The 49,977-nt window shown below is 59.6% G+C and carries 44 protein-coding genes and 1 pseudogene; 20 read left to right on the plus strand and 25 right to left on the minus strand.

Annotated features, from left to right (window positions below; genetic code table 11):
• The first annotated feature begins 115 nt into the window (after positions 1 to 115).
• Positions 116 to 724: a DUF1269 domain-containing protein gene (locus AB8C10_RS06430; protein ID WP_314938648.1), complete on the plus strand. Its 609-nt coding sequence runs from the start codon at positions 116 to 118 to the stop codon at positions 722 to 724.
• 145 nt (positions 725 to 869) lie between these two features.
• Here AB8C10_RS06430 and AB8C10_RS06435 read toward each other — a convergent pair whose 3' ends face one another.
• On the minus strand, positions 870 to 1,253 hold the full coding sequence (locus AB8C10_RS06435; protein ID WP_049338271.1) for a hypothetical protein: 384 nt from the start codon (positions 1,251 to 1,253) through the stop codon (positions 870 to 872).
• A gap of 361 nt (positions 1,254 to 1,614) precedes the next feature.
• Complete coding sequence (locus AB8C10_RS06440; RefSeq protein ID WP_368867221.1) at positions 1,615 to 3,186, minus strand: DHA2 family efflux MFS transporter permease subunit; 1,572 nt, start codon at positions 3,184 to 3,186, stop codon at positions 1,615 to 1,617.
• Between the two features lie 229 nt (positions 3,187 to 3,415).
• On the opposite strand from AB8C10_RS06440, the gene AB8C10_RS06445 reads away from it, so the two are divergent.
• Positions 3,416 to 3,787, plus strand: coding sequence for an acylphosphatase (locus tag AB8C10_RS06445; RefSeq protein WP_439958520.1), 372 nt, complete (start codon positions 3,416 to 3,418; stop codon positions 3,785 to 3,787).
• Positions 3,788 to 3,806: 19 nt separating this feature from the next.
• Here AB8C10_RS06445 and AB8C10_RS06450 read toward each other — a convergent pair whose 3' ends face one another.
• A complete protein-coding gene (locus AB8C10_RS06450) occupies positions 3,807 to 4,439 on the minus strand; it encodes a GNAT family N-acetyltransferase (RefSeq protein WP_368867222.1) in 633 nt (210 codons plus the stop codon).
• 225 nt (positions 4,440 to 4,664) lie between these two features.
• On the opposite strand from AB8C10_RS06450, the gene AB8C10_RS06455 reads away from it, so the two are divergent.
• Both AB8C10_RS06455 and AB8C10_RS06460 read left to right on the plus strand, forming a co-directional pair.
• The gene (locus AB8C10_RS06455; RefSeq protein ID WP_049354428.1) at positions 4,665 to 5,246 is read left to right on the plus strand and encodes a peroxiredoxin; all 582 of its coding nucleotides are present in this window, start codon (positions 4,665 to 4,667) and stop codon (positions 5,244 to 5,246) included.
• Positions 5,247 to 5,249: 3 nt separating this feature from the next.
• Positions 5,250 to 5,780: a carboxymuconolactone decarboxylase family protein gene (locus AB8C10_RS06460; protein WP_049327399.1), complete on the plus strand. Its 531-nt coding sequence runs from the start codon at positions 5,250 to 5,252 to the stop codon at positions 5,778 to 5,780.
• 76 nt (positions 5,781 to 5,856) lie between these two features.
• Here the strand turns inward: AB8C10_RS06460 and AB8C10_RS06465 are convergent, their stop codons facing one another.
• Positions 5,857 to 6,492, minus strand: coding sequence for an L-alanine-DL-glutamate epimerase (locus AB8C10_RS06465; RefSeq protein ID WP_368867223.1), 636 nt, complete (start codon positions 6,490 to 6,492; stop codon positions 5,857 to 5,859).
• A gap of 42 nt (positions 6,493 to 6,534) precedes the next feature.
• Positions 6,535 to 6,708, minus strand: a complete 174-nt coding sequence (locus AB8C10_RS06470) for a hypothetical protein (RefSeq protein WP_193389040.1) — start codon at positions 6,706 to 6,708, stop codon at positions 6,535 to 6,537.
• 306 nt (positions 6,709 to 7,014) lie between these two features.
• On the opposite strand from AB8C10_RS06470, the gene AB8C10_RS06475 reads away from it, so the two are divergent.
• Complete coding sequence (locus AB8C10_RS06475) at positions 7,015 to 7,818, plus strand: trimeric intracellular cation channel family protein (RefSeq protein WP_368867224.1); 804 nt, start codon at positions 7,015 to 7,017, stop codon at positions 7,816 to 7,818.
• 90 nt (positions 7,819 to 7,908) lie between these two features.
• On the opposite strand, the gene AB8C10_RS06480 is transcribed toward AB8C10_RS06475, so the two are convergent.
• The 6 genes and pseudogenes from AB8C10_RS06480 to AB8C10_RS06505 all read right to left on the minus strand — a co-directional run.
• Positions 7,909 to 8,658 carry an amino acid ABC transporter ATP-binding protein gene (locus AB8C10_RS06480; protein ID WP_368867225.1) on the minus strand — a complete coding sequence of 250 codons (750 nt, stop codon included), beginning with the start codon at positions 8,656 to 8,658 and terminating at the stop codon, positions 7,909 to 7,911.
• Entirely contained in the window at positions 8,651 to 9,325 is a 675-nt protein-coding gene (locus AB8C10_RS06485; RefSeq protein WP_368867226.1) for an amino acid ABC transporter permease, read from the minus strand. The genes AB8C10_RS06480 and AB8C10_RS06485 overlap by 8 nt, the downstream gene beginning before the upstream one ends.
• 28 nt (positions 9,326 to 9,353) lie before the next feature.
• Positions 9,354 to 10,175 carry a transporter substrate-binding domain-containing protein gene (locus tag AB8C10_RS06490; RefSeq protein WP_368867227.1) on the minus strand — a complete coding sequence of 274 codons (822 nt, stop codon included), beginning with the start codon at positions 10,173 to 10,175 and terminating at the stop codon, positions 9,354 to 9,356.
• Between the two features lie 489 nt (positions 10,176 to 10,664).
• On the minus strand, positions 10,665 to 11,171 hold the full coding sequence (locus AB8C10_RS06495) for a CoA-binding protein (RefSeq protein ID WP_005509183.1): 507 nt from the start codon (positions 11,169 to 11,171) through the stop codon (positions 10,665 to 10,667).
• The gene (locus AB8C10_RS06500) at positions 11,171 to 12,634 is read right to left on the minus strand and encodes an O-acetylhomoserine aminocarboxypropyltransferase/cysteine synthase family protein (protein WP_368867228.1); all 1,464 of its coding nucleotides are present in this window, start codon (positions 12,632 to 12,634) and stop codon (positions 11,171 to 11,173) included. The genes AB8C10_RS06495 and AB8C10_RS06500 overlap by 1 nt, the downstream gene beginning before the upstream one ends.
• A gap of 387 nt (positions 12,635 to 13,021) precedes the next feature.
• Positions 13,022 to 13,282 (minus strand): annotated as a pseudogene (locus AB8C10_RS06505) (DUF1963 domain-containing protein); the annotation flags it as partial.
• Between the two features lie 54 nt (positions 13,283 to 13,336).
• On the opposite strand from AB8C10_RS06505, the gene AB8C10_RS09270 reads away from it, so the two are divergent.
• The 5 genes from AB8C10_RS09270 to AB8C10_RS06525 all read left to right on the plus strand — a co-directional run bounded on the left by AB8C10_RS09270 (position 13,337) and on the right by AB8C10_RS06525 (position 14,833).
• Positions 13,337 to 13,477: a hypothetical protein gene (locus AB8C10_RS09270; protein WP_439958521.1), complete on the plus strand. Its 141-nt coding sequence runs from the start codon at positions 13,337 to 13,339 to the stop codon at positions 13,475 to 13,477.
• 2 nt (positions 13,478 to 13,479) lie between these two features.
• Positions 13,480 to 13,749 carry a recombinase family protein gene (locus AB8C10_RS09275; RefSeq protein ID WP_438361764.1) on the plus strand — a complete coding sequence of 90 codons (270 nt, stop codon included), beginning with the start codon at positions 13,480 to 13,482 and terminating at the stop codon, positions 13,747 to 13,749.
• A gap of 11 nt (positions 13,750 to 13,760) precedes the next feature.
• Positions 13,761 to 13,883 carry a DUF4368 domain-containing protein gene (locus AB8C10_RS06515; protein ID WP_368867250.1) on the plus strand — a complete coding sequence of 41 codons (123 nt, stop codon included), beginning with the start codon at positions 13,761 to 13,763 and terminating at the stop codon, positions 13,881 to 13,883.
• Between the two features lie 92 nt (positions 13,884 to 13,975).
• On the plus strand, positions 13,976 to 14,578 hold the full coding sequence (locus AB8C10_RS06520; protein ID WP_368867229.1) for a HEAT repeat domain-containing protein: 603 nt from the start codon (positions 13,976 to 13,978) through the stop codon (positions 14,576 to 14,578).
• 90 nt (positions 14,579 to 14,668) lie between these two features.
• Positions 14,669 to 14,833 carry a transposon-encoded TnpW family protein gene (locus tag AB8C10_RS06525; protein WP_368867230.1) on the plus strand — a complete coding sequence of 55 codons (165 nt, stop codon included), beginning with the start codon at positions 14,669 to 14,671 and terminating at the stop codon, positions 14,831 to 14,833.
• A gap of 322 nt (positions 14,834 to 15,155) precedes the next feature.
• Here AB8C10_RS06525 and AB8C10_RS06530 read toward each other — a convergent pair whose 3' ends face one another.
• From AB8C10_RS06530 to AB8C10_RS06540, 3 genes are all read right to left on the minus strand, one after another.
• A complete protein-coding gene (locus AB8C10_RS06530) occupies positions 15,156 to 16,076 on the minus strand; it encodes a YwqG family protein (RefSeq protein WP_368867231.1) in 921 nt (306 codons plus the stop codon).
• A gap of 49 nt (positions 16,077 to 16,125) precedes the next feature.
• Positions 16,126 to 17,037, minus strand: coding sequence for a YwqG family protein (locus AB8C10_RS06535; RefSeq protein WP_368867232.1), 912 nt, complete (start codon positions 17,035 to 17,037; stop codon positions 16,126 to 16,128).
• A gap of 309 nt (positions 17,038 to 17,346) precedes the next feature.
• On the minus strand, positions 17,347 to 18,366 hold the full coding sequence (locus AB8C10_RS06540) for an ABC transporter substrate-binding protein (RefSeq protein WP_368867233.1): 1,020 nt from the start codon (positions 18,364 to 18,366) through the stop codon (positions 17,347 to 17,349).
• A 124-nt stretch (positions 18,367 to 18,490) separates the two neighbouring features.
• On the opposite strand from AB8C10_RS06540, the gene AB8C10_RS06545 reads away from it, so the two are divergent.
• The 3 genes from AB8C10_RS06545 (at position 18,491) to AB8C10_RS06555 (ending at position 21,849) form a co-directional block, all read left to right on the plus strand.
• Positions 18,491 to 19,798 carry a FecCD family ABC transporter permease gene (locus AB8C10_RS06545; RefSeq protein WP_368867234.1) on the plus strand — a complete coding sequence of 436 codons (1,308 nt, stop codon included), beginning with the start codon at positions 18,491 to 18,493 and terminating at the stop codon, positions 19,796 to 19,798.
• A gap of 34 nt (positions 19,799 to 19,832) precedes the next feature.
• Complete coding sequence (locus tag AB8C10_RS06550; protein WP_368867251.1) at positions 19,833 to 20,876, plus strand: FecCD family ABC transporter permease; 1,044 nt, start codon at positions 19,833 to 19,835, stop codon at positions 20,874 to 20,876.
• Between the two features lie 289 nt (positions 20,877 to 21,165).
• On the plus strand, positions 21,166 to 21,849 hold the full coding sequence (locus AB8C10_RS06555; protein WP_368867235.1) for an integrase: 684 nt from the start codon (positions 21,166 to 21,168) through the stop codon (positions 21,847 to 21,849).
• Between the two features lie 37 nt (positions 21,850 to 21,886).
• On the opposite strand, the gene AB8C10_RS06560 is transcribed toward AB8C10_RS06555, so the two are convergent.
• From AB8C10_RS06560 to AB8C10_RS06595, 8 genes are all read right to left on the minus strand, one after another.
• Complete coding sequence (locus tag AB8C10_RS06560) at positions 21,887 to 22,924, minus strand: magnesium and cobalt transport protein CorA (RefSeq protein WP_368867236.1); 1,038 nt, start codon at positions 22,922 to 22,924, stop codon at positions 21,887 to 21,889.
• A 171-nt stretch (positions 22,925 to 23,095) separates the two neighbouring features.
• Positions 23,096 to 24,388 carry an adenylosuccinate synthase gene (locus tag AB8C10_RS06565; protein ID WP_294603677.1) on the minus strand — a complete coding sequence of 431 codons (1,293 nt, stop codon included), beginning with the start codon at positions 24,386 to 24,388 and terminating at the stop codon, positions 23,096 to 23,098.
• A 214-nt stretch (positions 24,389 to 24,602) separates the two neighbouring features.
• Entirely contained in the window at positions 24,603 to 25,073 is a 471-nt protein-coding gene (locus tag AB8C10_RS06570; RefSeq protein WP_368867237.1) for a DUF4870 domain-containing protein, read from the minus strand.
• Between the two features lie 278 nt (positions 25,074 to 25,351).
• On the minus strand, positions 25,352 to 26,389 hold the full coding sequence (locus AB8C10_RS06575) for a pyruvate ferredoxin oxidoreductase (RefSeq protein ID WP_368867238.1): 1,038 nt from the start codon (positions 26,387 to 26,389) through the stop codon (positions 25,352 to 25,354).
• A gap of 181 nt (positions 26,390 to 26,570) precedes the next feature.
• Entirely contained in the window at positions 26,571 to 27,233 is a 663-nt protein-coding gene (locus AB8C10_RS06580) for a hypothetical protein (RefSeq protein WP_368867239.1), read from the minus strand.
• Entirely contained in the window at positions 27,230 to 28,159 is a 930-nt protein-coding gene (locus tag AB8C10_RS06585) for a hypothetical protein (protein WP_368867240.1), read from the minus strand. The genes AB8C10_RS06580 and AB8C10_RS06585 overlap by 4 nt, the downstream gene beginning before the upstream one ends.
• A 116-nt stretch (positions 28,160 to 28,275) precedes the next feature.
• Positions 28,276 to 29,091, minus strand: a complete 816-nt coding sequence (locus AB8C10_RS06590; protein ID WP_368867241.1) for a type VI secretion protein — start codon at positions 29,089 to 29,091, stop codon at positions 28,276 to 28,278.
• Positions 29,088 to 29,714 carry a hypothetical protein gene (locus tag AB8C10_RS06595; RefSeq protein WP_368867242.1) on the minus strand — a complete coding sequence of 209 codons (627 nt, stop codon included), beginning with the start codon at positions 29,712 to 29,714 and terminating at the stop codon, positions 29,088 to 29,090. Before AB8C10_RS06595 ends, AB8C10_RS06590 begins: the two co-directional genes overlap by 4 nt.
• Positions 29,715 to 30,078: 364 nt before the next feature.
• Here AB8C10_RS06595 and AB8C10_RS06600 point away from each other — a divergent pair, with 364 nt between their 5' ends.
• From AB8C10_RS06600 to AB8C10_RS06615, 4 genes are all read left to right on the plus strand, one after another.
• Positions 30,079 to 34,026: a S8 family serine peptidase gene (locus tag AB8C10_RS06600; protein ID WP_439958522.1), complete on the plus strand. Its 3,948-nt coding sequence runs from the start codon at positions 30,079 to 30,081 to the stop codon at positions 34,024 to 34,026.
• 261 nt (positions 34,027 to 34,287) lie between these two features.
• Positions 34,288 to 38,274: a S8 family serine peptidase gene (locus tag AB8C10_RS06605; RefSeq protein WP_368867244.1), complete on the plus strand. Its 3,987-nt coding sequence runs from the start codon at positions 34,288 to 34,290 to the stop codon at positions 38,272 to 38,274.
• Between the two features lie 386 nt (positions 38,275 to 38,660).
• Complete coding sequence (locus AB8C10_RS06610) at positions 38,661 to 42,701, plus strand: S8 family serine peptidase (protein WP_368867245.1); 4,041 nt, start codon at positions 38,661 to 38,663, stop codon at positions 42,699 to 42,701.
• Positions 42,702 to 42,796: 95 nt separating this feature from the next.
• Positions 42,797 to 42,937 (plus strand): hypothetical protein, encoded by a 141-nt coding sequence (locus AB8C10_RS06615; protein WP_160311327.1) that lies wholly within the window; start codon positions 42,797 to 42,799, stop codon positions 42,935 to 42,937.
• An 87-nt stretch (positions 42,938 to 43,024) separates the two neighbouring features.
• On the opposite strand, the gene AB8C10_RS06620 is transcribed toward AB8C10_RS06615, so the two are convergent.
• A complete protein-coding gene (locus AB8C10_RS06620; RefSeq protein ID WP_315260802.1) occupies positions 43,025 to 43,327 on the minus strand; it encodes a recombinase in 303 nt (100 codons plus the stop codon).
• A gap of 288 nt (positions 43,328 to 43,615) precedes the next feature.
• On the opposite strand from AB8C10_RS06620, the gene nadE reads away from it, so the two are divergent.
• Positions 43,616 to 44,449, plus strand: a complete 834-nt coding sequence (nadE, locus tag AB8C10_RS06625; protein ID WP_315260801.1) for an ammonia-dependent NAD(+) synthetase — start codon at positions 43,616 to 43,618, stop codon at positions 44,447 to 44,449.
• Positions 44,450 to 44,538: 89 nt separating this feature from the next.
• On the opposite strand, the gene AB8C10_RS06630 is transcribed toward nadE, so the two are convergent.
• Complete coding sequence (locus tag AB8C10_RS06630) at positions 44,539 to 46,038, minus strand: MATE family efflux transporter (RefSeq protein ID WP_368867246.1); 1,500 nt, start codon at positions 46,036 to 46,038, stop codon at positions 44,539 to 44,541.
• A gap of 200 nt (positions 46,039 to 46,238) precedes the next feature.
• A complete protein-coding gene (locus AB8C10_RS06635) occupies positions 46,239 to 47,879 on the minus strand; it encodes a Na+/H+ antiporter (RefSeq protein ID WP_368867247.1) in 1,641 nt (546 codons plus the stop codon).
• Between the two features lie 375 nt (positions 47,880 to 48,254).
• On the opposite strand from AB8C10_RS06635, the gene pdxS reads away from it, so the two are divergent.
• Together pdxS and pdxT are read left to right on the plus strand one after the other, a co-directional pair.
• Positions 48,255 to 49,160: a pyridoxal 5'-phosphate synthase lyase subunit PdxS gene (pdxS, locus tag AB8C10_RS06640; RefSeq protein ID WP_005507298.1), complete on the plus strand. Its 906-nt coding sequence runs from the start codon at positions 48,255 to 48,257 to the stop codon at positions 49,158 to 49,160.
• A 115-nt stretch (positions 49,161 to 49,275) separates the two neighbouring features.
• On the plus strand, positions 49,276 to 49,914 hold the full coding sequence (gene pdxT, locus AB8C10_RS06645; protein WP_368867248.1) for a pyridoxal 5'-phosphate synthase glutaminase subunit PdxT: 639 nt from the start codon (positions 49,276 to 49,278) through the stop codon (positions 49,912 to 49,914).
• Positions 49,915 to 49,977: the final 63 nt, after the last annotated feature.

Consider the following 49,977-nt stretch of genomic DNA (forward strand, 5'->3'; position numbering starts at 1 on the left):
GCTTTAGGACTCAGCCTACCGGCTGCCGCCGAGGTAAATTGTCGCAAAAAGTAGTTCCCAAAAAAGAGAACTGTATTACAATGTATATATAGTCTTTAGGAACGAGGTACCAACTATGGAAAACCTAGTAATTTCAGTCTTTAACACCGAAAGCGAAGCTTATCAGTCCTTTGCAGATTTGAAGGCTTTCCGCCAAACTCAGACGACCAAGGTTGCTCAAATCGCCCTGGTCAAAAATGAAAACGGTCATATCGTTGAAAAAGAACGCTATGATTTTGAAGATTCAACGACGGATGCAACCCTAAAAGGTGGCTTGCTCGGTGCAGTTATCGGGCTTTTGGGTGGTCCTATCGGCGTCTTGTTTGGTTATAGTATTGGTAGCCTCAATGGTTTGGTTGCTGGTGCTACCGTTGATACGGCAGAAGCTGGCCTGATTGACGTTGTTTCTCAAAAATTGACTAACGGTGAAACAGCCGTTGTTGCCTTGGTGCAAGAAGACAACGAAGCAGTCATCGATGCTTACTTCACCAAGTACGACACCCAAATCGTGCGTTGGGATGTAGCAACCGTCGTAGCCGAAATCGAAGCAGCTCTGCAAGTCCAAGAAGACCTCTACAACCAGGCGCGTGCACAGATGAAGGCTGAACGTAAAGCCGAACGCAAGGCTAAGCTTGAAGAATTCAAGGCGAATGTCAAAGCAAAGTTTGACAAATTGAAAGCGTAAGCACCCAAGCATCTCATAAAAAATAGGCTATCTACTTCTGGTAGATAGCCTATTTTTTTAAAAACTAGATTTTAGAAAGAGGAAGTGAGGATTTTGGCTCAAGATCTTGAACAAATCAAGGAAGACAATGGCAAAAATACCAAACTCAAGGTGGGGATTTTAGCCATCTCTCTTTCTCCAGGTGAATGTTAATGCCGGTGGTGCCGTTGGGGTTGCGGAGGGGAAGCTGGGCGAAGGACTCGGTGATACGGTCGAGCTCTTCTTCGCTAGCGAGCAGACCGGGCATGTAGTCCATCTCCACGAAGATGTCCTTCTTCAGCGGGTTGGCGCCCATGCCGGGGTAGTCCACATCGATTTTGCCGTCGCCGTCGGCGTCGTAGCCCTTCATTTCCCAGGTGTTGGGAATGCCGTCGCCGTCAATGTCAGGGTTGTACGCCTGTGCTGCGGGGGCAGCAACAGTGCCGAGCACCAGCAGTGCCGCCGAAGCGAGCGCGGTACGCACTACGCGATTTGAGGTCAGAAAAGACATAGGATCTCTCTTCGTGTCTTGGCCGCGCGTTAGATTACTTCATCTGACGTTGCGTACGGTATGGGTCGTACGGGCCCGGTCCACTGGTAGGTATAAGTGTCAGACGGTAGCCGCGCGGTGCAGTGGTCATGTGTGTCGCTGCCGCCGGCATGTAGCCGGCATGCCGCAAGTGAGCACGGCGTTTAAAAGACAGCGGGTCACTGCCGAACCCTCCGATGGAGGAAAAGGAGCCATTCTTGGTTCTCTTCTGTTCGACGGTGACCCGCCTCATCATACACAGAGTGCATCTAGTTTGTCCCGGTATTTGCACCGCATCTCAAGTTATGCACCGTTTATGACGTAAAGCGCTCTGATAAGCCTTCTACTTAGTGGCCTCCACCTCAGCGTTCTGTGCGGCGCCCTTCGCTTCGGAGGTCTTCTTGGAGGCGTAGAACAGGCACACGACCGCGCCCACCGCCGCGGCGATCAGGGGCAGCATCATGGCATCAGCCATTGCCGCCGCGTAGGGTTCACGCAGGACCTGCGGAAGCACGCCGCCTCCAGCACTGCCGTGAGAGCCACCGCCCGCTGCGGCAGCCGGACCCAACGCGGACAGGTGCGAGGTAATCGCAGAAGCCATAATCGTCGTAATCGCAGCCGAACCAAGCACCGACGCCATCTGGCGGGTCTCGTTGTACACGCCCGAACCGGCACCGGCACGCTGCGGCGGCAGGTTACGGGTCGCAGACACCGACAGCGGACCCCAAATGCAGGAGTTCGCCGCGCCCAGAATAATCATCGGACCAACCATCAGCCACAGGTTGCCGTCCGCAACCATCGTCGGGCGGAGCAGAGCAAAACCAATCACCAGCAGCGTAAAGCCAATCACGGCAATCCACTTCGGATCGTTACGGTTCAGGCGCGCACCCACCACCGGCGCCAACGCACCCGAGAACAACGCCATCGGGGCGGTCATCAACGCGGCCTGGGTCGGGTCCAGACCCTCCACCTGCTGCAGGTACAGGGTCAGTGGGAACGCCATGCTGATAGCGACCACACCCATAGCGGAGATAGCCACATTCGACACGGAGAAGTTACGGTCACAGAACAGGCTCAGCGGAACCAGCGGCTCACGCGGATTAATAGCCTGCCAACCGATGAACAGGCCCAGCACCAGAATGCCGGCAATAATCAGACCCCACACGCTCACCGCAATACCGGTGCCCAGGAACGAATCGGTCATGATGCCCCAGTCGTAGGTGGCGCCTTCCTGAATACCGAAAACCAGCAGGAACAGGCCAACCGCCGACAGCACCACGCCCAGCCAGTCGAAGCTGTGCTTCTTCTGCTCGAACACCGGCACGTTACGCCACGCCAAGAACAGGCCCAGAATGCCGACCGGAATGTTGATGAAGAAGATCCAGCCCCAGCTGAGGGTATCCACGAGCACGCCGCCCAGAATCGGGCCAATCAGCGAGGCGACACCCGCAGTCGCACCCCAAATACTCATCGCAACACCACGCGCATTCGGCGGGAACATCAGCGTAATCAGAGACATGGTCTGCGGGGTCATCAGCGATGCACCCAGGCCCTGCACCACGCGGGCAGTAATCAGCGACTCAACGCTCGGTGCCAGACCACACCACAGGGAAGCGGCAGTAAAAATAGCCATGCCAATCATGTACAGGTTCTTCTGGCCGAAGCGGTCACCCATACGGCCGGTAATGAGCAGCGGCACCGCATACGCCAGCAGGTAGGCGCTCGTCACCCACATGCCCGCCGACAGCGACGCATCCAGATCCTGCAGCATGTGCGGTAGGGCGATGGTGACAATATTGCCGTCCACCAGAATCATGAAGAAGCCAACAACCAGGGACCAGAGAGCAGGCCAGGGCTTGTAGGGCGCCTTCGCCGGGTTACCGATGAGGGGCTCTTTCTTGGGGCGGGAACTCATGATCCTCCAGTAGATGAGCGTTGCGGGTACAGTCTGTGTGTTCAGCGTTGCCGCTGGGAAAGCATCACCCCATCTTACTCCCCTTGTGGGCACGGCTCCGGTTGCTCTACCCTAATTCAGCTGTTCACGACGCGTGCGCGAGGCAACCGGACAACAGGCGCCCTGATGCCACCCCGAAGCGCTCTGAACCCTCTAGACTGAAGCTATAGAAACTGACAGGGCGCCGCCAATGCTGGCGCGCCCCCATCAGACCACCCTCAACGAGACGACCCCGGGAGGACCCATGGGTTTCTTTGATTTCTTCACCGACCGCACCCCGGCAGAGCCCGCCGAAATCCGCCTCGTCGCTCACGTGGACGGCAAGGTGCAGGGCGTGGGCTTCCGCTGGTGGTGCGCCGGAACCGCCAAGCCCATGGGCCTGACCGGGTACGCCGAGAACCTCGACGACGGGCGCGTCAAGGTGATTGCGGAGGGGACGGCAGCCTCCTGCGCTCGCCTGGTGGATGTGCTACGCGGTGACGACACCGCGGGCCGTGTGGATGAGGTGCTCGTCGAGTGGGAGGAGCCGAGCGGCTCGTTCCGCGGCTTCGGCATTCGGTAGCGCAGTTTAGCTAGCCAACCTAGTTAGACCAGAGCGCCGCGAATTGTGCGCGGGTCATATTGGCGCGGCGCACCCGGTGCTGCACCGGGTGGCCGTTCTCGTCGGGGCGGCCGGAGTTTGGGTCAATATCGTCGTAGATGCCGGTGAAACCCGCCTTAACCGCCACCCGTTCGGAGGGCTCGTTACCCGCCAGGGCAGTCCAGCGCACGGTCTCCAGACCCAGCCCGAGCGGGTCGAAGGCGTAGCCGAGGACGGCTCGCAGCGCCTCGGTCATGTAGCCCTTGCCGCGCGCTCTCGGGGCGGTGTAGAACCCCAGTTCGGCGCGGGTTCCGGGGCCTTCGGGGGTGCCATCGGGCAGGCGCAGTTCAATGGTTCCGGCAAACACGCCGGAGGCGTCAATCGCCCAACGCTGAATCTGCCCGGCGGCAATCTGGCGGGCGGTGGTGAGCAGGTAGTCCTCAGCGTCGGCGCGCGTGTAGTTCAACGGGAGGCGGGTGTAGCGGAGGGTTTCTTCGTCGAGGCAGGATTCCACGATGTCGGGGATGTCCGCCTCGCGCATGTGGCGCAGGGTGAGGCGCTCGGTGATGAGTTCGGGCTGGCTGGGCTCTACGTGTTCGCTGTGCTCAGAAAAGTCGCTGTGTTCGGGGGTCATGGTTCGAGCTTAAACCCTCGGGTTTGTGCGTCGGAAAAGCTTTTGTGAACATCCCAGAATATTCAGTGATACAAATCACGACTTAATACTCGTGTTTTCACCCAACATCACTTGATTATTATGAATTATTCATAATAAAATAGTTATCAAGCCCGCCCAATGGGCACCACTAGAACAAGCGCCGCGCAACGAATCCGCGCGGCACGAAGCAGAAAGAAGAACACCATGGCAGTTCTGACCATCGGCGACCAGTTCCCCGCATACGAGCTCACCGGCGTTGTCCCCGGTAAGCTGGCTGACATCGAAGCAACCAAGCCCGAAGACTACTTCACCACCGTCTCCTCCGAGGGTCTGGACGAAGACACCTGGCGCGTCGTCTTCTTCTGGCCGAAGGACTTCACCTTCGTCTGCCCCACCGAGATTGCTGCATTCGGTAAGCTCGCTGACGAGTTCGAGGCACGCGACTGCCAGGTCATCGGCGTTTCCGTCGACAACGAGTACACCCACTACGCATGGCGCCGTTCCCACGAGGAGCTCGTGGACCTGCCCATCGTCATGGCATCCGACCTCAAGCGTGAGCTGACCAGCGCACTGGGCATCCTGAACAAGGACGGCGTTGCAGACCGCGCAACCTTCATCATCGACCCCCACAACACCATCCAGTCGGTCTCCATTACCGCTGACTCCGTCGGCCGTAACACCGACGAGGTGCTCCGCCAGCTGGACGCTCTGCAGTCCGACGAGCTGTGCGCATGCAACTGGAAGAAGGGTGCAGCAACCATCGACGCATTCAAGGAGATGAAGTAATCCATGAGCATCGATAACCTGCGTTCGGCTCTGCCTTCCTACGCGAAGGACATGAACCTCAACCTGTCCTCCCTGCCCCGCATCACCTCCCTGTCCGAGCAGCAGCTCTGGGGCGCAATCCTCGCAACCGCAGCAGCAACCAAGGTTGACTCTGTCGTTGTTGAGATTGCTGCAGAGGCTAAGGAGCACCTGAGCGACACCGCTTACGAGGCTGCTCTGGGTGCTGCATCCATCATGGGCATGAACAACATCTTCTACCGCACCCGTGGCTTCCTGAACGGTGCATACGATGACCAGCGCGCAAACCTGCGCATGCAGATCATCGGCAAGAACGGTGGCATTGAGAAGCTGGACTTCGAGATGTTCGCTCTGGCAGTGTCCGCAGTCAACGGCTGCTCCCACTGCGTTGAGGCTCACGAGCACACCCTGCGTGAAGAGGGCGCAACCAAGGAGCAGGTCAACGACCTGATCCGTATTGCTGCAACCCTCGGTGGCGTGGCACAGGGCATTCAGCTGGCTGAGGCACTGGGCTAAACCCACTAAGCGTTAGAGCTTACACAGAAGCGGCGCATCCTTCCCCTTTCGGGGCGGAGGCGCCGCTTTGTTTTAACTACTTTTGACTGTCCGCAGCGCCAGTGCGCAGGGCTGCATCCCAGCTACTCGCCAGGCGCGTCGCCGCGGCAACCAGAGACGCCAAGTCCTCGGCGTACACCGGGGTCGAGCGCACGCCCGCGCACCAGTCAATCGTGCCCAACCCCAGCCAGGGCTTACCCGGAAAGAACTCGCGGCGTAGCGCCACGCGGCGCTTACCTAAGGCGCGGCGACCCGGCACGTACCCGCCGCGGCTGATGAACAGCGCCTCGCGGCCCTCGGACTCCACCAGCACCTCCAGGGCCCTCAACGCAGGAACCCAGTTCGGCTCCCCCACGCTCGCCAGGTCGGCCAGCTCCGGGTACTCGCTCTCGTGCTCCGCCACGCTCACGCCCAGGATGTATTGGTAACGCACCTGCCCCAGCTCCTGCGGCAGGCCGCGGTCAGCGGTCTGAATCGTGCCGCACAGGTGCCGCGCGACCGGCTCACCCTCGACGTTCACACCGGCCAGGGGCAGATCGGGACCGTCCAGATAGAGCCCCACCGCGCCGGTACCCGTAATGTTGGGGCGCACCGACCAGCCGGGAAGCGCCTCCTCCAGACGGGGTATAACCCCCTGCAGGACCCCGAAAACTTCGTCGCGCGATACCGCCACAGCGGCTCCTTTCACCTTACGCAGATTTCGTCTAGTCCCAGCTTAGCGAGCGTTCCGGCTACGCGAGGGCAACCACACCATGAGCGCCGACAGCGCCGTGCCGGCAAGCATCATCACCGTCATGGACTCCACCGCGTTCAGGGGGCTCAACGCCAGCAGCAGCGAAGAAATGATGCCGCTGCCGTACTGGAAAGAACCCAGCGCAAAAACAATCATGACAGCATTGGGGGTGGAGATTCACTCATTCTACGCCAATCTTTTAGCGCGCCCACAAGCTTCTTGATTCCATCTCAGAGCTCGTCATGAGCACCTTTCAAATAGGAGTAGGAGCGGCGGCGGGTCTACAATGAATCGGTGCCATTTCAGGTACGCGCACAGGCCAACAGAGCCGGATGCGGTGATAACGTCGTCACCCGACCCTCCGTGCGCGCCTCCCCCACAGGCACTCCGATACCCCCTCAGGTGCCCCCTCGCGGGCGCCCAAACGCAGACGCACATACGCACACACGCAGGAGAACGCCCATGCACGAGCTCTTTGACCCGGATCAGGTATTCCGCATCGTCGACATTGCCGCCGTTGTTGCTAACGGCCTGCTCGGCGGTGCTGTGGCGCGCGCTTTCCGATTCGACATTGTGGGCTTCCTGCTGCTCGCTATTGCCTGCGGTATGGGCGGCGGCATGATTCGTGACGTGCTGCTGAACTCGGGCCTGCCCGTGGCGCTTACGGACGGCGGCTACTGGATCGGTGCGATCGGTTCGTCCATCCTGGCGTACAGCATCGACTTGAGTGCCCGCTGGGCAACCCGCACGCTACTCGTCGTGGACTTCGTGGGCATGGGATGTTGGGCGGCAACCGGCACCATCAAGTCCCTGAACCTGGGTCTGCACTGGCTGCCGGCTATCGCACTGGGTATCACCACCGCAGTGGGTGGCGGCCTGATTCGTGACATCATGGTCAACCGTATTCCCGCGATTTTTGGCGGTAACTCCCTGTACGCGACCGTCGCCCTATTCGGTGCCGCAGAAACCGCTCTTGTAACCGGCCTGTTCCACCGCCCGAACCTGGCGATGGCGCTGTCCATCATCCTGTGCCTGGTGTTGGGCGTGCTCTCCCACACGAAGAATTGGCAGCTGCCCACCACCCCGGGTGGTCTGCGGGTGCACCGCCCGCGCATTCTCACGTTCTTCAACCGTGAGGAGAGCGCGGTGCACAACGAGGGCTGGTCACCGGGTGAGCCGCTCACCGACCAGCTGCAGGTGATCAGCCCCGAGCAGCTGGACGAGTACCGCCGCGCGAAGTCCCAGGCGAAACCCAAGAAGGATTAGACGCAATAGAAGGATGGGCCGGTCTCCCCAGGGAAACTCCCCAGGGGAAACCGGCCCATCCTTCTGTTATAGGCTCTGTTGCAGTGCCGACTAGATGGTGTACTCGGTGCTGTCGTACACCGTCAAGAACTTGCGGATACGCTCATCGTCCGAAGCGAAGAAACCGGTCGGCTCGCCGTTATAGCGCAGGGTACCGTTCTCCAAGAACACGATACGGTCCGCGACCTTCTTCGCGAACGCCATATTGTGCGTCACGATGACCAGGGAGCGGCCCTCCTTCGCCAGCTGCATGAGCACGCGGATTACCTCTGCCTCCAGCTCGGGGTCCAGGGCGCTCGTCGGCTCATCAAAGAGCAGGTAGGAGGGTTCCAACGCCAGCGCGCGGGCAATCGCCACACGCTGCTGCTGACCACCCGAAAGGGCATCCGGGTAGGAATCCACCTTATCGGCAAGACCCACCTTCGCCAGCAGCTCGCGGGCACGCTCCTGCGCCTGCTGAGCACTCAGGGTGCCGTTGAGGGTCGGGGCGAGCGCCACGTTCTTCAACGCCGTGTAGTTCGGGAACAGGTTGAACTGCTGGAACACCATCGCCGAACGGGAGCGAATATCACGCACCTGCGCGTCGGTGAGCTTCTGGCTGTAATCCACCTGCGCGTCGTCAATGGTGAGTGTGCCGGTCTGCGGGGTTTCCAGCAGGTTCAGGCAACGCAGCAGAGTCGACTTGCCGCTACCGGACGGGCCCAGAATCACCGTGGTCTCACCGTCGGGGATGTCCAGGCTGATGTTCTTGAGCACCTGCGTCTCGCCGAAGCTCTTCGACAGGGAATCAACGCTAAGCATTGTTGCTCCTCACGTAACGGTTGCTGTACTTCTCCAGCGCGGACTGCGCGGCGGTCAGCAGAGTGAAAATCACCAGGTAGATGATGGCGACCTCGGAGTACATTGCCAGCGGCTCGAAGGTACGCGACGCAATCTGTTTACCGGTCTGGAACAGGTCAACCATCGAAATGACCGACACCAGCGAGGTGCCCTTGATCAGATCGATGAAGTTGTTGCCCAGGTTCGGCAGCGCAATACGCACCGCCTGCGGGATGACCACGTGGCGCAGGGTCTGCATGCGGGTGAAGTTTAGGGTTGCCGCCGCCTCAAACTGGCCGCGCGGAATAGCAGCCACCGCGGAACGGAAAGTCTCCGCCACGTACGCGCCCGTGTGCAGGCTCATCGTGATAATTGCGGCGCTCCACACGTCCAGGGCGATACCGACCTTCGGCAGGCCGTAGAAGACAATGAACAGCTGAACCAGCAGCGGGGTGCCACGGAAAACCCAAATGTACAGCCACGCCAGCCAGTTCACCGGCGCAAAGCGGCTCGTGCGCGCGCCGGCGGACACGATGCCCACCAGCAACGCCAGCACGAAGGAGATGAGCGATAGCGGAATGGTCACTGCCACCGTTGAGGCCAGCAGCTGCGGCAGTGATTCTGCCCAGAGGTTGAGGTAGCGTTCCATGCGCGGAACTCAGCTCCTTATAAGAGTGTTAGTTCTTCGGGGAGAGGTCTTCGCCCACGTACTTTTCGTAAATCGCCTTGATGTCGCCGTTGCCCAGGTGCTTCTTCAGCGACTCGTCGATAGCGTTACGCAGGGCGTCCTGACCCTTAGCCATCAGGATGGAGGAGTTGCTGCCGGTGCCCAGGTCGCCGGAGAGCAGGCGCAGGTTGGCGTCCGGGTGCTCCTTGAGGTACTCAGCGAAGGACACGGAGTCGTTCGCGGTCATCTCTGCGCGGCCCGAGAGGACCTGCTCGATAGCCTCGTCAAAGCCGGAAACAACCACGATCGAGGCGCCCTTCGCCTCCACCATCTTGCGGAAGTTCGAAGTCTCAGACTGTGCCGAGGAGTGGCCGGAAATCTCGCTCACGTTCTGCAGGGAAGAGTCCTTCTTCACGGCAACCTTCGGCTCCGAGTACAGGTAGGGTACGGAGAAGTCGTACTTCTGCTTGCGCTCGTCGGTTGCGGAGACGTTGTTGATGACGATGTCGTAGCGGTCAGCATCCACACCGGCAATCAGCGAATCCCAGGGGGTCTCGACGAACTCTGCGGTCACGCCCAGGTCCTTAGCAATCAGGTCGACGATTTCCTTCTCGAAACCGACCAGAGTGCCGTTCGAGTCGTGGAAGGAGAAGGGGCGGTAGGTGCCCTCCAGGCCCACACGAATCTTGCCGGCAGACTTGATAGCCTCCAGCTTGTTGGTGCTGGATGCGGAGGTGCTGCTGCTGGACGAACCGCACGCTGCGAGCAGTGCAGCCAGGCCGGTGAATGCGGAGCCTGCGAGGACGGTGCGGCGGTTAATCATTGCGGACATATTGTTCTTCTTTCGTGTGGTGGTTGATGCTCTTGTAGTTGCGGGTTGTCACCCTGCGGTAACCGGGGGCATCATGCGGTGTGCCCCTCTCTGCGGGTGCAACGCTGGCTATCGTACAGCTATTCCCGGTCGGAAAGAATTCAACGTAACATTCCGTCACAATCTGCGAGAGAGGAAAACCCGGCGGTCGGTACGCGTGTGTGCTGTGTGCCGGCCGCCGGGCTCCACACTAGGATACCGGCTTACGGTGCGAAAGCGTAAGGGTAGGTTTACCTTAAAGCTGAACCGCCCTCCACAAGGGGTGATATTGCGCCCTCAATCCCGCCCAAAACGCGCCGGACACCCTGCCGGATGCCCTGCCGGGCACTACATAGGGCATAGCAGGAGGGGCGTGCCCGGGAATTACCCCGGGTACGCCCCCTTCCGCTCAAACGCTTACAAGCGCCTGATTTTTGTAATTACAAGCCACAGCCGCGGCTTAGCAGGCCGCTACTTGGACAGCACCTGACGCTTCGAAGAAATCACGCCCGTGTTGAAACCAGCCAGGTGCAGGCCACCGTGGAAACGCGCGTGCTCAATCTTCACACACTTATCCATCACCACGTTCAGGCCGGCAGCCTCACCAATCGCGGCGGCCTCCTCGCTCCAGGAGCCCAGCTGCATCCAGACGGTCTTCGCGCCCAGGTCCACAGCCTCCTGAACCACGCCCGGCAGGTCCTCATTACGACGGAAAATCTCCACCAGATCCGGGACCTCCGGCAGATCCTGCAGCGACGGGTACACCGGCTGACCCAGCACAAGCTTGCCCTTCGCCGCCAGAATCGGGTTCACAAAATACAGCTTGTACGGCGAAGCCGACTGCAGGTACGTCGCCACGAAGTAGGAGGCGCGCGAAATCTTATCACTCATACCCACGATCGCAATGGTGCGGGTATTACGCAGAATGTTCAGACGCTCGGGGGCGGAAGGACCCACCCAGGTACGCTTCTCGGTCATTACTTTTCCTCCTGAGCGGTAGCGGCGAGCAGGGAGCAGGATGCGCCAGCAACAGCTTCAGCGGCGGCAGCGTCCTCGGCGGCCTTGGCGGCGGCAACCGCCTCCTCGGCCTCCACAACCTTGTCTGCGCTGGACTCGCCCACACGCTCACCGGCGTGGTTCAGGCCGGTCGCGTAGGTCAGCGCCTGGTCCAGGTCCCAGATGATGTCTTCCACGTCTTCCAGACCCACAGAGATGCGGATCAGGTCCTCGCCCACGCCGGCAGCTTCAAGCTGCTCGCTCGAAAGCTGCTGGTGCGTGGTCGAACCCGGGTGCAGAACCAGGGTGCGGGAGTCACCGATGTTCGCCAGGTGGCTTGCCAGCTGCAGCGCACCGATGAACTCGCCGCCGACCAGGCGGTCGGAGGCCTTCTCGGTCGCCTTCACACCGAAGGAGAACACGGAACCGACGCCCAGCGGCAGCAGCTTCTTCGCGCGCTCGTGGTGCGGGTGGTCTTCCAGGCCAGCGTAGTTCACGTAGGCGATACGCTGATCCTCAACCAGCCAGGCGACAACCTGCTTAGCGTTCGCCAGGTGCGCGTCCATGCGCTGCGGCAGGGTCTCAACACCCTGCAGCAGGTTGAACGCGGCCTGCGGGCTCAGCGACGGGCCGAAGTCACGCAGCTGCTCAGAACGCAGCTTGGTGAGGAAGCCGTACTCGCCGAAGTTACCCCACCAGGACACGCCATTGTAGGAGGGAACCGGCTCGGTCATGGACGGGAAGTTGCCGTTGCCCCAGTTAAAGCGGCCGGACTCGACGACGATACCGCCGAGGGTGGTGCCGTGGCCGCCCAGGAACTTGGTGACCGAGTGAATGACGATGTCCGCGCCGTGCTCGAGGGGGCGAATCAGGTAGGGGGTGGAGATGGTGGCGTCCACGACCAGCGGGATGCCGGCCTCGTGGGCGACCTCTGCCAGGCCCTCCAGGTCGGCAACCTCGCCGGAGGGGTTGGCGACAACCTCGGTGTAGATTGCCTTGGTATTCTCGGTCAGGGCCGCCTTGTAGTCGGCAGGGTCGGTGCCGGCCACGAAGGTGGTGTTGATGCCGAAGCGTCGCAGGGACACGTCCAGCTGGGTGACGGTGCCGCCGTACAGCTGCGAGGAGGCGACGATGTGGTCACCCTGCTGGCAGAGCGCCGCGAAGGTGATGAACTCGGCGGCCATACCGGAGGCGGTGGCCACCGCACCGATACCGCCTTCGAGGGAGGCGATGCGCTCCTCCAGCGCGGCGACGGTGGGGTTCGACAGGCGCGAGTAGATGTTGCCGTACTTCTGCAGGGAGAAGAGGTTCGCGGCGTCGTCAGCGTCTTTGAAGACGAAGGAGGTGGTCTGGTAGATGGGGACCGCGCGGGCACCGTGTTCAGCGTCGGGGGTGCCGCCCGCGTGCAGTGCGCGGGTGCGGAAGCCGAAAGTGTGTTCAGCCATTGGTTTGCTCCTGGTGTATCTGCCCGCCTGTGTGCGGGGAGTCGATAGTGGCTCGACTTTATACTGTGCCACCGGCGGCGGGGTGCACCAAGTGTGGGTACCTATATGTCGTTTATTGCGGATTATGACGGGGCATCATATCAGCTGTCATAACAGAAGTTGTTATGACGGTTGTTATGATGCGCGCTCAATCAGCGCCGATAAAATACCCGGTTTTAGCCTGCAATTCCGGGGATTTTAAGAATCAAGGCGCGAGGAAAATACCGCATCATAACAACATCATCGCAGGATCATAACAGCATCATGACAAGACTTGTCATGATGCTGTTATGACGTTGCGAAGAATAAAATTCACAACGTTCCTGCATAAAGTTGTACCGCTAATTTTTAGCCGCAAGCCCACTCAAAGACGACCTGCGAGAAATCGCGGGCGGCAAGCGCCTCCGGGGTAATCAGCCAGTTCGCCGCACCAGCGTCACCCCACATCACGTACACGCCTTCCTCAGCGTCCTCGCCCCACTCCGATTCGATAGTCAGCAGGTTCACCGTGTGGCCGCGCAGCTCCTCAAACTCATCACGCGGGTCGTTCTGCACGAACGAAGGGTAGCCGCCGATATGCGAGTAGTCCCGCTCCTCCGATTCGAAAGGACTAACCTCTTAGGACAGAGAAAATAATAAAAACTTGAAAAGGAGGTAATTCTCATGTCAAATACGAAAAGAACAGGACAAACGGCACTTTATGAGCGTTTAAATCGTGATAATGAAATGCAAGGAGAAAGCAATTCCATCACCAATCAAAAACAGCTGCTTGAAAGCTATGCGAAAAGAAACACAGTTTTGTAAATATCTATCACTATACCGATGATGGAGTAAGCGGAACGACCTTTGATAGAGAGGGATTTCAAAAGATGATAAAAGCAGTAGAAGAAAACAAAGTATCTACTGTGATAGTAAAAGATATGAGCAGGTTTGGCAGAGATTACCTCAAAGTAGGCTTTTACACCGAAATACTGTTCAAAGAAAAAGGAGTGAGGTTTATCGCTATCAATAACGGAATAGATAGTGAAAAACACGCAGGAAATATACAGACATTGAGGAACTTACAGCACCAATAATAAATGAGTATATAGAAAAAGTTGTAGTATACGAAGCAACAGGAGGAAGGCAAAGCGAAAATAGAAAGCAACAAGTCGATGTGTACTTTAACTTTACAGGCAACCGTCAAGTGGCACAGAAAGCTGATATTTAAAAAATGCCTTAAAAATGGTATAATATTACTGATTATTGAGAGAGAAAAAATTGAATTTTGTGAGGAGGCAAGGCTTCTTGAAAGAATATATTATGAGTTTGGAAAAAGAATTTTCTTTGATAGAAAATGGTTTTAAAGAAGAAGAAAAAAGAGCCTTTATAGATTATAAATCCAACGATAATAAATATGTTAAGAAGTTGGCATTTTTAGCCTATAAATCTGATACCTATCAAGTAAGAATGTACAGTGTATTTCTTTTTGGATATTTATCAGAACAAGATGATATTTTAGCATTTATGCGAGATGAAGTTTCCAAAGATGATAATTGGAGAGTTCAGGAAGTATTGGCAAAAGCATTCGATGAATTTTGCAAGAAAATAGGATACGAAAAAGCACTTCCAATAATTGATGAATGGTTAAAAAACAATAACCCTAATACAAGGAGAGCTGTTACGGAAGGACTAAGAATATGGACGAGTAGACCATATTTCAAAGATAATCCGAATGAAGCTATTAGACGAATTGCTGCATTAAAAGAAGATACGAGTGAATATGTTAGAAAATCGGCAGGAAATGCTTTAAAGGATATTAGTAAGAAATTTCCAGAGTTAATTAAAATTGAACTTAATAGCTGGCATATAGAAAGCAAAGAAATAAGTCAAGTCTACAGGTTGGCAAGTAAACTTATTAAATAACTCATAAAAACAATAATATAGCAACTTACGAAACAGTAAATCAAATTGGTTTACTGTTTTTTCTTTGCTTAAAAGCAGAAAGGAGGACTTATGAAAGAAGAAAAAAGAGAAATAAAAACACCACCACATAAACAGTTAATAATGGATATTGGAAAGACAAAATATACTGTAAATCTACATTTCAAGCAAGGTACAGGCGAAACATACAAAGATACAATACTAAAGTTAATCAAGAGAGAAACGGAGAAGGTATAAATTTGTCAAAGAAATTTTGTTTATGTCCTTGATAGATCTTCCCAAAAGGCTCCGTCAACTCGTAGAGAGCTTCGCGGCGAGGCTGTTTCCACGACATATATCCAAGAGCATTGGGGTCAGGGTGCTTCACGTACGTCCATTACGAATGACCTGCGCCGTCTTGTGGATGCGGAACTAATTGTTCCTACGGCTCCGCCGCGTAGCAAGAACCGTAAGTATCGCGCTGCTTAGAAGCACCCGATAAAAGGTACACGAAAGGGGAGGAAAATAGAGCGGTTATTCTCTATTTCCCTCCCCTGCGGCTATTCAGCCAAGACCCTATTTAGCCGCAAGCCCACTCAAAGACGACCTGCGAGAAGTCGCGGGCGGCAAGCGCCTCCGGGGTAATCAGCCAGTTCGCCGAACCGGCGTCACCCCACATAATCTCAATCTCCTCGTCTTCGTTCTCCTCATTCTCCGACTCAGAGACGATAGTCAGCAGGTTCACCGTGTGGCCGCGCAGCTCCTTAAACTCGTCACGCGGGTCATTCTGCACAAAGTACGGGTATCCGCCCATGTGGGAGTACTCTTCATCCGATTCGAAAGGCTCCGTCAGCTCGTAGATGGCCTCGCGGCGCGGCTGGTTCTTGTACGGGTTCTCGTGCGCCTCGGGCAGCTTCTCATCCGGGTAGGTTTCATCCCACTTCGCGCCGAAAACGTCGTAGTAGTCGTAGCCGGAAGCGGTCACACCCTGCTCACGCACCTCAAAGGTCACGCCGTACTCAATCTCGAGCGGGCCGCTCTCACAGTCGAAACCGCCGATGGGCCAGCCGCCCTCGTCCCAATCCACGTTCGGGAACGGTGCCTCAGGGTTCGGCTCGCCCAGCGTCTCGTAGTAGATGACGCGGTGATTCTTCTGCGAAAGCGGATTCTCGTAGTCATAACCCCACATGCACTCGTCATCGTTCGGGTTAATCCAAAACTGCAGCATGCCCGTGCTCGGGAAAAGGTCATTCTCGGGCAGGTCGGCGCAGTTAATCTGCGCAATCATGCCCAGCGGTTCGCCCGCCTCATTGGTCGGCGCGGACTCGCCGGCGGGCAGGTACGGGCGGCCACCAAACTTGGAGGCGGTCTGCGGCAAGGGCTCGGCGGGAACGAAAGGCTTCAGGGCGATAGCCTTCTTACGGGCGCCCTCCTGGTTGAGTAGGTCAATAACGTGCTTCGCCTGCTTTTCGATGTCCTCGAACGGCTTGTTGTCAAACATTTTAGGGTCTCCTCATTGATGATGTGGCGGTGTGAAAGTAGTACAGTGTCTAGCCGCAAGCCCACTCAAAGACGACCTGCGAGAAGTCGCGGGCGGCAAGCGCTTCCGGGGTAATCAGCCAGTTCGCCGCACCGGCATCACCCCACATCACGTACACGTCCTCCTCAGCGTCCTCGCCCCACTCCGACTCGATAGTCAGCAGGTTCACCGTGTGGCCGCGCAGCTCCTCGAACTCGTCGCGCGGGTCATTCTGCACAAACGAAGGGTAGCCGCCAATATGCGAGTAATCCCTCTCCTCCGATTCGAAAGGCTCCAGCAGGTTATAGGAGGCGTTATCGCGTGCGTTCGGCTCCTCGGGAAGCTTCTGGTCCGGGTACATTTCATCCCAGGCGTCAGCGAACTGGTCGTAGATTTCGAAGCCGCCGTCCAGGAAGCCCTGCTCCCAGGTCTCGAAGGCGAGGGCGTACTCGGTGGTCGCCTCGGAAACGCCCTCGCCCTCGGGGCCCAGAGGCCAGCCGTAATCACCCCAGTCAACGGTCGGGAGGGGAGTCGAGAACGGCGCATCCGGATTCGGCTCGCCCAGAGTCTCGTAGTACACCACGCGGTGATTCTTCTGCGAGAGCGGGTTCTCGTAGTCGTAACCCCACAGGCACTCTTCGTCGTTGGGGTTAATCCAGAACTGCAGCAGACCAGTCGCCGGGTACAGGTCATTTTCGGGCAGGTCGGCACAGTTAATCTGCGCGATCATGCCCAGCGGCTCACCCTTCTCATTGGTCGGCGGCAACTCGCCGGCGGGCAGGTAGGGGCGGCCACCAAACTTGGAGGCAGTCTGCGGCAGCGGCGCTTCGGGGCAGGTCACCTTCAGGCGGATTGCCTGCTTGCGGGCGCCACGCTCGTTGAGTGCGTCGATGACGCGGCGTACCTGCGCCAGGGTCTCTTCGGAGGGCTTATTCTTCGGCATTACGTGCTCGTTTCGTCGGTGAATTATTCGGTGCGGAAGATTCCGGTGTGAAGGCGCGAGGCAACGGTACCGCGGCGCCTTCTACCCCCATTAGACCCTATTTCGGGCGGGCGCGCACCGATTCCGGTCACGAGTGCATCCAGTGGGTAAAAAAGCAGGTACACAGCACGCAGAAAACAAGTACGTGCGCACAGAAAGCCCCGCCTCCTCACCCTCATGCGCGGGCATGAGAGGTAAGAGTGCGGGGCTTCAGTGATTCTTAGTGGAACTCAGCGATTCTCTATAAATCTCTACGAGAGACTAGAACCTTTAGAGCGCCTTCTCGATGGTCTCCAGAACACCGAGCGCGGCAGCCGGGCCAGCGTTCAGGAAGAACATATCGGCGTCCACGCTGTGCGCGTGCTTCTCGGTAACAGCCTTGAGGGTGCTCCACAGTGCCTCACCGGTCAGCTTGGACTCGTCGCCGCCCTGCACACCGTAGAACAGGTAGTCGCCGTCAGCCTGGTCAAGCTGCTCGGAGCTCAGGTCGATGGAGGTCTTCTCAACCTGCGCAGCTGCGGGACGTGCCAGGGACGCATCCGCGCAGATGGAGCCCACGAACGAGGACTTCGCGAAGATGCGGGTGCGGTCAGCGGAAGTGTACAGGAAGGAGAAGGTCTTCTCGCTGCCAGCCTTCTGACCGACCGACTTCGCCTTGGTGTTGTACTCCTCCATGAGCTTCTCAGCCTTCTCAGTGGTGCCCAGCGCGGCGGCAATCAGCAGGAAGTCCTGCTTCCAGTTGACGCCGGTGCCCTCGGTGACCACGGTCGGCGCGATCTTAGCGAGGGACTCGTACAGCTCGTCCTTCTTGTTGGTGTTGTTAATGAGGATCAGGTCGGGCTTGAGGTTTGCGATGGCCTCAACATCCGGGTCGGTGCGCTTGCCGACCTTGGCAATCTTGTCGAGCTCTGCGGACTTATCGGAGAACTTGGTCTTCAGGTAGGTGGGGACCAGGTCGGCGTCACCGGCAGTTGCCGCGCCGACGGGTACGATGCCCAGGGAGAGCACGCCGTCGAGCTGACCGGTGGAGAGAATCACGACCTTGGAGGGTGCGGATTTGATGGTGGTTTCACCGCGGAAGTGCTTGACGGTGCGGGGGAATTCGCCGTCAACGGTGGTGGTGCCCATGCCGGAGGGCAGGGCGGAGGGTGCCACCTTCTTACCGGTCGCAGAAGCAGACGCGGAGGAAGAGCCGGAAGTGTTGGAGGAGCCGCATGCCGCCAGGGCGAGGGCGCCGAAGGAACCGAGTGCGAGTGCGCCGAAGGAGCGGCGGGTGATCTTGTTCGTCATATTTGCCATAATTATTAGGATAACCTCATATATGCATATGCGATACTTAATACTCATCTATTGATACGTTAAGCATCCTCCGTCCGCACGGGAGCGCACCGCTCCCCCACCACCTCCAAAGCCTATGACACCACAGACCACCACCTCTTCCGGACCCGCCATCAGCGAAGGACCGGCCGTCAGCGAAGCTTCCCTGGCGAAAATTCGTGCCCTCTCCGCTTCTTCAGACGCCGTATCTGGTGCCTCCTCGGGCGGTAAGGGCGGCAAGTCCATCTCGCGTCTGGCGGTTGCGCTCATTATTGGCGGCGTTCTGCTGGTTCTGCTCTGCGCCCTGTCGTTCGCGGTGGGTTCGCGCATGTTTACTCTGGACCGCTCGATTGACGGTTTCCTCCACCCGGAGGCGAACACCATCGAATCGAAACTGATTTGGGCGAAGCGTGCCCCGCGTACCGCCGCGGCGCTGCTGGTTGGTGCCGCGTTGGCGGTGTCGGGTGTGCTCATGCAGGCGCTGAGCCGCAACCCGCTGGCTGAGCCGGGCCTGCTGGGTGTGAACTCGGGTGCTGCCGCCTCCGTGGTGGTGGGCGTGGGCGTTTTTGGGGTGTCGTCTCCGTTCGTGCAGTTGTGGTTGGCGTTGGCCGGTTCGGGTCTGGCGGCGGCGCTGGTGTTCGTCATGGGCCTGGTGGATTCTAAGCCGAACCTGGATTCGACGGCACGTCTGGTGCTGACGGGTGTGGCGGTGAACGCCTGTCTGGGCACGATTACCGGCATTATCACGATGTTTAATTCCAAGGCTTTTGATTCGCACCGTTTCTGGGTGGTGGGTTCACTGGAGAACCGCACCTTCGAGCAGGTGCTCTCGGCGCTGCCGTTTGTGGCGGTAGGCCTGGTGCTCTCCTTCATGCTGATTGGTCCCCTGCGTGCCCTGGCGCTCGGTGAGGATGCGGCAGCCGGCCTGGGTGTGCCGGTGACGATGGTTCGTGGCGCGACGATTATTGCGATTATGGCGCTGTGTGGTGCGGCGACTGCGATTGCGGGCCCGATTGGTTTTGTGGGTCTGGTCGTGCCGCATGTGGTGCGTCTGCTGGTGGGCTCCGATATTGCGCGTGTTCTGCCGCTGTCGCTGGTGTACGGCCCAGTGCTGGTGCTTGCCTCCGATATTTTGGGTCGCGTACTGGTCATGCCGAGTGAGCTTGAGGTGGGTATTGTGACCGCCTTTATTGGTGCCCCGGTGCTGATGGTTCTGGTGCTGCGGTTGAGTACCGGTGCGCGCGGTGCGAAGAAGAGCCGCATGGGCGCGAAGGCGCAGGCGCACGATGAGGCGGGTCCGGCTCACGTGTCGGAGCACGGAGCGCATCATGCTCACCGCCCTGTTGTGCGCGGCTCGGCTGGCGCGGCTGGCTCGGCTGGTTCATCTGGCGCGTCTGGTTCGTAGGTCCCGGTTTCTGAGAGGTTTTATTGTGAGCGTTATGTCTCGTTCTGTTGCCGGGTCTATTGCCACCGGGCCTGTGCGTATCCCCGGGCGTTACCGCACCCCCATTCCGCGTACCCTGCTGGTGGTGGCGGTGCTTGTGGTGGCGGCGGTCGCCTCCCTGGTGTTTGGTAGTTATCAGATGAGCCCGGAGCAGGTGTTCCGCCTCATCTTCAACGGCGAGGGCACGGAGATTGAGCGCCAGCTGGTGCTCAATCAGCGCCTGCCGCGCATGCTTGCCGCCGTGGTGGTGGGTGCAGCTTTGGGCTTGTCGGGCGCTATTTTTCAGTCGGTTTCGCGTAATGCTCTGGGTTCGCCAGATATTATCGGTTTCACGGTGGGTTCGGCGACCGGTGCCCTGTCGGTGGTGCTGATTGGGTCGTTGAGTTCTACCGGCGTGGGTATGGGCATGGGCGCTATTATTGGCGGTTTTGCGACGGCGGCTGTGGTGATGCTTCTGGCGGGTGCGCGCGGTGGCGCGACGATGGGTCAGAAGATGGTGCTGATTGGTATTGCGGTCAGCGCGATGCTCAGTTCCGTGAATGATTACCTGATTACGCGCGGTGATTTGGAGAAGGCGGAGGCGGCGAAGACCTGGCAGCACGGTTCGCTGAACGCTATCTCGTGGAATCAGATGTCGGTGCAGGCAGTGCTGCTGCTGGTAGCAATTCCGCTGGTTCTTCTGCTGACGCGCCGCCTGCGCACCCTGGAGCTCGGCGACGATTTGGCGGCGGGTTTGGGTCTGCCGGTAAAGAAGACCGTGAACCTGCTGGTGGCGGCTGCCGTGTTGCTGGTGGCTGTGGCGATTTCTGTTGCGGGTCCGATTGGTTTCTTGGCGCTGGTTGCCCCGCAGATTGCGCGTCGCCTGTGGAATACTCCGGGTACGGCGATGTGGCATTCGGCGTTGCTGGGTTCGGTGATTTTGGTGTTGGCTGATTTTGTGTCGGCTCGTGCGTTGGCGCCGTTCCAGATTCCGGTTGGCCTGGTGACGGGCGCGCTGGGTGGCGTGTACATGCTGTGGTTGCTGTACCGTCAGCGCTAAATCTGCCTCTTATTCTGTGTGCGTGGCCGGGTGTTCCCCACTGTGGGGGCACCCGGTTTTCTGCGTTTCACGGGGTTTCATGAGCAGTTTCCGCGGACGGTTTCCAGGGGCGGTTTCAGATTTTTTCAGAATTTTCCCAGTTTTACCCCGGGGTAGATTAAAAACTGCTTATCGTGTCAGGGGTCGCTCATAGAGTGTAGGTGTTGGAAGGGACGATCCTTCCGACCGGGCACACCGCCTCCTCCGGTGTTGCCGCTAGGTTGATTCAGCACCTACGGAAGGAACGGTCATGGAAAACACCACTCACGAGAGCCAGTACGCAAACGCAGAGATTTCCTGCACTGCGGATGAGCAGCTTCGCCGTGATGCGGAGTTCAACCTGCTGATGCAGTCCGGCACCATCGTTCGCATGGAGCGCTTCAACGTTGATGAGTTCCGCACCGTTCTGGAGCAGCTGGTGACTGAGGGTTCGTGCTTCCGCACCGCGCCGGTGTCTTCGACTATGGGCCGTGTGATGCGCCAGCTGACTCAGGGTGCTTCCGGTTACGAGGCGAACCTGGCTGAGCTGCGTGCGGCGGCGCAGAACGCTCTGCTGTTCGTGTTCCCCCTGGAGAAGGACCTGGAGATGTGCCTGCGCTTTGAACGTGTGCAGGGTACCGGCCTGGCGCTGACTCGCCTGGGCGTGAGCCCGGTCAATGGTGACCTGTGGACTCAGCACTGGGCGATGCGCGCGCTGGAGTGCACCGGCGGCGTGTTCGCGGTGGAGTCCGCTCCGGGTGCCTGCAACTTTGAGCTGCGCAGCAAGGTGTTCTACGCGATGCTGTCGCTGGTTGAGCTGTCGACTTTGGGTCTGTCGGCTGAGCCTGAGGACTTCTACATGTTTGCCGATTCGGAGGCTGTGTGTAAGAAGTTCAAGCGTGAGCGTCGTGATTGCCGCCGCGCTATGCGTGCCCAGTACGACCGTGCCGCATAAGGTATATCGTGTATGCCTTATGCGGCATACGCGCATATCAGAGCCATTTATTCTTCTTGAAGAACCAGTAGAGGAGCAGACAGGAACCCACCATAAGCAGCAGCGCGGCGGGGTAGCCGAACTCCCATTTGAGTTCGGGCATGACCTCAAAGTTCATGCCGTACACGGAGCCAACGATGGTGGGCACCATGAGCAGCGCCGCGTAGGCGGAGATTTTCTTGGTGTCGTCGTTCTGCTGCTGGCCGAGCAGGGTGTCGTGCACTCGCAGGGCGTTTTCGAGGGAGCTACGAAGGTCCTCGAGGCGTTCTTTTGTTTGGGTTACGTGGTCGAGCACGTTGCGGAATTGCCGGGCGAGCTCGACCGCTTCTTCGTTCTTTTCTTCGTCGGATGCGCCCGGGTAGGGTGAGGGGTCGAGCGCACCGGTGCGCATCCCTTCGATGATGCGGCCGATCATGGATTCGAGGGGGCGGCAGGCACGCTGGAAGTCAATGACCTGGTTGAGCAGTTCGTAGATGCGCTGTGCGAGGGAGTTGGCGTCTCGCCGCTCGCTGGTGGAGAAGAGGATGTCTTCGATTTCGTCGTTGTCGTTTTCGAGTCCGTCGAGCACGGGTGCGTACCCGTCGACGGTGCTGTCGAGGATGCGGTGCAGAAGTCGGGCGGGGGAGGCGTCGGGGGTGGCGTAGAGCAGGTTGAACTGGTCGTTGATGCTACGGTCGTTGCGCTGTTCGTCGCGGACGAGGGCGAGGGTGTAGCGGGGGCCGGTGAAGAGGTGCAGTTCGCTGAGGCGCACTTCTTCTTCTTTGTCGAGGTAGACGGCGGGGCGGATGACGGTGAAGAGAGAGTCGCCGTATCGTTCGAGTTTGGCGCGCTGGTGGCCTCGTCCGGCGTCTTCGATGGCGAGTTCGTGTAGGTTGAAGGTTTCTTGCAGGCCGTGCAGTTCGTGGATGCCGGTGTTGGCGTATCCGAGGGCTACGGCGGTGTCGGGTGATTTGTAGGCGTTGAGGGTTTCTTCTTCGGGTGCGCCCACGCGGATGCGGTCGCCGCTGGGGTAGATGGCTCCGGTAATGTAGGTCATCGTTGTCCTCCTCTGAACGCTGTGGCGCCACGTGTTCCAGGCGCTCTTTCCAGCATACGGTATGCGCCCCGCCCGGTCATTCGCGCCGCGCGTGCACCCGGCATACGAAAAGCCCCCGGCGGGTACCTTACAGGTACCTTCCGGGGGCTTTTGCGTATTGAGCTTTTGAGCTTAGTCCTCGTTGATGAGGTCGCGGACCACGATGGTCTGGTCACGATCCGGGCCCACACCAATCGCGGAGATACGGCAGCCAGAAATCTCTTCCAGCTTCAGCACGTACTTGCGGGCGTTCTCGGGCAGCTCATCCAAGCTCTTCGCGTCCGAAATGTTCTCGGTCCAGCCGTCGTAGTACTCGAAAATCGGCTTAGCGTGGTGGAACTCAGTCTGAGTCATCGGCATCTCGTCGTGGCGCACACCGTCAACGTCGTAAGCCACGCAGACCGGAATCTTCTCCAGGCCGGTCAGCACGTCCAGCTTGGTGATGAACAGGTCGGTGAAACCGTTGATGCGCACAGCCTGACGCGCCAGCACGGCGTCGTACCAGCCGCAACGACGCGGACGGCCGGTGTTCACGCCGAACTCGCCGCCGGTGGTGCGCAGGAACTCGCCCATCTCATCAAACAGCTCGGTCGGGAAGGGGCCAGCACCCACGCGGGTGGTGTACGCCTTCTGAATACCAATCACGCGGGAAATGCGGGTCGGGCCCACACCCGAACCGACACACGCGCCGCCGGAGGTCGGGTTGGAGGAGGTCACGAACGGGTAGGTGCCGTGGTCAACGTCCAGGAAGGTTGCCTGGCCGCCCTCCATCAGCAGGGTCTTACCCTCGTCCAGTGCCTTGTTCAGCAGCTGGGTGGTGTCCACAATCATCGGCTTCAGACGCTCAGCGTATGACATGAAGTACTCGACGATTTCGTCGACCTCAACGTGGCGGCGGTTGTAGACCTTCACCAGCAGTTCGTTCTTCTGACGCAGTGCGCCTTCAACCTTCTGACGCAGAATCGACTCGTCCAGGATGTCCTGAACACGCACGCCGAGGCGGCCCACCTTATCCATGTAGGCGGGGCCGATACCGCGGCCGGTGGTGCCGATAGCGCGCTTGCCGAGGAAACGCTCGGTCACCTTGTCCATGGTCTGGTGGTAGGGTGCGACCAGGTGCGCGTTAGCGGAAATCTTCAGGCGGGAGGTGTCAGCGCCGCGTGCCTCAAGGCCGTCAATCTCAGCGAACAGAGCCTCAGGGTTAACAACCACGCCGTTACCAATCACGGGGACGGCGTTCTCGCTCAGAATACCCGCGGGCAGCAGCTTCAGCTCAAACTTCTGACCGTTCACCACCACGGTGTGACCGGCGTTGTTACCGCCGTTGGGCTTGACCACGTAGTCTACGCGGGGGCCGAGCAGGTCGGTTGCCTTACCCTTACCCTCATCGCCCCACTGGGCGCCCACAATCACGACAGCTGACATTTTGTGCTCCTTGAAAGCCTTGAAGATACGCACCGGATTTCACGGCACGGCGGCGACCTACCGCCTCATGTTTCGGGTAGGCACACCTCTTCTAATGATACCGTGCCCGCCCCTTTAAGTCCCGTGTGACGGGGCGGTAGGCGTGCCATACCGGGCACGCTAACGCCCCCATCCGATATTCGGACGGGGGCGCTACCGGTATGAGCCGTGAAGACTACTTGATGATCTCGATGAAGGTCATCGGGTAGGTGTACTGCTCACCGCGGTTCGCAGCCATAGCAGCCATGCTGTGGAAGATAACCATCAGGACAGTCACGACCGTCGGGACAACCCACAGGATGAGGCCCAGAATACCGAAAGTCAGCACAATCAGCAGCCAGGAAGCCATGCTGACAACCCACAGGGAGAAGTTGAAGTTGAACGCGCGGCGTGCCGATTCCTTAGTGAAGCCGTAGCCGGGCTTGTCCTTGTAGATGAACCACATGACCAGCGGCGCAAGAATACTTGCGGTTGCGAAGGACAGCAGAGACAGAATTGCAGAAGCCAGGTGCGCGAGCATCGCCATGTTCTGGTCATCCTTGGAGGAAACCATGTAACCGTTGGGCTGCTGACCCGGCGCCTGCGAGTAGGAGGGTGCCTGCTGAGAGTACTGGTTGTACTGTTCAGGGTTCGGGTTCTGGGACATCGTTCTTTCCTTAATCTATCGATGAGTGGATACAGCTAATCGTTGAGGTGCGGCGGCAGGCTAACTCGCCGTTTTCGGCGGGTGCCCGCCTCGCTCTGCTTGGTCGCAACGCTCGTGATGGTTTCACCCTATCAAAGCAAGGTAAATGGAATATTAACCCTCGCCGGACAACAGACGAAGAAACCCGAATATGACATGGAATGAGACGCCCCTGCCCCTCCACGCGGTGTTAGGTGCGTGGAGGGGCAGGTCGTTATACAGTGTGGGTTGGCTTGGGGTTAGTCCTGTTTCTCTTCATCGGCGAGCGCAGGATGCGCGGCGGCCTCGCGCGGTGCTACAGCCTCGTGTAGCTTTGCGTGTTCCTGCTTTTTCAGAAACTCGTACACCGAGAAAGAGTCCTCTTCTTCCTTCGTGTAGCCGTTAACGCCCGTGTAGCCTTCCGGCAGGCGGTTGTACACCAGGTAGTACCAGAACTCGGTGGGCGGGGTCTGCCCCTCCTCGATGAGGTCATTTATCTGATTCCGGCGTTTGAAGGTGCGAACTATGCCCATGATCCACAGAACCGGCACCACAAAAAGTGACCCCACGCCGATAACCACGAAAATGAACGCGATAATAAACCCGTATTCGGGGTCTACGATGCTTGCCAGAGGGGCCAACACGAAGGGGTTCACTATCAACAGGGCAGCAAGCCCAATGTTCGAGAGGGTGAGTTCCTTCTTCAGGTCTTTAACGCTGTACCTTGTCGGCGGTCTATTCACGGGAACGTAGCCCACCGGTTGCAGCATTGCCGCCCGCGATATGGAGTTCTCCTCAGCCTTGACCGGGTTCAGGTGGGCAGCGCACGCCTGCATGGGTGCGGGCTCATCCTGGGAGCGGTCGAGCAGGCGCATTTCGATGAGTTTTGAGTCGGGGGTGCCGAAGAGCGGGTCGGGAATGACCGGCAGAATAGCGCCCGGGCTCAGGCCGAGGGATTCTAGCCGAACGTACTCGCCGTAGGCGTACGTCGTCTGAGTCTGCATTGCCTGCGCCTGCATAGCTTGCGCCCGCTCACTGGCAGAGAGCACAGGCTGGGCGGACCCAGCGGACTGGGTGGAGGCGAGCGCTACCGGGCGGTTTTCTACTTCGTTTTCGTGAGTATCTTCTGAGGTGTCTTCCGGTTCGTTGCTGTTCTCGGAGTTTTCGTGCGGCTCAGCGTCTTCATTTTTCTGCGTCTCCTCGCCCATGAGTAGCGTCATGTATTCCGGGATGGACTGGTCGGTGTCCCAGAGGGGCTGGTACGCTTCTTCCTTCTGTGCAGCGGGGCGGTCTGCCATGGTCGTCTCCTTCGCTCACCAGACATACTCCTAGTGGCACCACCGTACCAGCAGGCACTGGATAGTCCCTTGAAACCTGCCTGATAAAAGCTGAGAAAAAGCCCCCGACAAGAGCCAACACGCACGTGTTAACACTGCCGGGGGTTCAGCACTATCGGAGGCGGGAGGCGCCCAAAAGAAGCTACTCCGCCGACGCAGACAATCCCTCGGGCTCCCCCGCTTCGTCCGGGTGGGCACCCTCCTGCAGGGTGCGGTCGTACACCGGGTGGTACCAGAACGCGCCGTACGTTGTTGCCCGCGCCACCGCCTCCCGACGCTTCTGCGGGAACTTCACCAGCGAATAAATCATCAAGCCAAGCCAAATAAAGGGCACCGTGAAAAACGAATACAGCCCAACAAAGAAATAGGCGCCAAAAACCTGCCATGCAGCCTGGTCATCCACCATATACAGCAGGGGTAGCACAAGGAACGGGTTAATCACCTGCAACACCACGCACAAAACCAGCCACCACACGTACCCGAGACGAGCCTTAGCCCAATCCACGGTGGCTTCCGGTGTACTTGCGGGGATGTAGCCAACAGCCCGAGCTTCGCCGGTGTCTTCCCCCGGTGCAGACAGACCCGGTGCAGACAGAGCCACAGCGGTGCCGGGCTGATTCTGCCAGCGCACAGAAGCCACCTGCGTGGGTCCGGCATCCTTCGACAGCACGCTCAGTAGCTGCATGGGTTGCAGATTCGGGTCGGGGATGCCGTAGACAGGTTCCGTCGCCACCGGCAGAGCGGCATCAACGGTGAAAGAATCCATCCGCCATTGCAGGCTCTGCGGCCACGATCCACCGGTCATGATGCACCGCCCATGTTCGAGGCAGAGCCAAGGTTGGGGGCAATCGGAGGCTGAGGGGCAGGCGCCATGGAAGACATTGAAGACGCCGCGTCCAAGATTCCCTGCATCTCCTCAGCGTCCTTAGGCAGGCGGTCATACACCAGGTAGAACCAGAAGGACCCAAGCGGCATGGCTGTCTGCTTCAAATCCTGGTGCTTCCGATAGATTCGGACCAGTGTATAAGTCAGCGCACCAACCCACAGCAACAGGGGAAGCCCCAAAGTCACTGTGGTAAGCATCAAGAAGATGTATAAGAGATACCCGCCAGCATCACCAGCTAAGAGGATATAGGTGAGCGGGTTGAACACCACGCAAATGAAGAAGAGGGCGATGAGCTCAGGCCATGCCTGCCACCACAGATCTGACCCGCTCACCTTACCGGCAACCGGTGCCGCAGGGATGTACCCGATAGGTCGAGGCGCACCCTCTACTTTCTCGCCCAACCAGGCGGGGAACGCGGACGGCGCCTGCTGGTTTGCAGATGCACCAGTATCCGTGCCCATTGGGGACATTCGGCGCATCGTGGGGCCCGGGCGGCCATACAGCGGCCGGTTCAGCACCGGATGCCCCTCCGCCGAAGGGAAAAAATTCGCAGCCGGCACAGACGGCGCAGGAGCAGAAACCGCCAGAGCGGACGCATCAGGATTGGGCGCTGCAGGAACCGCAGAATCAGCAGGCGCGGATGCAGAACGAGCCTTCTGTATCTCCAGGACCTCCTTCACCGGCTCGGGAATCTCCCCGGTCGGCGCAGGAACCGGCGTTCCGTGAAGCAGCAAAGCCGAATAATCGGGGGCGGGCTGCTCCATATCCCACAGCGGCTGATACTCACTACCGCTCTTCTCGGTTGGGTTCTGAGGGTTCTTCGGTGCTTCGCTATGCTCCGCCACGGTAGCCTCCTCCAATGCTTGTCTGCTGTTACGTGTCTGTTGTGTTGTCTACATTGTGTGTTCGGTGCGTGGGGGCTCAATCCCGCAGCTGTTCTTTGAGCCAATGGCTAGTCCGTTTAAGCCTCATTCGCTTCGGCAAGCCGCGCAATGCTCATAATCCACGCCACAAACCAGATGATGCCGGGAATTCCCATGAGCCCTGCACTCACCTGATTCACCGCCATAAAGAGAGCTGCAACGAGTTCTCCCCGCCCGAACAGAGCGGTGACAGAGAGAATTATCGCCGCAATATAGGGGTTCAGCACAGAAACTCCCAAGAACAGAAGCCATGCCTTCTGCTTCTGGAACGAAGTGGGCAGGGGGCCAGGGTCCATCACCGGTTGGTCGATATCACCATAACGAGATGAAGCGTCGCCCTCCTGACCTCCTTCAGAGGACGGGGTGTACTCGTACACCAACCGGAACTTGATTCTTTCCTCGGTCTCGCGCTTACCGGTGGATTTCACCAACACAGCGAAGAAGTTGATAACAGCCCACAGTGAGAAGACGAGCAGCACCAACGGAAGAATGCCGAAGCTAAGCATCGAAAATCCTAGAGATGCCCCAAAAAGAGCTGCCAGGGTATTTTCGCCCAGGATAGGACCTCCCAGGATATAGGCGAATGGATCCGCCACGATAGCCAACGCCAGGTACGCCAGCGCCTCCACCCCAGATCTCTCTGAACTCGGCTTACCGTAAGGAACCGGCACGGGACTGTAGCCGACCAGCTCGCCACCGTGCTCCTCCGGCAATTCTTCCTCGGAGAGAGTCCCCTGAACGTCATCCGCGTGGATGTGCATCAGCTGCGGGTTGGGGTAACCGTAATACACCTGCGGTGCAACCTTCAAAACACGCTGATGAGGGGAAACGGGCTGATTCTTATCGGCGGTCATGATGCCTCCTCGGGGCTATGATGCGGTGATACCGCAGGTGAACTAACATCGGCCAGGGTGCACTCGTACACCAGCCGGAACTGAAAATCCTGCTGAATTTTGTGCTGCCTAATGAGTAGGCGCGTCGATTCGACGGCATCCCCAACAGCATTCAGAAACTTTCCTACGCAGAGGAGCAGCAACCAGATTTCTGCGACGAGACCGACAAAGCCCACAAGCAAAATCAGCGGAGGGAAATAAAAGAGCGGAATCAACAAGGCAAAGAAAATCATCGCCGTTTCCTCGCCCACTCCCCTGAAACCCAGGCTGAAAAGTACCGGACTCATCAGCACAAGAAAAAAGACCATCCAGAACACCATTCGAAGCAGCGGCCCCAACACATACCAGGTGAAGCCGCTCCAGTCGGTGAAGAGGCTCTTCACATCCAAGGTTTCGGGTGGCTTCTCCATGGGGGCGTAGCCTACCACCTCACCAATCTGCCAGGCGGATGAGCTGTACTCGGTGAGGATGCCCTGCACCTCTCCCCTATGGATGCGTTCCAACCGTGGGCCGGGGCGACCGTGCATAACCTGGGGTGACATCAGCAGAACAGAATCCTCAGTGGAAACGCGTCGTTTGACCATGGTTCAGCCCTCCATATCCCAGCATTTTTGATAGATGTTCAATAGATGGTTTTACAGTAACAACCGAACCTGAAAAGAACCTGAACCCGAGTGCAAATAAAAAGCATGAAAAAGAAAAGGGTTGAACATGTCCATAATTTGATTCATTTAGGGGTAATAAACGCTTCACAAGCCATTTTGAGGTGTATCCTAGTTCACATCTAGTGTGTTCAAGTTCAACTAGAACCCACCAGAACAACACCACAAGCCTCCCAGAAACACCCCGGGAGCCAAGCAAAGGAGCACCGTGACACACACCGCCTCCCCAAATCCCCGCGGCCGGTCGCATCGACGCCGAATCGGCAGCGGACTACTCACCCTCAGCATGGCGCTGAGCCCCCTCGCAGCACTGGGCACCACCGCCCACGCTGCAGAAGACCCCGACGCCGTCAAGCAGGTACTCAGCGAAAGCATGAAGAACGCCAGCGGCACCGTCACCGCCTTCGTCCGATTCAAAGGTAAGGGCGCCTTTGAACAGACCCAGCCCGCAGGCGTACGCGCCGGCGTGCAGGCACCCGTCAACACCAGCTCGCAGGTGCAGGCCATCGCCTCGCAGGTGCAGAGCCAGGCACAGCAGGTCAGCAGCCAGTCCGGCGCGCAGGTCCTCTACACCACCCACAACGCAGTACGCGGCGTGGCAGTACGCGGTGACGCCGAGTCCATCAAGGCACTCGCCAACCGCCCCGATGTGGAGAAAATCTCGCCCATCCTGCCCAAGTACCGCCAGAACGCGGGCGCCGCCATTGACGCAGGCTCCCTCGCCACCTGGACCGGCACCACCAACCCCGCCGGCGCGGGCGGATACACCGGCAAGGGCGTGAAGATCGCCGTCATCGACTCCGGCATCGACTACACCCACACCGACTTCGGCGGTAGCGGCAAGCTCGAAGACTACGAGAAGGCATCCAAGCTCACCGAGCTGCCCTCCGCAGACTCCGGACTCATCAACCGCACCAAGGTTGCCGGCGGTTACGACCTCGTCGGTGACAACTACGACGGCAGCAACACCGCCGTTCCCGACGGCAACCCGCTCGACTGCACCACCGGCGGACACGGCACCCACGTGGCGGGCACCGCGGCAGGCTACGGCGTGAACTCCGACGGCAGCACCTTCACCGGCGACTACAGCAAGCTCACCGCAGAGCAGCTCAAGACCATGAAGATCGGCCCCGGCGTCGCCCCCGATGCTGAAATCTACGCCTTCCGCGTCTTCGGTTGCTCCGGCAGCACCAACGTGGTCATCGAGGCGCTCGACCGCGCCCTCGACCCCAACGGTGATGGCGACTTCTCCGACCGTGTGAACGTGGTCAACATGTCCCTCGGTGGCGAATTCTCCCCGCAGGACGACCCCGAAGCCTACGCCGTTGACGCGCTCACCCGCGCCGGCGTGCTCTCCGTGATCTCCGCAGGTAACGCCAACGACTACAGCCTGCGCGGCGACACCTACTCCAACTCCGGTCACCCCGCCACCGCAGCCAGCGCAATCACCGTAGCTAACGCCTACGGCTCCACCCGCGCCGTCGATGCGGCAGAGCTGACCGACCCCGCCACCGGCACCACCCGCAAGGTACGCGGCGACTACAGCGTCTCCTACCCCTGGGCACAGGCAGGTAGCAAGGATTTCACCGGTGAAGTCACCGCGATCTCCGAGAACAACCGCTACGCCTGCAACGCCCTCAGCGCCGACGAAGCGGCAGCTGTAAAGGGCAAGTGGGTGCTCATCGACTGGGCTAAAGATGACGGTGAACTCGCCTGCGGCTCCAAGGTGCGCTTCGACAACCTGCAGGCGGCAGGCGCCAAGGGCGTACTGCTTGCAGGCAACGACGAGGAGCCCGGTCTGGGTATTGCCGGTAACGATACCCTGCCCGGTTTCCGCTTGGCAGCATCCGCCGCTAAGGACCTGCGTGCACAGATCACCGCAGCAGAAGCGGCAGGCAAGCCCCTGACCGTGCGCCTCGGCAACGAGCTGAAGTCCTCCCTGCGCGTGGACACCGATAAGCTGGATCAGCTGAACCCCATGAGTGCCCGCGGTTTCCACGGTAGCTACGGCTACACCAAGCCTGACATTGCGGCACCCGGCTCGTACATCACCTCCGCGGCGGTGGCAACCGGTAACAACTCTGTGACCTTCAGCGGCACCTCCATGGCGGCACCCTACGTGACCGGCTCCGCCGCCCTGGTCATGCAGAGCCACCCGACCTACACCCCCGCACAGGTCAAGTCCGCCCTCATGAACACCGCAACCCACGATGTGCGCACCGAATCCGGTGCCGCATACGCGGTGGACCGTGTGGGCGCCGGACGAGTCGACACCCTCGCTGCCGTGCAGTCGAAGTCCCTCGTCTACAACGCTGACAAGAGCGGCACCGTGTCCCTGAGCTTCGGCGTGCTCGAGTACGCACCGGATGCTGGCGTTCAGACCCTCACCCGCGAGGTGACGGTCGAGAACACCGACTCCGTGGCACACACCTACGCCCTGTCCTACGCTGAAAGCACCAATATTCCCGGCGTGGAATACTCCTTCCCCTCCGCGGTCACCCTCGCACCCGGTGAAACTAAGAAGTTCGAAGTCACCGTTCGCATCGACCCATCCAAGCTGGAGAAGACCCGCGACGCGGCAATGGACACCACCCAGAACGCAACTGACTACTACACCGGCAACGAAACCGTTCCCGAACAGTACCGTCAGTACATTGCCAGCGCCTCCGGCCGACTCGTCCTCACCGAAGACGGCACCAAGGCACTGCGCCTGCCCGTTCACGTGGCACCCAAGCCCGTGAGCACCATGCACGCTGCCGAAGACACCGTCACCTTCACCCAGAAGCCCTCCAGCGACGAGGCTCAGAAGGCAGACACCGGCTGGACCAAGTCCCAGATCTCGCTGCGCGGCACCGAGGTCAACCAGGGCGGCTACCGCTCCCTGCTCGGCGCGTTCGAGTACGGTGCGAGCGTGGACCGTGTGGCTCCCACCTCCCTGTCGCTGAACAGCAACGTTAAGGCGAACCTGCAGTACGTCGGTGCTTCCTCGGATGCGCCCGCGCTGAAGGCAGCCGGCGGCAACGCTGATGACGGCACCCTGCGCTTCGGTATCTCCACCTGGGCGAACTGGGATGTTGTCTCCTACGAGAACACCTTCACCGTAGAAATCGACACTGACGGCAACAACCGAGCCGACTACAAGCTGGTCACCGACCGCGCTAAGGGTCTGGACTACCCGCTGGTTCGCCTCTACGGCTACAAGAACGGCAACCTCGTCGAGCTCGGCTACTACCCGCTCAACGGCGCCTGGGGTGATGTGGACACCAACATGATGGACACCAACACCCTCATCATGGGTGCACCCCTCAAGGACCTGGGCCTGACCAGCGCAAACAACCCGGACATCCAGTACCGAGTCAGCGCAACCACCCAGTACGAGTGGGGTAACGTCAGCGAAACCGGCTGGATCAAGTACCGCCCCTTCAGCCCCAAGCTGTGGTTCAGCGGCGACTCCTCCGCCGTGGCTGGCCTTCACCCGGATGCCTCCACCACCACCTTGACGGTGCACCGCTCCGCTGACGCAATCCCCGCGCTCGGCGAATCCGGTACCCCCGCCAAGGCGCTGCTGCTGCACCTGCACAACGGCACCGGCGACCTCTCCGGCACCAACGGCGCCAAGGGCAACCGCGCCGAGGTGCTGAACATCAAGGAGCAGCAGACCGAGTACATCACTCCGTCCCGCTTCACCGATGTGAAGAGCACCGACCAGTTCTACACCGAGATCTCGTGGCTGGCTCAGCGCGGCATCACCACCGGCTACCCGGACGGCACCTACCGCCCGCTGGAGTCCGTGGAACGTGGCGCAATGGCGGCGTTCTTCTACCGCATGCAGGGTTCCCCGCAGTTCACTGCCCCCTCCACTCCGAGCTTCAAGGACGTGCCCACCACGCACCCCTTCTACAAGGAGATTGAGTGGATGAAGGCTCAGGGCATCACCACCGGCTACTCGGACGGCACGTTCCGCCCCTCCGCACCGGTGAACCGTGACGCCATGGCTGCGTTCTTCTACCGTGCAGCGGGTTCCCCGCACGTGGACCTGCCCGCGACCAGCCACTTCAGCGATGTTTCCACCGATAACCAGTTCTACCGTGAAATCACGTGGCTGGCTTCGAAGGGCATCAGCACCGGCTGGCCGGACGGCACCTACCGCCCGGTGACCCCCATTGCCCGCGACGCGATGGCGGCGTTCATCTACCGCTACACCGAGAAGGTTGCTAACCAGGCCGGCCGCTAGACGGTAGCTAACCGGTAGCGAACAGTTCGGGTCCCCTCCCACCTCCTGCCCCCTCCTACCCCTACATGGAGGTGGGAGGGGCACCCGGAACCGGCAGGGTCCGGGGCCTGAAATCCCGGAACCTCTCAAGTTTTGGTGGCGGTTTCACCGGCGGATGCACTCACTCGTCGTCTGCCGGTGGGGCCGCCTCCGCGTATCACCGATACACAACCACAGAGCACACAGCACTATCGAAAAATAGAAAATCCGAAGGAGGATTCCATGACAACGCCTCATGCGCCACGCCGCAGAATGAAGGCTGTCGGTGCGACCGGTTTGAGTGCAGCTCTTGCCCTTACTCTCGGCGTTCCCGCCACTTTCTCTGCAGCTCACGCTCAGAGCCCCCAGCAGGTCGAAGGAAGCACTGCGAGCGCATCCGGTGACGCTGCCTCGCGTATCAGCCCGGGCCTGCAGAAGGCTGAAGGCCAAATTACCGTGTATGTGCAGTTCAAGGGCAAGGGTGCGTATGAGCAGACCCAGTCCGCGGCTGTTCTGGCACGTAAGGAGGCGCCGGCGAACCGTCAGGCGCAGGTGCAGGCTATTGCAGCTCAGGTGCAGTCGCAGGCTCAGTCTGTGGCGGCTGCTTCTGGTTCTAAGCTGATGTACACCACGCATAATGCGATGCGTGGTGCGGCGATTACTGGTGATGCTGCGCAGATTCGTGCGTTGGCGGAGCGCCCGGATGTGGAGCGTATTTCGCCGATTATCGCGAAGGAGCGTATGAACTCCGGTAGCGAGATTGATACGAAGACTCTTGCCACGTGGACTCGTGAGAATACGGGGTACACGGGTAAGGGCGTGAAGATTGCGGTTGTTGACTCCGGTGTTGACTATACGCACGCTGATTTTGGTGGCCCCGGTACGGTGGATTCGTATCTGAAGGCTAAGGCGATGACGGAGCTTCCGTCCGCTGATTCGGGTCTGATTGATCGTAATAAGTTCATTGGCGGCATTGACTTGGTCGGTGATGACTACAATGCGTCGGTGGCTGAGAAGTCGACTCCGCAGCCGGATAATAACCCGCTGGATTGCCGCCCGGATGGTTTCGGTTCTGGCGGTCACGGCACGCACGTGGCGGGTACTGCCGCCGGTTACGGTGTGACGGCGAACGGTACGACTTACCGTGGCGATTACAAGAACCTGACGGAGGAGCAGCTGAAGGGCATGTCTATTGGCCCCGGTACTGCTCCTGATGCTCAGATTTTGGCGATTCGTGTGTTCGGTTGCTACGGCAATTCGAGTGTTGTGATGAAGGCGCTCGATACCGTGATGGACCCGAATGGTGACGGTGATTTCTCTGACCGCGCCGACATTGTGAACCTGTCGCTCGGTGGCGAGTTTGCCCCGGCTGACGACCCTGAGTCGTACATGATTAATACGATGGCGCGCCAGGGTGTGTTCACTGTGGCCGCTGCCGGTAACGCCAATAACTACAACGGTGTGGGTGACACCTACTCCGATTCGGGTAGCCCGGCGAATGCGGCTGCGGCGCTGTCGGTGGCGAACGCCTACGGCTCCACTCAGCCGATTGACCGTGTCCGCGCAACCACGAAGACTGGTTTGGAGTGGTTGCAGGGTGATTACTCGGTGAACTTCGATTATTCGAAGGCATCCGCTGATCAGCTGCGCGGCGAGGTTGTTGCCGCGCCGAAGCGTAACCGTTACGCTTGCGAGGCTTTCACCGCTGAAGAGGCGAAGGCTTTGAAGGGTAAGTGGGTTTACTTCGAGTGGGATCAGGACGATTTGACGTTCCCGTGCGGTTCGAAGGTGCGTTTCGATAACGTTCAGGCTGCCGGCGGTCTTGGCGTGGTGATGGCCGGTAAGGCTGAGCGCTACACGATCGGCATTGGTGGTAATGCGACCATTCCGGGTCTGCGTCTGACTGCTTCTTCGACGAAGGACCTGGAGAAGGCCCTGGCTGCCGGTCCGGTGACCGTTGAGATGAACCTGGACTACAAGGCTTCGGGTCGTAGCACCCACTCGCACGCTTTTGATCTGAATTCCTCGAGTGCTCGCGGTCAGCACGGTTCTGACGGCTTCATTAAGCCTGACCTTGCGGCACCGGGTACTGAGATTGTCTCTGCCGCTGTGGGTATGGGTAATAAGGGCGTTTCCTTCACCGGTACCTCCATGGCAACCCCGCATGTTGCCGGTGTTGCCGCTCTGGTGATGCAGGCGCATCAGGATTACAACCCGCAGATGATTAAGGCTGCGCTGATGAACGGCGCGTCCACCCCGATCAAGAATGAGCAGGGTACGCAGTACGCGGTGGATCGTGTGGGTACGGGCATGGTGAATGCTCGCGCCGCCGTGGACGCGAAGGTCATTGCGTACGATGCGAAGACCCCCGAGCGTGTTTCGACCGCGTTTGGTGTGCTGGAGTACACCCCCGATTCGGGTATTCAGACTGTTCAGCGTGAAATCGTGCTGGACAACACCGATTCGCAGGCTCACACCTACACCCTGAGCTACGAGGCAAGCACGACCATCCCGGGTGTGGAGTACTCCTACCCGCAGCAGGTGAGCGTGGGTGCCGGTGAGCGTAAGAACGTGACCGTAACCGTGCGTATTGACCCTTCCAAGCTGGAGAAGACCATGGACCCGGCGATGAGCGCCGACCAGGTCGCTCAGGACTGGACGACCGGTAAGACTCTGGCTGCTGGTAAGCGCCAGTACATTGCGAGCGCTTCTGGTCGCCTGATTTTCTCTGAGAATGGTCGCGAGGCGATCCGCCAGTCGATTCACGTGGCTCCGAAGCCCGTCTCGAAGATGCGTGTGGATGCGTCCCGTATTGATTACAAGGGCGTCTCCGATAAGGAGTCCACGGTGACTCTGCGCGGTACGACCCTGAACCAGGGTGGTTACCGTTCGCTTCTGGGTGCGTTTGAGCTGGGTGCGATCAGTGACCGTATTCCGTCCGGTCAGCTGAAGCTGCCGTCGAACCAGTCTGTTGACCTGCAGTATGTGGGTGCCGCTTCGGACGCTCCGGCGTTGAAGGCTGCCGGCAAGAACCCGAACGATGGTTCTCTGTTCTTCGGTATTTCGACCTGGGGCACCTGGGATAGCATGCACTGGGGCCGTCAGGTACAGGTGCAGATTGATACCAACAACGACTCCACCGCCGACTACGTTCTGGAAGTGACCCGCGAGAAGGGTCTGGACTACCCGCTGGTGAAGGTCTGGTCCATCTCCGGTAACGCATCCACCGTGGTGGCACGCTACCCGCTGAACAACGCCTGGGGCGATACCGACACCAACATCATGGACACCAACACCATGATTCTGGGCGTGCCGCTGAAGGACCTGGGTCTGACCGCTGAGAAGGCTCAGAGCATCAAGTACACGGTGCAGACTGACACCTGGCACAACGAGGGTAACTCCTACGTGGACACCACCTCGGCTATCGAGTACTCCCCCTTCAACCCCGGTGTTTGGTTCACCGGTGAGGAGTCGGGCGTGCCCGGCCTGTTCGTGGACCGTGACGGCGGTCAGCTGACCGTTCACCGCAAGAACAACAACAAGGAGCGTCAGGCTCTGTTCCTGCACATGCACAACGCGACCGGTGACCTGAGCGGCCGTAAGACCGCTAACGGTGTTGCCGCTGGCGACCGTGCACAGGTCGTGAAGGTGGCTCGCACCCTCCACGATGCGCGCTTCACCGACGTTCCGGCGGATAACCAGTTCTACCGTGAAATCACGTGGATTGCTGCCCGTCAGATTGACCGCGGCTACCAGGACGGCACCTTCCGCCCGCTGAACAACATGGACCGCGCAACCATGGCTGCGTACTTCTACCGTATGAGCGGCTCGCCGCAGTACACCGCACCGTCCACCCCGAGCTTCTCTGATGTTCCGCTCAACCACCCCTACTACAAGGAGATTGAGTGGATGAAGGCTCAGGGCATCACGACCGGCTGGCCCGATGGTACGTACCGTCCGGAGGGTTCGGTGAACCGTGACGCGATGGCTGCGTTCTTCTACCGTTACGCTGGTTCGCCCGAGTACACTGCCCCCGCGCAGGCTCGTTTCACGGACGTTCCGACCGACAAGCAGTTCTACCGCGAGATTTCGTGGCTGGCTGAGCAGGGCGTGACCACCGGCTGGCCCGATGGTTCGTTCCGCCCCGTGGAGCCGGTGCACCGCGACGCTATGGCGGCGTTCGTGTACCGCTACAGCACGGGTGTGCTGAAGGAAAGCCCTGAAATCTAGGGTTCCGGGAGCTAAGAACCTATAGGTTCTACCGAGGGAGCCGTACCGCTGCAGTTTATCTGCGGTGGTGCGGCTCCCTTTTTCTGTGGTCGGGTGCTTTGTTATTTACGCGTAATGTTCCGTAATACGAGTCTGACTAGGTTATATAAAGAATCGTTGAGACAATAAGTGAAGGTTTCTTCACCATCGGCATGAACCTTGACGTTCACGCCGCATGGGCACACTGGAGGCGCACTGGAAACACAGTGCAGACGCACCGTAGCACTCTCGGTGCAGAACCCTTGCCGTACAGCTCTCCGAGTAGAACTCTCGGCGTATAACTCTCCGCGCAGAACCTCGGTGCAGAAACCGCTAAGAAACGCACCATCACTAAAAAGGAGCATTCAGTGGCAACCTTCCCTGAAGCTACCCCCGCGCGAGCCACCCGGCACACACAGCCGGGTCGCCTCAAGCAGCTGGCACGCGGCTGCGGCGCACTCGCCCTGGGGCTCACCCTCGGGCTGACCGCCCTGCCGTTCGGTACCGCCGCCTACGCGGCACCGGGCGTAGTACGCGGCGCAGACCGGGACGCACCCCACCAGAACACCGGCACCGGCGAGAACAACAACGAAGTTCTCTCCCCCAGCCTGGACGGCGCCACCGGCGAACGCGCCGTGTTCGTCCGATTCAAGGGTCAGGGTGCGTACGCCCAGACCCAGCCGGACGCGGTCCGCTCCCGCGCGCAGGCACCCGTCAACGCGCAGGCACAGGTGCAGGCAATCCGCGCCAGCGTGCAGCAGCAGGGTGCCTCCGCGGCGAAGGAATCCGGTGCGCAGGTCCTGTACACCACCCATAACACGATGCGCGGCGTGGCGCTCTACGGTAACGTCGAGCAGATTCGTGCGCTCGCGAACCGCGACGATGTGGAACGCATCAGCATCATTGAGGACATGGCACCGCAGAACAGCGGCACCCTCATTGATACGGACACGCTCTCCGTGTGGGCGAAGAGCCCGGCGAACCCCGCCTCCACCGGCTACACCGGCAAGGGCGTGAAGATTGTCGTGCTCGATACCGGTATCGACTACACACACGCCGATTTGGGTGGCCCCGGCACGCAGGAAGCCTTCGAGAAGGCGAAGGCATCCGACACGATTCCCGAGGGCACCTACGATCCGAAGAAGTTCCTCGGCGGCTACGACCTGGTCGGTGACGACTACAACTCCGGCAAGAAGGAAACCTCCACTCCCCACCCGGATAACAACCCGCTCGACTGCGGCGGCCACGGTAGCCACGTGGCGGGCACCGCGGCAGGCTACGGCGTGAACGCGGACGGCAGCACCTTCCACGGCGACTACTCCAAGCTCACCGAAGAGCAGCTCAAGGACATGAAAATCGGCCCCGGCTCCGCACCGGACGCCCAGCTGATTGGCCTGCGCATCTTCGGTTGTAAGGGCACCACCGCGTTCGTCCCCAAGGGCTTGGACCGCGTGCTCGACCCCAACGACGACGGCGACTTCTCCGACCGCGCCGACATCGCGAACCTGTCGCTCGGCAACGAGTTCGGCGTGTTCGATGAGACCGTGAACTACGCGGTCGGTTCCCTCTACCGCGAAGGCATCCTCTCCGTGGTCGCGGCGGGTAACGCCAACAACTACAACGCCGTGGGCGACACCTACTCCAACTCGGGCGGCCCCGGCACCAGCGCCTACGGCCTGACCGTGGCGAACTCCATCGGCTCGACCCAGCTGGTGGACCGCGTGAAGATTCTCGCCCCCGCGAACGAGGCGGACACCTACGGCGACTACTCGGTGAACTTCGACTACGCAAAGGCGACCGAGGAGCAGCTGCGCGGCACCGTGGTGCGTGCCGCCTCCCGCAACCGCTACGCCTGCGAGGCATTCACCGAAGAGGAAGCCGCAGCCCTGAAGGGCAAGTGGGCTCTCATCGACTGGGCGGACGCTGACGGCACCGCACCCTGCGGTTCGAAGGTACGCTTCGACAACCTGCAGGCGGCTGGCGCAACCGGCGTGGTGCTCACCTCGAGCACTGAGGTCGGTGACACCGCTATCGGCGGCAACTCCTCCATTCCGGGCGTGCGCCTGGCAAAGAGCCAGGTGGAGCGCCTTTCCGCGCAGATTGATTCGGGTGAGCTGACCCTGCAGCTCGGAGAGAACCTGCGCGACTCGATTCGCGTGCCCAACGGCAAGCTGGATCAGGCGAACACCTCCACCGCGCGTGGCATGCACGGTTCGCACGGCATCACCAAGCCGGACGTTGCGGCACCGGGTACGAACATTTCCTCTATCGAGGTTGGTAGCGGTACCGGTTCGAGCGTGAAGACCGGTACGTCCATGTCCACGCCCTTTGTTGCCGGTGTTGCGGCGCTGATTATGCAGGCGCACCCGGAGTACGGTCCGCGCATGATTAAGACCGCTATCATGAACACCGCGGACCACCACATGCAGGACGCCTGGGGCAACCCCTACGCGGTGGACCGTGTGGGTACCGGCCGCATTAACACGCGTGCGGCGGTGGCTGACCGCGTCATGCTGTTCAACGCGGCACGCCCCGAACAGGTTTCGGATACTTTCGGCGTGCTTGAGTACACCCCGAACGCCGGTGTGCAGACCCTGCAGCACCGCGTGAGCGTCGAGAACACCGACTCGGTGGCGCACACCTACACCCTGAACTATGAGGGCAGCACGAGCATCCCGGGTGTGGAGTTCTCCTACCCTCAGTCCGTGTCTGTGGGTGCCGGCCAGAAGGCGACGTTCACCGTGACGGTGCGCATTGACCCGTCGAAGCTGGAGAAGACCCGCGACCCGTCCATGTACCCGAACCAGGATTCGGTAAACTACTCGACCGGTACGGTCACCATTTCGGGTGCCCGCCAATACATTGCGAGCGCTTCGGGCCGCCTGATCCTGACCGATACTGATTCCTCGGCTGCGGTGAAGACCCTGCGCATGCCGCTGCACGTGGCACCGAAGCCTGTCTCCGCGATGCGTGTGGCTGGCTCCGATATCGCCTTCGATGCTGAGGGGTCCGGCGCGACCGAGCAGACCCTGACCCTGCAGGGTACCGCGGTGGATCAGGGCGGTTACCGCTCCCTGCTGGGTGCCTTTGAGCTGGGCGCTTCGAGCCCGCGCATCCCGACCGCGAAGCTGGGTGTGGGTTCGGATTCCCGCATGGACCTGCAGTACGTGGGTGCCGCCTCGAACGTGGCGGCGTTGAAGGCTGCCGGTGCGGACACCTCGCAGGCGCAGCTGTCCTTCGGTATTTCCACCTGGGGTAACTGGCAGGAGGTGACCCCGCGCGGTACCTACTACGTGTTCGTTGACACCAACAAGGACGGCACGAGCGACTACCGCCTGCAGACGGTGCGTGAGAAGGGCCTGGACTACCCGCTGGTGAAGGTTTCTAAGCGCAGCAACGGCAAGTGGGTGGCGATCGAGAACGCCCTCTACCCGCTGAACGGCACCTGGGGTGATACGGACACCAACATCATGGATTCGAACACCCTGGTGATGACTGTTCCGCTGAGCGTTCTGGGTCTGGACCCGAACGCCGAATCGACTGAGATTTCGTACTCGGTGACCACCTCTAGCGCGTTCGCGCCGACCACCGTGGTTGATACGACTGATTCGGTGGTGTTCAACTATGCGGCGCCGAAGCTGTGGTTCAGCGGCGAGTCGGCAGGCGTGCCGAACCTGTTCGTGGATGCGCCCTCCGCTCAGCTGGTGGCGCACCGTAACGGCGACGCGAAGAACGTTTCTGCGCTGTTCCTGCACATGCACAATGCGACTGGCGACCTGTCCGGCGTGAACGGTGCGGCGGGTGAGCGTGCACAGGTTCTGCGTGTCTCGTCGAACTCTGAGGATACCGCGGCGAGCGCACACTTTACGGATGTTCCGGCGGATTACCCGTTCGTGAACGACATTAACTGGCTGGCTCAGCGTCGTATTACGACCGGCTACCCGGACGGCACGTTCCGCCCGAACGGTTCGGTGGAGCGCGGCGCGATGGCGGCGTTCTTCTACCGTATGGCGGGTTCGCCGCAGTTCACTGCACCGTCCACTCCGAGCTTTAAGGATGTGCCGCGTGATCACCCGTTCTTCAAGGAGATTGAGTGGATGCGTGCCCGCGGTATTACGACCGGCTGGTCGGATGGTACGTTCCGTCCGAATGCTGCGGTGAATCGTGATGCTATGGCGGCGTTCTTCTACCGTTTTGCGGGTTCGCCGGCATATTCGGCTCCGGTGGCTTCGCCGTTTAGTGACGTGTCGGCCGGTAGCCAGTTCTATCGTGAGATTTCGTGGTTGGCTGATCAGCGTATTACGACTGGTTGGGCTGATGGTTCGTTCCGTCCGGTTCAGCCGATTGAGCGTGGCGCGATGGCGGCGTTCTTGCACCGCTATAACGTGCGTGTGCTGAATAACCGCTAGTCGGATGCGGACGTGAGGGCCGTGTCGGGGTGGAGTTTCCTGCCCCGGCACGGCCTTTTCTGTGGGCTGTTATGTCTGCGGCGTAGACTTAACTTATGCGTGAGTTACAGGTTCAGAACGGCGAGGATGAGACGCTGTCAGCTATCCAGGATGCCCTCAATCAGGAGGAGCTTCTGAACGCGGCGGCGGACTTCGTTGATCGCTATGAGAGCGTCTTTGAAAATCTAAGCCACTGATATTCCTTCGAAAGAAATACCCCCGGTGGATGCTGTACGCATCTACCGGGGGTATTTGCTTGCCTCGCCCTGCCCGAGGCGGCCTAGTTAGCGTTGGCGGGCTTCTTTACGGTTGAGCTTCTCAATGGCGGCTTCCACCTTGGACTTGCGGTGATTCAGCTTCCAGAAGCTGAAAGACTGCGTCAAGACACTCTTGCCCATCTCCACGAGGGAAGGCAGCCCCTGCCGGATGAGTGCCTCATTGATTTCTTCCTGGGTGGCGCCCTGCTCCTTCATCTGCTCGACGAGGATGTTCGCCTCCGCTATTTTCCCGGAGGTGAGCGGGTGGTTTTCGAGGCTGGTTTCGATGTCTACGAGCTCGTCGTAGAGTTCAGTTTTTGTTTTTGCCATGGTGCTGTCTTCACCGTCCTTGGTTGACGTGTTCTGTGGCGTAGCGGGTGTGGGGGCGTTTTCCCTCATCACCGGCTGTTTTGAACGGTATTTGAACCGTATGTTCATGCTAACAGCCGCACGGGTTGTCGCACAGGGTTTTTACCGGTGAGTATGCTGTGTATTTTCGGGGCTGAAACGATACTGAACCCGCCGTGTGCGCCGCGCTGAACGCACCGTGTGGAACACTACCTCGCCTCCCTCGGCGGTTCACCACACGGGCTATAAGGTGGAGCGTACACTTAAGTCATGCGTGAATTACAGGCACAGATCATCCGTGAAATGGGCGTCAAGCCCAACATGACCGAAGAGCAGGCACGCGAAGAAGTGGAGCGCCGCATCCAGTTCATCTGCGACTACCTGGAAGCCACCGGAAGCCGCGGCCTGGTACTGGGCATCAGCGGCGGCATTGACTCGACCCTGGCCGGTCGCCTCTGCCAGCTGGCGGTGGACCGCCTCAACGAGCGTGGCCGCGCCACCGAGTTCGTGGCGGTGCGCCTGCCCTACCGTGTGCAGCACGACGAAGAGGACGCGCAGGAGGCGCTGCGTTTCATCCAGCCCACCCGCTCCCTGACCTTCAACATTGCGGAGGCTGTCGACGGTTTCGACAGCGCCTACGTTGCCGCGACCGGCGAGCAGATGAGCGACTTCAACAAGGGTAATGTGAAGGCGCGCGCCCGCATGATCGCCCAGTACGCGGTTGCTGGCGGCCCCGGCTACCTGGTGGTGGGTACCGACCATGCGGCGGAGTCCATTACGGGTTTCTTCACGAAGTTCGGTGACGGCGGCGCGGACCTGCTGCCGCTGTACGGCCTGAATAAGCGCCAGAACCAGTTGCTGCTGCGTGTTTTGGGTGCGTCTGAGCGTCTGTGGGCTAAGCCGCCGACGGCTGACCTGCTGGACGGCGTACCCGGCCGCACCGATGAGGATGAGCTGGGTCTGACCTACCCGCAGATTGATGACTACCTGGAGGGTAAGGAAATCGACGAGGCGGCAGCTGCGAAGCTGGAGCAGATTTACCTGCGTAGCCGCCATAAGCGCACTACTCCGGTGACGATTTTTGATTCCTGGTGGAAGAACTAGCGCCTCAACCGGCAAATGACCTAACGTAAAAGCCCCAAACTCCCTTGGTGGGAGTTCGGGGCTTTTACTATGCTTTTGCAGACCGAGGACTATGCCTTCTGTTCGGGCTGTGCGCCAGAAACCTGGGCAGCCTGAACGTCCGAATCCTCAGAACCTTCAGCCTCAACCTCAGCTTCAGCGGGCGGTACCTTCGCGCCACCCGTGGCGAGGAACAGCACCAGGCCCAACGCGCAGGCGAGCACCTGGGTGAAGGGGAACGCCCAGGTCAGACCCTTAAAGCCGAACCACATGTTGCCGAAGTACACGGCGGGGAAGAACAGCAGAGCAATACCGAGGGTCATCAGCATTGCCGGGCCGCCCTTACCGGCCGCCTGGAACCAAGACACAAACACGATGCTGACCGCGTTGAACACGGCGGCGAGCATCAGCGCAACCATAATCTCCTCGCCGGTGTCGATGAGGCTTGCATCGCCAACCACGGCGAGCAGTTCACGGCGGAAAATCAGCACCGGAATGGTGATGATCGCGGAGGTCGCCACGGACAGGATCGTTGCGGTGCGCAGCGCCTCCTTCACGCGGGCGCCGTTGCGGGCACCGTACGCGTAGGCGTACAGCGGGATACCGCCCATACACAGGCCCATGCACAGCATTTCGGGCACCATGTTCAGGCGCATTGCCAGGCCGAACGCCGCGACGGTGTCGTCACCGTAGGAGGCGGCGAGGTTGTTCAGCAGCAGGGCGGCGAAGATCAGGTTGAGGCTCTGAATGAGCTCAGCAGCACCGACCGCGACCACGGGCTTGATGATAGCGGGGTCGAGGGAGAAGTCGCGGATGTTCGCGGAGAAGTTCTCGCTCTGACGCATCAGGAACAGCAGGTAGTACAGCATGGATGCGCCGTTCGCCAGCAGCATCGCCCAACCGGCACCGGCGACGCCCATGCCCATGATGGCGATGAACAGCACGTCGAAGATGCAGGTGACGACGGTGCCGACGATGATGCCGTACATGGACTGCTTGGCGTAGCCTTCGGATCGGACGAGCTGTTCGAGGGTGAACATGCCGATAGCGAGGGGCGCGCCGAGGAACATGAGGTGCACGTAGATGCGGGTCGGTTCGTAGGAGCCGCCGGATGCACCCATGATGCTGGTGATCGGGTCGGCGAGGATGAAGCCGATAGCCGCCGCGACGATACCGGCACCGAGCGCCGAGTAGAGGGCGAAGGAGGTGACGCGGTGAATTTCGTGGGCGGGCTGGCCTTCACCGAGCTTGCGGGAGGCGAGGGTTGAGGAGCCCAGGCCGAACAGGCCTGCGATCGCCATGATGACGCCGAAGACGGGCACGCCGTAGCTGGTGGCGGCGAGGTCTTCGGTGCCGCCGTAGTGGCCGACGAAGTAGGAGTTCACCACGTTGTAGATGCTGGTGATGGCGAGGCCGAGCGCCATGGGCACGCCGAGGGAGAGGAGCGCCTTGAGGATGGGGGCGTCTTTGAGCAGGTAGATGTTCTGCGGGTCTTCGCTTGCGCCGTGCGGGCCGTGTCCTGCGGGTGCGCCGTTTTTGGGCGCGTTGTTTTCAGTCTGCTGAGGTGCCATAGATTCCTGTGGTTCTAGTCTGTGTTGTGTCCGGTGCGCGGTAAGAAGCGTGGTCCGCACAAAAAACGGGCTAGTGTATTGTACCGTCTACACGTAGGGGTGGGTCTAGAGGTTTGGACATAAAAGTAACGAGGCGCCCCTCCCCCGCTGTTCGGGGTAGGGGCGCCTCGCCTCATACGTATCGCATGTAGGAGTGTGAGCTATTCGAGCTCAACCGGACCAAGCACGCGAACCTCCTCAATATCCAGGATTTCCTGAATCGCGTGGAGCACATTCGTGTCGATTATGCGCTCATTACGCAGGCGCTTGAGCACGCTGCGTTGCTTCTCCCAATGCCGCAGGCGCAGCTCTTTCTCAAGGTCGCCCGCTTCAATAATGCGGCGGGCTTCTTCCGGCGCATTCGCACCGTCTTTACGAACAGTGTGCAGGTTGCGGTGTATACTCGCGTTGTACATCTGTTCGTCGGCAATGCGGTCGATAATCCACTGTGGTGCACCAATTTCCTGGCCGATCTCAGCCACAGAGTCGAAGGACTCGGCAATGATCGTGCGGATTGCTTCATTAATCTCATCTTCTTCGGTGGTATCAACCGGAATTTTCGCCCACCTAATAACGAGCGGCAGGAGCATCCCCTGAACCACCATCGACAGCAGAACCACGCCCGCAACAACAAAGATAATAAAGTCACGCGCGGGAACATCAGTCGGCACGGAGAGAGCCACCGCGAGGGAAACACCGCCGCGCAGTCCCGCAAAGGTACTCACTACACGGCCACGGAAAGTTGTGCGCAGCTGCTTCTGCTTTTCTGAACGGTCAAGGGCACGAATAATACCGATCGAGACGTGCAGGAAAATAAAACGCGCCGCAATGGAAACAAGCCATGCCACCACAATCACGGCGAACGTCAAAGCCCACGCATAGTTGTATTCACGAAGAACATCATCCACAGGCGCTGTGGCGCTGGGCAGCTGAACACCCACGAGCACGAAGAGCGCACCGTTCATGACATAGGAGACAAACGACCAGATGGGCAGACCGTAGAAACGGTTTTGGGGTTTGATGGTATCCGGTCCGCGATAGGTCAGGTAGAAAGCGGCGACCACCACAGCCACCACTCCGGAACCTTTCATGCCCTCAAAAGGCTCGATCTCTTCAGCCAGGAAGAAAGCAATAAACGGCACGGTAAACATGAACACGCTGAAGTTCATGGGGTTGCCGATGTGCGCACGCAGCTTATCTACACCCCATCCGACGGCCAGGCCAACGAGAGTTCCAATCAGGAACGAGAAGAAGAACATTCCGGATGCAGTCCCCAGGGTAAGTTCATGACCACCCGCAAGCTGCAGGGCGAGTGCGAAAAGAACTAGGGTGGTGCCGTCGTTAATGAGTGCTTCCGCTTTAAGGGTGGTGATGGAAGATTTGGGGAGTTTGCCGTTGAGCGTTGCCACGGCCACAGCATCGGTGGGGGCGAGCGCCACACCGATAATCAGCGCCACATGCCACAGGTAGACGCCCATAAATGTGTGAAGCACCCAGGCGATAACGAACGCCGTGAAAATTACGAGCACCGTGCCCGAGAGCAGAATGCCGCGCAGACGAGCGCGCGCTTCACGCCATGAGGTGTTGCGGGCTTCCCAGAAGAGCATGATGGGCAGGAAGATTTCGAGGATGACGTGCGGCGGCAGGCCGATACTCTGAACTTCGTGCAGTTCGTGGGCGGGCATAATGCCGATAGCCAGGCCAATGAATATCAGCACAATGGCGGGGGTTATCCGTATTTTATGGGCGAGGATATTACCCAGAAGAATCGCCAGCGATAGGGCAATGATGACTTCGAGCATGCTGTTCCTTTTCTTGGGCACAGGGGTACTGGACGCTCGGGTGCTGCTTGGGTGTGCCCGGGCGCAGTTCCTGGTGCGCTACATGGTCTGTGAAATGTGTTGATGGTTGCCCTGCGGGCTTTTGTTCTAGGTGGCGTTTACGACGTGGTGAGCGCCTACCCGCGGTGCCCGTGTGCAGGTTCTAGTGGGTTAAATAGTATACCGGCGGTTTTATTCCCTGGGCTCGCTGGCGGGGCTGTCCAATTCGTGGGTGCGGGCACCTTTCATGACGTTTTGTGTCGTTCTGACGTGAACTTGGGGTCGTACTGTGTCAGAGAACAGAAAATCCGCCCCTGTGAGTGCGCGCGAACACTCAGAACGTGAGAAGATAAGGTCATGACTGATAACAACACCGTAACCGGCAGCCCGCTTGTTAAGCGCGGCCTGGCCGACATGCTCAAGGGCGGCGTCATCATGGACGTCGTCACCCCCGAACAGGCTAAGATCGCTGAAGATGCTGGCGCTGTTGCCGTCATGGCTCTCGAGCGCGTTCCCGCGGATATTCGTGCGCAGGGCGGCGTGGCTCGTATGTCTGACCCGGACATGATTGAGGGCATCATTGATGCTGTTTCGATTCCGGTCATGGCGAAGGCACGCATCGGCCACTTCGTTGAGGCTCAGATTCTGGAGACCCTGAAGGTCGACTACATTGACGAGTCTGAGGTTCTTTCCCCCGCTGACTACGTGAACCACATTGATAAGCACCAGTTCAAGGTGCCTTTCGTGTGCGGTGCTACCAACCTGGGTGAGGCTCTGCGCCGTATCACCGAGGGTGCCGCTATGATCCGTTCGAAGGGCGAGGCTGGCACCGGTGACGTCTCTGAGGCGACTAAGCACATCCGCACCATTAAGCGTCAGATTGCTGAGCTGCAGGGCCTGTACAACACCATGCCCGACGAGCTGTACGTGAAGGCTAAGGAACTGGCTGCACCGTACGAGCTGGTTCGTGAGGTTGCTCAGACCGGTAAGCTGCCCGTGGTGATGTTCACCGCTGGTGGCGTGGCTACCCCCGCTGACGCTGCAATGATGATGCAGCTGGGTGCTGACGGCGTGTTCGTTGGTTCCGGTATTTTCAAGTCGGGCGACCCGGTTGCTCGTGCGAAGGCTATTGTGAAGGCTACTGCTTTCTACAATGACCCGGAGAAGGTTGCTGAGGCTTCTCGCGGCCTGGGTGAGGCTATGGTCGGCATTAACGTTGCTGACATTCCGGCACCGCACCGCCTGGCGGAGCGCGGCTGGTAATTCGTGCGCGCACCCCGCATTCGGGGTGAGTGTTTGATGAGGGGGTGGGGTTCGCTGAGGCGGGTCCCACCCTCCTTGTGTTTGTTGTGTTTGTTGTTTTGTGAAGGGAGCGGTGATGGTTGAGAAGGTTCAGCCTACCGGTGTTTTGCCGGGTGAGGGTTTGACGGTTGGTGTTTTGGCGTTGCAGGGCGGCGTGAGTGAGCACGCGGAGATGCTGGAGTCCTTGGGCGCGCAGGTGCGTTGGGTGCGTACCGGTGAGCAGCTTGAAGGGCTGGATGCGCTGGTTCTGCCGGGTGGTGAGTCGTCGACGATTGACCGTCTGACCCGTATTTTTGGTGTGCGGGAGCCGCTGATTGAGGCGATTTCTTCGGGCCTGCCGACCCTGGGTACGTGCGCGGGCCTGATTATGCTGTCGAAGCGTATTGATGATCCGGCGCCGGGTCAGCAGTCGCTGGGTGTCCTGGATGTTTCGGTGGGTCGTAACGCGTTTGGTTCGCAGGTTGATTCTGCGGAGGTGCGTCTGCCGTGGCTGACTCCTGCCGGTGATGAGGTGGTTATTGATACGGCGTTTATTCGTGCGCCGATTGTGACCGGCACTGGTGAGGGTGTGCAGGTGACGGCTCGTCACGAGGCGAAGATTGTGGGTGTGCGTTCGGGCAACCTGATTGGTATTTCTTTCCACCCGGAGGTGACGGGCGATACGACCGTGCATGAGGAGCTTCTGGCTCTGGCACGCGAGGTGAAGGGCAAGTAGCCCCTCCCTCCCCCCCCCCAAAAAAAAGAAAGCCCGGTAATGACCGTTTAAAGAGTTGTGGCG

The sequence above is a fragment of the Rothia mucilaginosa genome (genome assembly GCF_964210535.1).
Lineage (GTDB): Bacteria > Actinomycetota > Actinomycetes > Actinomycetales > Micrococcaceae > Rothia > Rothia mucilaginosa_F.

Bases quoted from the DNA above. Each gene is read 5' to 3' on its own strand.
- AB8C10_RS06430 (WP_314938648.1), top strand. From the start codon at position 116: ATGGAAAACCTAGTAATTTCAGTCTTTAACACCGAAAGCGAAGCTTAT.
- AB8C10_RS06435 (WP_049338271.1), bottom strand. From the start codon at position 1,253: ATGTCTTTTCTGACCTCAAATCGCGTAGTGCGTACCGCGCTCGCTTCG.
- AB8C10_RS06440 (WP_368867221.1), bottom strand. From the start codon at position 3,186: ATGAGTTCCCGCCCCAAGAAAGAGCCCCTCATCGGTAACCCGGCGAAG.
- AB8C10_RS06445 (WP_439958520.1), top strand. From the start codon at position 3,416: ATGCTGGCGCGCCCCCATCAGACCACCCTCAACGAGACGACCCCGGGA.
- AB8C10_RS06450 (WP_368867222.1), bottom strand. From the start codon at position 4,439: ATGACCCCCGAACACAGCGACTTTTCTGAGCACAGCGAACACGTAGAG.
- AB8C10_RS06455 (WP_049354428.1), top strand. From the start codon at position 4,665: ATGGCAGTTCTGACCATCGGCGACCAGTTCCCCGCATACGAGCTCACC.
- AB8C10_RS06460 (WP_049327399.1), top strand. From the start codon at position 5,250: ATGAGCATCGATAACCTGCGTTCGGCTCTGCCTTCCTACGCGAAGGAC.
- AB8C10_RS06470 (WP_193389040.1), bottom strand. From the start codon at position 6,708: ATGATTGTTTTTGCGCTGGGTTCTTTCCAGTACGGCAGCGGCATCATT.
- AB8C10_RS06475 (WP_368867224.1), top strand. From the start codon at position 7,015: ATGCACGAGCTCTTTGACCCGGATCAGGTATTCCGCATCGTCGACATT.
- AB8C10_RS06480 (WP_368867225.1), bottom strand. From the start codon at position 8,658: ATGCTTAGCGTTGATTCCCTGTCGAAGAGCTTCGGCGAGACGCAGGTG.
- AB8C10_RS06485 (WP_368867226.1), bottom strand. From the start codon at position 9,325: ATGGAACGCTACCTCAACCTCTGGGCAGAATCACTGCCGCAGCTGCTG.
- AB8C10_RS06490 (WP_368867227.1), bottom strand. From the start codon at position 10,175: ATGTCCGCAATGATTAACCGCCGCACCGTCCTCGCAGGCTCCGCATTC.
- AB8C10_RS06495 (WP_005509183.1), bottom strand. From the start codon at position 11,171: ATGACCGAGAAGCGTACCTGGGTGGGTCCTTCCGCCCCCGAGCGTCTG.
- AB8C10_RS06500 (WP_368867228.1), bottom strand. From the start codon at position 12,634: ATGGCTGAACACACTTTCGGCTTCCGCACCCGCGCACTGCACGCGGGC.
- AB8C10_RS09270 (WP_439958521.1), top strand. From the start codon at position 13,337: ATGTCAAATACGAAAAGAACAGGACAAACGGCACTTTATGAGCGTTTA.
- AB8C10_RS06520 (WP_368867229.1), top strand. From the start codon at position 13,976: ATGAGTTTGGAAAAAGAATTTTCTTTGATAGAAAATGGTTTTAAAGAA.
- AB8C10_RS06525 (WP_368867230.1), top strand. From the start codon at position 14,669: ATGAAAGAAGAAAAAAGAGAAATAAAAACACCACCACATAAACAGTTA.
- AB8C10_RS06530 (WP_368867231.1), bottom strand. From the start codon at position 16,076: ATGTTTGACAACAAGCCGTTCGAGGACATCGAAAAGCAGGCGAAGCAC.
- AB8C10_RS06535 (WP_368867232.1), bottom strand. From the start codon at position 17,037: ATGCCGAAGAATAAGCCCTCCGAAGAGACCCTGGCGCAGGTACGCCGC.
- AB8C10_RS06540 (WP_368867233.1), bottom strand. From the start codon at position 18,366: ATGACGAACAAGATCACCCGCCGCTCCTTCGGCGCACTCGCACTCGGT.
- AB8C10_RS06545 (WP_368867234.1), top strand. From the start codon at position 18,491: ATGACACCACAGACCACCACCTCTTCCGGACCCGCCATCAGCGAAGGA.
- AB8C10_RS06550 (WP_368867251.1), top strand. From the start codon at position 19,833: ATGTCTCGTTCTGTTGCCGGGTCTATTGCCACCGGGCCTGTGCGTATC.
- AB8C10_RS06555 (WP_368867235.1), top strand. From the start codon at position 21,166: ATGGAAAACACCACTCACGAGAGCCAGTACGCAAACGCAGAGATTTCC.
- AB8C10_RS06560 (WP_368867236.1), bottom strand. From the start codon at position 22,924: ATGACCTACATTACCGGAGCCATCTACCCCAGCGGCGACCGCATCCGC.
- AB8C10_RS06565 (WP_294603677.1), bottom strand. From the start codon at position 24,388: ATGTCAGCTGTCGTGATTGTGGGCGCCCAGTGGGGCGATGAGGGTAAG.
- AB8C10_RS06570 (WP_368867237.1), bottom strand. From the start codon at position 25,073: ATGTCCCAGAACCCGAACCCTGAACAGTACAACCAGTACTCTCAGCAG.
- AB8C10_RS06575 (WP_368867238.1), bottom strand. From the start codon at position 26,389: ATGGCAGACCGCCCCGCTGCACAGAAGGAAGAAGCGTACCAGCCCCTC.
- AB8C10_RS06580 (WP_368867239.1), bottom strand. From the start codon at position 27,233: ATGACCGGTGGATCGTGGCCGCAGAGCCTGCAATGGCGGATGGATTCT.
- AB8C10_RS06590 (WP_368867241.1), bottom strand. From the start codon at position 29,091: ATGACCGCCGATAAGAATCAGCCCGTTTCCCCTCATCAGCGTGTTTTG.
- AB8C10_RS06595 (WP_368867242.1), bottom strand. From the start codon at position 29,714: ATGGTCAAACGACGCGTTTCCACTGAGGATTCTGTTCTGCTGATGTCA.
- AB8C10_RS06600 (WP_439958522.1), top strand. From the start codon at position 30,079: ATGGCGCTGAGCCCCCTCGCAGCACTGGGCACCACCGCCCACGCTGCA.
- AB8C10_RS06605 (WP_368867244.1), top strand. From the start codon at position 34,288: ATGACAACGCCTCATGCGCCACGCCGCAGAATGAAGGCTGTCGGTGCG.
- AB8C10_RS06615 (WP_160311327.1), top strand. From the start codon at position 42,797: ATGCGTGAGTTACAGGTTCAGAACGGCGAGGATGAGACGCTGTCAGCT.
- AB8C10_RS06620 (WP_315260802.1), bottom strand. From the start codon at position 43,327: ATGGCAAAAACAAAAACTGAACTCTACGACGAGCTCGTAGACATCGAA.
- nadE (WP_315260801.1), top strand. From the start codon at position 43,616: ATGCGTGAATTACAGGCACAGATCATCCGTGAAATGGGCGTCAAGCCC.
- AB8C10_RS06630 (WP_368867246.1), bottom strand. From the start codon at position 46,038: ATGGCACCTCAGCAGACTGAAAACAACGCGCCCAAAAACGGCGCACCC.
- AB8C10_RS06635 (WP_368867247.1), bottom strand. From the start codon at position 47,879: ATGCTCGAAGTCATCATTGCCCTATCGCTGGCGATTCTTCTGGGTAAT.
- pdxS (WP_005507298.1), top strand. From the start codon at position 48,255: ATGACTGATAACAACACCGTAACCGGCAGCCCGCTTGTTAAGCGCGGC.
- pdxT (WP_368867248.1), top strand. From the start codon at position 49,276: ATGGTTGAGAAGGTTCAGCCTACCGGTGTTTTGCCGGGTGAGGGTTTG.